Raw genomic sequence first — 57,671 nt, forward strand, 5'->3', positions numbered from 1 at the left:
CACCTGTACCTGCAAGCCATTGGGCAAGTGCACCTCGATTGCCTCAATGACCGACTCCGGTTCGCCAACCAGGATGGGCACGACCGCGGGCGACGACGGCATCATTGGCTGCCTCCTCAGGATGCGCCGCCAATAGCCAAAACTTGGCAAACTCAAGGCGTGCCGACGGCAATACGCCGCCTGAGTCAGGCCACCGCTCTTCCATGCCGCCATGTGGCTCGACCAAAACTCCGAATTGCTGACCATCGCTGCGCTCCATTGAATACGGGCGCGCATCGAAGCAAATCGGAGCGATGACTTACAGGTGTCGTAGGCAGGCGCTTACAATCGATCAGGGTATAGCGAATGCCCGACTTGTTGCGCAATAGGTCCGTACGGCGGTGGCCGCGCAGTGGCACAAATGTGTCACCTGGAGATGAACGTTTCGCAAGTTGGTGAATATCCGAAGGTGTATAGGCCAACCAACCATTGGCAACGGCCTCGCCTTCCATCCATTCGATAGGCTTTCCAATCCACAGGCTCTGGCCGCCACGCATCAAGGCGAGAATGGGGGCGTCGTCTCCAGGCGAGACGTCATTGGCGTTCCGGAATGGGGGGGTCATCTGCGTTCAACGTAATGTCACGCCGCCATTCGTAGTAGACGACTTTCGCGTCGTCGTCGAAACCGATACCGGCTTCCTTGATGCTCAAGCTCTGAGACATTTGGAACTCCAAAAACGGAACAGTGTCTAGTCGAACCGTGATAGGCCCGCAACCCGCGGGGCCATTTTGTCCCTCGCGCCGAACATCAACCGGTTGTTAGCCGCGAATAGGGATGAAGGAGGGTAAGAGCTATCCCGATACAGCAGAGCCTACGATCAAGGGCTAATGTTTTGATACGGACCCTTTTTTAGCCTAGTCGCTTCAATCAAAGCCCCCCACCCGCCGTCGTGCGCTCGATCAATACTTATTGGTCCCTTGTTGGTCCGAAGGATCGCCTCGTTGATAGGTATCGATGACGCCAATCGCGGTTACGACCATCGCAGGCATGAGCAAAAGCGCAATTGCGTCCGCAACGTCCTGATGGCTACGAAGTGCTAGAAGGAAGACAATAACTTCCGCAAGCAAAAGCCACAGTAAACGAGACCAAACCCGCCCGCGAAGAATAGGAACAATAGGAGTTCGCATATATTCTTATGTCTACTAAAAAATATTATTGTTGCTCCGACGATAGCGGATGTTCCCAAGTTGTCAAGTACGCGGGCTAGTCCCTCGACCTGCTCCTTGCTCTTAAAGAGGTTTGCTCTGACGAATCTGCTCGAAGCAATGCGCCCATAGAGATCACGAACGGTCATGAATCTGACTCCACCATGCTGATTAGTTTGTACGTAAGACAAAACTTCAAATGCAATAGAGTTTATAGCTCTACGAAAACGTAGCTAACCAATGGCCGCACGTTCATTCGCAGTTCATCGAGGATGGAGCGCTGCTTCCACCCAGGCGCTAATAGCGCTGTCCATGCATTGTTGAAGGCCGGCGGATGCGCTTTTTGCTCCGCTTGATTTCACAAATGCGCCCTCTCGGTAGGTCCCTACTGCTTCGCTATTGGTCGTGATTCCGTTTATGGAGGCGCTGATTGTGCAGCGGAAGTAGTCGTCGGATGGCCTGTTTCCAGACGTGGCAATGATGGCTGCCGGAATCGAGATTGCCGCGAGTCCGCATCCCGAACAGGCGCTCCCTGACGTATCTCTAAGTACTTCGAAATGTTCAAGGACAACGGAGGTGGAAGCTACATGCGCTGGCGCAAGTTGATTGACCTTTGCCTTAAAGAGTGAAACCCGATCGGGAACGATGTTCGAGTCGCCAAGAAACGACTGGTAAGTGAGTTTAAGAAAGTCGACGGTTCGGAATGCTTTCTCGTTGGCAGGTCGGGCATCAGTAACCGTGATTCGTTCGACACCGCTATTCGTGATGGGGTCGAGTTTGATTGACCACATAGGCGTGCAGCCCGTCGCGATACTGATGAAGGGCAAGATGGCAAACGCAAACGGCCGCTTGGAAGAGTTCTGTTTCACAATTGCCTCTGATATGAGAGTCTGGAACTCGATTTGTTCTCGTCCAGTCGAATCAGCTATCAAAGGAGCGAGACACTACTTTGTTGAGGATGGCAATGGCGCTTCCAATAGCTTCCCATTCCTAACCGGTAGCTTTTTCCTTCCATTAAGAGGACCAAGATAGGCAAAGAATGATCTATCAACTAGGAATTGCTCCCTTTTCAACGGTAGTCGATACTCGACCAACACTTGGCTTTCGGAGTAGGGCTCAATAAACCATTCTGCGTGAGAGTCAAATTCGCTCTTCTTGATTTTGCTCGACAGCACCTCCGAAGAAATGGTGTATGGGCTGTCGAAATATCCATATTCATTCATAGCGAACAACCAAATGGTTGTCGCGGAACCAACCACCAGTCCGGCTAGGAAGCCAAAAATAAGTCGTTTCATTGTGAGTTAGCCTTGTTGGCGCGCTGAATAGCACTTGCTAATCCGCCTGGTGTATCTACGCCAAATTGTCCATATTGCATACCTAGCCATACTGTTCCTGGGGTGTAGACGCGCGTATAGGGTAAGTAACCAGTTGCCGCTTGAACAGCATGATCTACCCACGTTGTGCAGTTATAGACATACGACCAAGTCTGGTTCTGGGCAATGAAACTATTCAGCGACAGTGTTTGCTCTTCACTGAGAGCGAAGTACGCAGAATATTTCGCGACATAATTTCGATTGATCTCGGTGTTGGTCATTACATCGCTATATTCATGATTTGGATCATTAATATTGTCGGCAAAGCCATCTTCAAAAATCGAATACGATTTCGTCGGTTCTACACCGTTCGGATCGCTCAGGGTAATCCATCCATGGCCCGCCGATGTGTCGCCCGGTTCTGCATTTGAGTGAACCCCCAATATGCGATAAGGCTTTCTCATCTTTGCGCTCTCGTCATTGAAGGCGCGCGAGAACGCACCTGTCAATGCGCCATTGGCGAACTTTCCTCCTCCGACGACTGACGCGGTCCCGCCGACCATCGCTGCTGCGATAACCCGATTTGCGCTTACTCGCACACCCACGGGGTTTTGCGGGTCAATTCTGTCGATGGCACCACTGAAAGCCTGGGTGACTCCTGCACTGGCGAATCCGTTGCCGAATTTGCCGCCCTGAAGACTGGACATCACACCTCCAGCCACGCCGTGTTCTATGACCTTTGCGGAATAGCCAACCATGTTGAGATTGGTGCCAAACACCTGGTTGCCCTCGGTCGCCCATGAGCCAGCATTGGCGAACTGCTGGCCTATGCCATAGAACAGCATGGCGGAGAACGCCCCGTATAGACCTCCTTGCAGTGTTCCTGTGGTTACTACGCCCGCTGCAAATCCTGCCACTGCGTAGGCTGCTAGCATGCTATTGCCTAGGTACGGGGCAAGATATGGGGCATAGATCACGATGACGATGGCCACTGCTGCCCGAATGATCCCGCCCCACGCCGAATAGCCTGTCGGATCCGTTAGAGCGAGTGGATTATTTGTCACGTAGGTATAGCGATTGAGGCCCTGCGCTGAGCCGTCCATGAGCGGGTCCGCTTGAAGCATGCGCCCGGTCGCGGGGTCGTAGGTTCGCCCATTCATGTGGATGAACCCAAACGTGTCGAAGTGCTCGTGCCCGGTGAAGCCTCGGGGTGTCGTGCTGGGAATACCTGCGCCACCTAGCCATGTCGTTGGGTTCCGTCGGCTGCCGTGAGCATCGAAGCTCAACGCCTCAACCAGCGCCCCTGTGGCGCTCGCAATAATATCGACACTTCCAAGGTGATCCCCGAATGTGTATCGAGTCTGATTTGTTCCGCCTGGATGAATGAGGTCCAGAGCAACCCCTCCGAGATATCGCCGTTTCTCCGTTATGACGCCGTTGACGCGAACTATCTCTACGTTTCCGACGTAGTGAGTGATTCGACTGGTTGCAGGGCTGCCTCCGCCCTCGAAACCATCGCAGAAGATGCGGTCGGATGTCGGCGCACAGGAGGCGGGCCACGTGGCCGTGCCTGAGTCGCCGCTAAGGAAGCGATCACCTGATGGTGAATATTGGAACGTTGTCTGATTGGTGCCTAATGTGGCGCTCGCCAGCTCGTTCAATGCGTCATAAGCAAGTGTTCGGCCGTTCGTACTTGTCGTTTGGCTTCCATTGCCATCATAGGTAAAGCCCACAGCACCGACGGTTGTTACCGCATGGGGTCGACCGCTAGTGGCGAAGGTTGTGCATCCCGCTGGACCGCTGTAGCCATAGGTCGTGCCGTTCTTGGTACAAACATTTCCTAGCTTGTCGTAGGTGATGAGTGCTGTCGTTATCGGCGTGCTTTGGATGACGCCAGAAATCTTGGTCAGGCGCGCAAAGGTCAGTCGGTTCAAAGCATCGTAGGTGAAGGTCTCTGTGGTCGGTTGGAAGGTTCGGGAGCGCTCCCGCTCCGTCACATTGCCAGCCAGATCGAACGCATACCGATAGTCCTGCAAGCTACAGCTCGCATTCCCGGAACAGACAGTATTCAATCGGCCGGTTGCAGGGTCATAGGTCAGCGTGCTCAGCAAGTTGGCGCTATTGCCACGCTTGTCCGACGCCACTTGGCCGCGTGATGTTTGCCGCAACACTTCATAGATTCTGCCCGCCCTCGAATCGTCCAGTGATTCGAGATGTCCGCGCGATGAATAGTTGCTGGTCAGGGTTTCGCCGGATGCATCTTGTTGAGACATCAGCCGGCCGAAACTGTCATATGCCGTCGTCTCCGTATAGGCATTTCCAGCAATGGACGTGCTACGTTGTTGGAGGCGACCATACGCGTCAAACGAAGTCGTTCGGCTGAATGTGACGCCGGTCGTTGACTGACGGGATTCGCTCGCCAGTTGACCCAGACCATTGACCGCAGTGTCGTATGTCCACGCATCGTTGAGCGTGTTGCCATCCGTGCCAGGGGCGGTTCGGCTCCAGCGCCGACCCAAGGCATCGTAGTCGTTGGTGACCGTTTGATTCTTGTTGTCGATTTGGCGAATTACTTCGCCGGCTGGGTTGTAGAAGTACTGGATGGTGCCGGCGTCTGGGTCAATGATCGTGAGCTTTCGACCCAGTGCGTCGTACGTAATCGTCGTAGTGATGACACCATGACCGCCATCGCGGCTGAGTGTCAGAACGTTGCCGAGCGCGTCATAGGTTTGATTGACTATCACGCCAACATTGGCGTCGCCTGTGACGGTCGGGTCGCGCGTCTCGATGATTTCCCCGAGCGCGTTCTTGCTTTCCTCCCATGTGAAGCCGCGTGGATTCGTCGTGAACGTGGTCAGGCCGAGGTAGGACTTGGTGACGGTGCCCCCGTCCGGGTTAGTTATCTTCGTTACACGGCCCAGCACGTCATATTCTGTCGTAGTCGATGCGGACGCGGAATCGCAAGGCGTGCTGCTCGTAAACGTCGGACTTCCGTCCGTGCTGACGGTTGCGGGAGGAAAAAATGGCTCTGACTTCCAGGAGGCCCGCCCATGCGCGTCGTAGTAGCTGCAGACGGCCGCATAGGTTTGACTTGCGGGGTTGGCATCAAAGCTCTGAGTTGTCCCCATTATGGGGCGGCCCAGGACGTCAAAATAGGTCCAGCTCGTCGGAGCGCCCACTTTGATCGTTTGGCTTCGGAACTTGGCATCGGAAGGACAGCTGACCGCCGTGCATTGACGGTAGGTCGTCGTGCTGGCCATCCCGGTGCTATCGGAGGTGAAGTACGGACGCCCCATCGCGCCAAACCTTGAGGTTTGCGTCAGGCCATTTGCGCTGAGTTGGACGATTCCGTTTCCGAACTCGTCGCGCACCGTCGTGCTCAGCGCCGTCTGCTCATTGAGATGCGTGGTTCCGCTGGCTGTGTAGAAGGGGAGGCGACTTTCAGAGACGTAGCGTCCACGAGAGTCATAGTTGGTGAGCGCATAACGATGTACGCGGGTCCCCGAGTGTCCTGTGCCATCGTCGGGCCGTTGCCGGAACGAACTATTGATGGTCTTGCATTGCGTATCGGTCCCGCGATCGGCACTGCACTGGTAGGCGCCAACCCGATTTCCGAAGTCATCGATCTTATAGACTGTGCGCAAATCCATTGCCGCGGGGCCACCCTGCTGGACACGCTCGGACGTTAGAATTCCCGTCGTCGCGTCGTAGACGAAGTTCGATTTGCGCGAGATGGTTGGCACGCCGGGGCGCCGGAACTCCACATCGCTTTGGCGCAATCGCCCAAGAATCCAGGCGGAAGGATCGTTGTCATAGGTATTCGTTGAGAGCTTTTGGGCTACGTAATGGGCAGAGTCCTCGGCACTACTCCATGTCACCGTCCGGCTTCGTGTCAGATTGCCGTAGTTGTCCTCGTAGCAATAGCTGTTGATGGTCTGGTTGGTCTGGACGCGATTGGCAACACCCGGAGAACCGGATTCCAGATCAAACTGCATCGAAAGGTCGTGATAGATATATGTAAAGATGGGCGCTGCAATGGCAGGCGGTGTGAAGAAGCCTTCCGTTATACCGTTGGGAAGAGGCTGAGTGGGTTCGTAGGCTTCACAGTATCCATTGCTCGGGTCAGTGAGGCAGCCGTCGCCTTTGCAGAGTGGTTGATTTCCGCCATATCCGACAAGCACACCGTCATCCAGGAGATCGGGCCAGCCAGTCGCGCCAACCGGGGCAAAGCAGTTATAGCTGGTTGTTTCAGGATTAACCGAACATGCGTCGAGGTCCGCGCTGCCGTACGAAAGCGGTCCCGTTACTGCAAGTGTATGGGTTTCAACCGGCATCCCGATGAACGGGTAGTTTTGTGTGTAGCCGGTGCGCGTAACGACGTACTGGTTGGGCGATAGTCCATGGTTGTCGTCAAACGTCCAAACGACATTGAAGCCAAGATATCCGCGCCCTCCCGCTTGGACTTGCGCCCCCTGATAGCGATAGTAAACAGTGCTGAGGGCGCTGGCATTTCCTTTGACAGGCGCGCTGCTCGCTGCTTTGCTCACCACGTACATCGGTGCGAGCACATCGAACACGGGCGAGTTCCAGCCGTAGTTCAATATTCTGGCCAGTGCCCCTCCCGCCATACCTCGCTGATAGATGCCTTTGTTCGTCAGCGGTTGATAGGTGAGTTGAGTTTGGGCGCCGTGGCCGTTTGTAATGGTTGTGATGACATCGCGTGGCTTATATCGAGACGTACTCGCCGCGCGGCTCGTATATAAGTTGCTGCTGGAAGTCACGACATTGAACCGTATGAAGTCAGCCGCTCCATCACCGTCAAACTCGCCAATCAGATTGACCCATTGATCCAGCGTCGAGCCTGAGGTGAGTCCGCCTCCTGGGACGGCTGTGGCTGCTGTAAACGTGCCATCAGAGAGGAGGGTTCGCGTGCTGTAGACGCTACTGGAAGCAGTTGGATAAACGTAGTCTGTTCGCCCATCTCCATTGATGTCGATCAGCTGCAAATACTTGCCATTGGCGATGCCCGTAACGGAGATCGCCGCCTTGTAAGCGGATGTGGCGGGAAACGAACTCGGATTGCTTGGCAAGCCAGTCGCCAGCTTTGTCCAGTACGTCGTCATCGTGGTTTTATCCTGATAGACAATATCCATCAGACCATCACCATTGACATCGGCGAGGTATAGTAAGGCAGGGTCGTATGGCAGCTCCCCGGCGGATAAGGTGGTGTTCTCAGTCCAGTGCTGGGTCAGACTAATGCGTGGAATGGATGAGCCGGCATTCGGCGGCCGCGTACCATCAGACGTGAACTGATACCAGGCAAATCGAGTAAATCCACCTGAAGGTCCGTTGGGCGCTTGGCCACTGCCGAGATCGGCATCAAAGACGGGAGCCAGAGGCGCACCCGTGTTGGTCGGACAAGGGTTGCCAGGACAGCTCTGGAACACGATGAAGGTGAGATCACCGCGGCCATCCGCATTGAGGTCGATTGCGGGTGTCGAAAGACCACCCTGCTGTCGAAAGAAATCCAGGCTGCATGTCGTTAACAGCGCTCGGCATGCATCAGTTGGGAGAAAGCTAATATCGACCGCGTAGGGTGCCGAAAACGCGTAGGTTCCCGTGGCGCTATCGCGCTGGAGGAGACGGACATTGATGCTGACGTCTCCTGTCGCCGCACTGGGTGTGACCGGGTAAACGAAGTCGGGTGAACCATCACCGTTTAGATCGGTTAGGACCCCGGGGTGACGTGTTGGACCCGACAACACCGGAATCGCCGGTGAAAGGCTTGCGAGTTGGTTGGTGGCACCAAACACAGCGCCACCGGATGTGGGGCGACCGGCGCCGAGGAATAGTTGCCAACTTCCGCCAACAACGCCTGCAATTAGAAGATCCGCGCGGTTATCGCCGTCGTAGTCCAGCACTTGCCAGGACTGATCGTCATTGAGGAGATTTCGAGAAGCGCATTTGACGGCTTGGTTCGGCGTGACCAGCGTCATGGTATTGGTAGCAGTGCGATCCAAAAAGCTGACGTAGATGCGACTGTTGGAGCCACACGAGTCGCCATTGCGCGCCCAAACGACGTCCTGGCGGCCGTCGCCATCGACATCGGCGAGCTTGTAGCCCACTAGGCCAACAAACGTGGGACTCGTGAAGTTCTGAACGGTCTCGGAAACGAACTGATGAATTGCCGTAGACCAGCTGAATTGCGTCGGTGGAAAGCAGACCGTTTCGGTGCTGTCCCGGCACTCCTTAAGCGAGGTGAGTTCTTGCGCGTCAGAGCCGGAAGCGGATGTTGAATAGGTGAGCTTGTAGAAGCGAATCGTCGAATTTCCCGAGCTGTTGGTCGCATCCGTTACCGTAATACTGGCAAGCTGCTGAGATTGAACAAAGGCGACGTTACGCTGATAACCCAGTCGAACCCGCGCTGCGGAGAGCGTGTTGTATTGAAATGAAACACTCGCATAAGGTGAGAGCGTCGGGGATGATGCGTGACCCGTGTACTCAATCTTGGCGAGAACCGTTTCGAAGGCACCCGCGGCAAAGGCATACGTGGTCGCGGCCGGCTGGTTGTAGTACAGATAGTTGATGTAGTTTCCGGCCGTATCCTGAACCCGGCTGAGATACCACCCGACGGGCACAGCCGAGAAGCCATTGATAATTGAGGGACGGGAATTCGGCGAAACCACGGTATCGCCATAGGTGCTCGTCGTACCGTCCTTGCGCTGTACGGTGAAACCAAGGGAGCTTGTCGTAACGCGCGTGAATGGGTCGTTCTCGGGCGAATAGACTGCGTTGCCATCCCAATAGGCGCCGAAGGTTACGAGTAGCCGGATGCCATCCAGACACAAGCGGTCGGAGCTGGTGAAGTTGATGGGAGAGGGATTGCCATCGATAGGTGTTGTCCCGTCCATGAAATCCCCGCTTTCGCGAGTCTGACGGCATCGAGCGATCTGTGAGGTGCCTTCGATCGCCCATCCGGGTCCCATGACCCCAGCAGGGATGCGACTGTTGTAGGCCAAGGCAATCTTGGGAACCATGCCGGCGACGCCGGGCGTGACCTGGATGGGAACTGAGTAGTTCGCATTGCCACCTTCGTCAACACGGAACTCACCGACCGTAGCGCCGACACTGTCAGACGTCCCGTCGCGATTGGGAGGAGAAGTGATGGTCGGCAGCACGCTCTGCGGGATCGGTGGCATGGAGTCGCCGAGATCAACGGGCTGGTCGCCAAAGCCGATTCCGATGAGAGTCGTGCTCGCTGTTGCGGTGATACACCACAGCGAAATGGCAATAGCTAGGAAGAAAAAGACAGCCCCAAAAGACGTTGAAGCACAAAAGCGACGGACCCGCGTCCAGTACGGTCTCTCCATGACAATCCCCATGCGATAAGTGGCGAGTAGATGGATATCCCCAATACGAAGCATGCCTGATGACATTCACAAGAATGTTTCAGTCGAGAAAGTGTACGTCAAATTACATTGAGAAAAGCAATACAGAAGTAGGAAGTCATGAGCCACCAACGGAGCGAGTTGCCGAGGAAGTCGGTCTAGGGTTGCCCAATGGGACGTGCCTTTTTGGCCACCTCGGCGCTCGACTGGGGAGGAGGGCCGCCTCCGAAGGGCGGACTCATGAAAAGTGTTTGCAAACTCGCGGAGCAGACGTCCTGTCCACTCGCGCGGCCCCCGTCGTTCGTGAAAGAAGGATACGTTGCAGCTACTGGAACTCGAATCCGGACCTCGATATCGCATCTAGAAAGAAGTGGTCAGCAGTCTCGCTAGCCTCGACCCCATAGTCGCCACCTCCGCCCCCCGCCACGAGAATGCTGCCGTCGGTTAGCGTAGCAGCGGTGTGAAAGCAGTGATGATTGGGCATCGGCGGCCCTCGTCGAAAGGCGAACAAGAGGTTGGCCTCGATGGGGTTGAATATCTCAGTGTTGGTGAGGCATTGACCGAAATCATCAAACCCTCCCATCAGCAATACTTCGCCCGAGGGCAACACGGTCGCAGAGTGTCCGACTCTGTCCCAGGTCATGTTCATTCGCGTGAATTGCCCCGTCGCAGGATTGAACACCTCCGCGTAGTTGCTGACACGGAGAGAGGTGCCCAGGTACTCCAATGAGCCTCCCGTAAGCAGTGCTCGACCGTCTTGGAGTAAGACGAGATTGGCATAGGACGTGGGGAATGAGATGTCGCCAGTAGCGATAGAAACGCCCGAGGATGGGTCGTAGATTTCTGCGCTCCTCAGGTTGTATCCGCCCCCGTTCGTTCCTCCAACCAGCAAGAATCTGCCATTCGCCAGACGCACCGCCGCCGCACCCGCTCGTGGCACAAGAAGGGAGCCAGCCGCTACAAACTGACCGATCGTGGGGTCATAGCGAATAATCGAGCCTAGTTCTTGACCATTCGTGTCTTTTCCCCCGAGGAGGAAGATGCGACCACTGACGTCTGTGAGGACGGTAGCCCATTGTCGCGGTACGTTCAAAGAACCTGTCAGCGTCCAGGTGTTGGTGGCCGGGTTGTAGATTTCAGAGCGGGTTTCCGTTGGATTCGCACCCCCTGAAGCGAGCAGGACGCGCCCGTCAGGGAGCAGGGCCGGTTTCGAGGAGGTGTGCATTGCGGCCAACGGACCGGTTGGAGAAAACGAGAGGTATCTGGGGTCGAACGTATACGCGATTGTCGAGCCTCCCGTCAGAAGCACGGTTCCGTCGTTCAGTGTCACGCCAGAGGATCCAGAGATTCCCGTCTCAAACGGGATGCTCGGTCCGAACGCGCCGACATGGGGAGTCTGAGCGAGCGTCAATGCGCTCTGGCTCAAGCTGATGGCCAGCACAAGGAGCACGAGCGGCCAGGCGCCGCGACTGTCTAGGTGGAACATGGCTAGGACCTCTGGGGAGTTTCAGCGAAGTCCAGCAAACGCTTCACCTCGACGAAGACGCCCCGTGCGGTTGCCTCTGTCAGACAACCGACCACCGGAATCGTACGACCGTCCGATTCAATTTCGACTTGGAAAGCAATCGGAAACAGCGTGTTTGAATACCGGTCTAAGGTTGGCGTTCCGGTCCGATGCAAAACTCCGTCGAGCACGTTGCGATAGCCCAGATGAGCAATCTGTGCTCGCGAGATCAAAGTGCCATCGATGAGCCTCACGCCTTCTGGCCCGGCAGCGAACGAACCGGCGGGCGCTCTCGGTCCTTGAAGGGCATTGATCGCTGAGGATTGGGTGCTGAAGTGAAGGAATCCGAGAATGAATCCCACGACCGCGCCGATGAGCCCACCGATTGGCGAAAAATTCAAGCCGATGCCACCGAGGAAGATTGGCAAAAACCACATAAGGGCTGATGGTGCGGTCAGTCCGGTTGCTCCTCGAACGTCGAAAGTCGTCCATCCATTTCCATCCTTGTGAGAAACGTAGTCACTTTCCAGGGGGCCAAGCGCAGAAGGCCGGGCTACGCTGGGAGAGGTCTCTGCGGTCGATGCTGTTCCTGGTGAGGGTGCTGTTGAGGTATTCATGGTCTCTTCCTTGTGAGGACGACGAAGGTGCCAGGGGTAGGTTCGGGTGGTGCGATCGGGCAATTGCTACGGTTGGGCATCACGATTGCCGGCAGGGTCGAAGCCGGCGAACCACATGCGCGAGTCCTGGAACCCGGTCGCAATCGTCCGACTACCGCGATAGATATCCGCATCGGTGGCATAGCCCGATACCCACGCCAAGCGCGGCAAAATCATGCTGAGTTGCTCGCCAATGTTCCGATGGGACGTCGCTGTTCGGGAGACACGGATATTCCAAGGCTCCAAGGGTGGATTCGGCCCTTCGGTTCGTTCGGAGCCCGTGTTCGGCCCGCTCATTACACGGACGCCGAGCATTCGGCGGTTAAGGTAGAGCAGGGAAGACTCCTGCAACGTGGCCGCCTGGCCGAGGTCATCCTTGGACATCACGGGGGCATCACAGACGCGGAAAGTTTCAACGGTGTTCGCCCTTGGGGACGACCAGATTTTTGCTCGTATCGTCCAACAGGCGAGCTCGCCACCGTATTCCGTGAACGTAATGGCCGCACGAGGCCAGGAGAGCTGTCCCAATTGTGCCTTCTGGTGGTCGTCAGACGCGAAAAGACCTTGGAAGCGTCCGCCAGTGGGTGGATTGATGGGCTCGAATACGGGGCCTTGGTGCCGACTATCGGTCAGGCCATCAGAAAGCGATGTCTGGCGCTTTGAGCCCGTCCGTGACTGCTCGACACCTTGTGCTACTCCGTTCTTCACGCGCTGCCAGAACGAGGGCTTGGGGGAGGAGGGCGGGGGCTCTGGAGTCTCACAAAGGCCCAGGTTGGCGCAAACCACCAGCGCGGAAAGCGCAACCGAAAACGAAAACGTCCTTTTCACGTGCTTCTCCCGCAAGGTCATCGACCGCTGCAGGAGAAAGCTACGATATTCGTAGTATCCAACGCAAGTGCACTCTACGACATTCGTAGCTCCTGTTCAGCGGGCATATTGCTTTGGGAGCCAAGAGCGCCAGTCCACAGGCCGTATTCTGTGAGCGACTTCGTGCCGCTCGCGCCGCAGCCGGCTTGTCTCAACGGGAGCTGGGCATCCGGGCCGGCTTGGATGAGTTTGTGGCCTCTGCGCGGGTGAACCGCTATGAGCAGGGGGTCCATCAACCGGACTTAGACACGGCGGGGCGCCTTGCAAAGGTTCTCGATGTCCCATTGGCCTACTTGTTCGCCGACGACGAGCGATTGGCGAAGGCCATACTCGGGTTCGCTCGGCTGCATCGCGGCGAAAAGGACGCGGTGCTTCGCGACCTGTTTCCGTAGCACGAGAGGTTTCTAAGCGGCGAAGTGCTTTTCCCGCTCTTCGTTGAGCAACCCTTCATCGACCAGAGCGAATTCGGACAAGAGCTCATCGTCGGCCGTGCTCGCCAGCTCAACTTTCGCGCAACGAATCCATGCTTCGAGACGTGTGGGGCGTGTATATTATTGCAATATAAATGTACTTCTGTATCCGATAGATTCAGCCTGATACTTCATTCGGTGAATGAGGATAGTGGTCTATTTGTCTCGTACAATGGCGCATTAATTAACTTTACGTCGTTCCGATCGGGTAATATGCGATGTGTCAAAATTCTAGTGAGTCCATGTCTGCCGTTGACAAAGTCTGCGGCGAAAGGCTTCCAAGTAGGTGCAGTATGTCGAATATGCCGGATCCCCGTCTGCCCTCTTTTTGGCGACGCTTTATTGCGGTAATCATCCGCTTATTCACGAGCCCAATTTTCTACGTAAGTCTTGCCATCGCTGGTGTCATTTGGGCCGTTATCAGAGCTGTACTTGCGACTCTTTGTATGAGTTATGGTCTTTTTTGCAGTTAGAAGTGCCCGGAGATAAGCCAATAAATCAACTCTGCGAGTACGAGCCCTAGAACAAGACCGACGCAAAAAATGGTCCGATCTGATGGAGTGGGCGAGTTAGTCTCGTTGCTCATTGTGCACTCTATTAGTATCTATTGTTTTATGCATAACAGATTGCGCGCGCTCCGCAAGGTCAATGTGATTTGTCCCAATCCAAGTACAAGCATGGTTTAAGCAAAGCTCTTGGTTTTTGACCCCAACTCAGTTCTAGCGTCCCAAGACCTCCGAACAAAGCTCATTGTCTCTTGCCACTCGTCAAGCCGTCCTGCAAGAACACGGGCTTTCCTATGGCCGCACTTTGCTGGCCCTTACTTAGGGCGAGGACTGCTGATTCGAGCCAGCATGGCGCGCCGCGTCATTGCGCAAGGGGCAAACCCTTCTCCACTCTGTTCCGACCACCTCCCAGCACCAAGGGTGTGGGGAATGGTGCTGCACTGCCTCAAGCGACGTGCCGACGTGGGCTCGCGCAATCCGCGCTACCCAATAGGGACACCCTCATGAGTAAGATCAACGCAACGACCGCTTCGAAGCAGACCCAGCCCGCAGCACGGCTTGATGCTTTCAACGTCCGAAGGTACGAAAGCGGCGGCGAGACGAAGGCCGAATGGCTAAAGGTCGGTACTGCCTTCCCCCACGCCGACGGAAAGGGATTCAACCTAGTTCTCCATGCTGTCCCGGTCGATGGGAAGCTTGTTCTTCGCACCTACGAGCCTAGGGAGGATGGCGCAAAGTAGAAATGCCCCACAGCAGGAGCCAGGGATTTCTTGGCTCCTGCTGGATTGCTTCTTGGTTTCACTCGTCATCTGCGATGGCGGCCGCTCGAAATGAAAATTGAGGGCAAACTTTGAGAAGGGAAGCGGGCACTTCGTCCAAGGTTCCGCAAAATGATGGGCCTACAGTTTTCGGTGCGAGCGGAGCACACGTGTAGAGGCCACGTCTGCTAACACGCCGTCGAGGTTGCCAGCATCGAGTCGCGCCAAGACGAGTCCCAAGAACTGCTGAGCGCGCTGCCGCTGGGCCGCCTTTCGCACCGAGTCGGGCTTTCGGCCACGGTGCGGCGCGTCATTGACCGGGAGGCGAGCCGATGAGGTTCCTCGATTTGCTGACGGAACATTTGTGGCTGACTCGTCGGCAGCGACCGTCAGCGAGTCCAGCCATGCAGCAAGGGTGGTAATCGGTACGAGCCATCGCCCCATAGACTTCCTCAGACCAGGCAGGATGTCGCCGCGTCGGATCGCTCCCGCTACGGATTCGCGCGTGGATCTGGAGTTCTCATTTCGGAGGACAAGCGCCAGGTCATCGATCGTCAGCATGACCTTTCCCGGAAACATCGACTTCAACAGGTCCAGCGTTGAGTACATCGGTCGAATTCCTGGGAAAATCTTGGGAAATAATTGCCTCAGATGAGCCTGTTTTGGCATGTATCTTCCCACGAGCCGATTTCGGGAACCATGCGAAAAACGCTTTAAATTCAATGTTTTAAATGGCGGCCCCGATACGATTCGAACGTACGACCTTCCCCTTAGGAGGGGGACGCTCTATCCAGCTGAGCTACGGGGCCGCGGTGGAAACCGGCAGCGCGGCGATTCTCCCATATCGATCCGGGAAATCCGAGTCGGTTGATCGAAACCACGGGACTCAGATCAGCTTGAGCACGCCCTTCATGACCGACCAGTGGCCCGGGAACGTGCAGAAGAACGTGTAGTCGCCCTGCGTCTCGAGCTGATTCACGGCGAATGTGACCGAGGTGCGTTCGCCACCGCCAATGACGCGGGTATGGGCGATGACCCGGTCGTCATCGGGCTTGAGGTAGTCGTGCTCGAGGCCGGCGGCCATGCCGTCGTTGGCGATGTTGCGCACATCGCGCGTTCTGGCCAGGACCCAGTTGTGACCCATAACGTTCCTGGCCAGTGTGCCCGAATGGGTCAGGTTGATCGTGAAGGCTTCGCAGGACGTCGGCACTTCGATGGAGCGGATGTCGAACTGCATGGCGTCATTGCCGTCGATGTCGATCGAGCAGGCGGCGAAGGCCGGGGATGAGGCGAGCAACAGGCCGCCGGCGATGAGCAGGTTGCGGATCATGGAGGTTCTCCTGGCAAGAAACCGGATGTCTGCAGCGCGCATGATGGGGGCAGACGCTGTCGATCATCGACATGTGCGCGGCGCACCAAGTTCAAAGCGCCCCTGCCCGTGGCGCGATGTCGCAAGATGGGCGTTCGCCTTCAGTGTGCGAAATCGAGACGAAGGCCGAGATTGATGGCCACGTCACTGGTGTGCAAGGCGGGCAGATCTTCGGCGAGGGTGATGTCGAACTCGCCCGTTTTTCCCAGTCGCCGGACCAGGCCGAAATTGATCTGGTTGGACGCACTGCCGAGGAAGTCCGGGAGGTCGCGATAGAGCGGGCCGTGCGCGTCGGTCTGAAGCACGGCACTCCAGTTCTCGCCTAGCCGATAACGGAGCAGGGCGCTGGCGAAGGGCACCACGGAGCGCGCATTGTCGCCAAGCAGGCGATTTTCGCCCTGCACGAGCAGGCCGGCGCGCACTCCCACCCCGAGGCGCTCGCCCACCGGCAACAGGACGAATGCGCCCAGCGAACCATCGGTGCTGCCGCTGTCGCTCAGGCGCGAGCGGCTGCCCGTCGGTAGTTTCATGCCGAGGGTCAGGCCGGCGCGCCCGCCGTCGGCGAGGCTCCAGCTTCGGGTCGAGTCGATCAGCAGCGGCCCCATGCCCGAGCGGCTGCGATCGAGCGCATAAAGCAGTTCGCCACCCCGGCGCACCTCGACCCTCGGCGCCTGCAGGGCGAGCAGTCCGCGATCGCCGTTGTCGAAGCCGAAAGCGCGGTGGAAGCGCTCGATCGGCTGGTCGAGGAATCCCGCGCCGATCCAGACCTGGCTGAACGAGGCGCGCAGACTCCAGCGTTCGTTGAAAGCGTAGGCCACGCTGAAACGTGTTTCGCGCGACTCGGCATCGAACAGAAGGCTGCTGCCTGCACCGAACTGCTGCAGTTCGGTGTTGGACAGGTCCAGTGTCATGTCGACCTGCCAGTGGCCGGCCAACGGCATGACCGGGGCTGGCGGCAGGCCGGTGGCCAGCGCGAACGGGTTGCTGTCGCGCGTCTGCAACCACGCAGGCGCCGGCTCGACGGCGTCGACGTTGCCGTGAATTGCCGGGAACAGGATCAGCGCGAGCAGTATCTGCAACGGACTTGAAGAACATCTGTCAGGCAATTGATTTTCCTGGAATATATTTTCTTTCAATGCGGCAAGTCGGTTTGCCATTGGGGCCTGTGCCTGGCGCCTTCCGTATGGATTGAAGCCCTGGTCCGCGGCGAAGCGCTGGCTCCCTGCCCGCGCAGGGCCGAAGAGAACCCTACATGCGGAAGACGCCGAACCGCCCCGCTTCGATCGGCGCATTGAGCGAGGCCGAGATTGCAAGTCCAAGCACGCGGCGCGTATCGATCGGATCGATGACGCCGTCATCCCAGAGCCGTGCGCTGGCATAGTAGGGATGGCCCTGGTGTTCGTACTGTTCGCGGATCGGCGCCTTGAAGCCAGCCTCTTCCTCGGCCGACCAGGTCTTGCCCGCCGCTTCGAGGCCATCCCGCTTGACCGTGGCGAGCACGCTGGCGGCCTGCTCGCCGCCCATCACGCTGATCCGTGAATTCGGCCACATCCAGAGAAAGCGCGCACCATAGGCACGACCACACATCGCGTAGTTGCCGGCACCGAAGCTGCCGCCAATGACGACGGTGAATTTCGGCACGTGCGAGCAGGCCACGGCGGTCACCATCTTTGCGCCATCCTTGGCGATGCCGGCGTTCTCGTACTTGCGCCCGACCATGAAGCCGGTGATGTTCTGCAGGAATACCAGCGGAACGTTGCGCTGGTTGCAGAGTTCGATGAAGTGCGCGCCCTTCAGTGCCGACTCGGCGAACAGGATGCCGTTGTTGGCGACGATGCCGACCGGGTAGCCGTGGATGTGGGCAAACCCGGTAACCAGGGTCTTCGCGTAGCGGGCCTTGAATTCACTGAATTCCGAACCGTCGACGATGCGTGCGATCAGCTCGCGGATGTCGAACGGGATGCGCGTCTCGCGCGGCACGATGCCGTAGATTTCCTCGGCGGCATAGGCCGGCTCACGTGGTTCGATGACCGCCAGCGGCACCGCCTTGGTGCGGTTGAGGTTGCCGACCAGATCGCGGGCGATGTTCAGGGCATGCGTATCGTTCTCGGCGAAATGATCGGCGACGCCCGAGATCGCGGTGTGCACGTCGGCTCCGCCGAGCGATTCCGCATCGACCACTTCGCCCGTCGCCGCCTTGACCAGCGGCGGACCACCGAGAAAGATCGTACCCTGGTCCTTGACGATGATCGTTTCATCGCTCATGGCCGGCACGTAGGCGCCACCGGCGGTGCAGGAGCCCATGACCACGGCGATCTGGGCGATTCCCAGCGCGCTCATGCGTGCCTGGTTGTAGAAGATGCGTCCGAAGTGCTCGCGGTCCGGGAAGACCTCGTCCTGCAGCGGCAGGAACGCGCCACCGGAGTCGACCAGATAAATGCAGGGAAGGCGATTCTCGAGCGCGACTTCCTGGGCGCGCAGATGCTTCTTCACCGTCATCGGGAAATAGGTGCCGCCCTTGACCGTCGCATCGTTGGCGACGACGAGGACTTCCTGGCCCCTGACCCGGCCGATGCCCGTTATCAGGCCCGCGCACGGTGCCGCCTCGTCGTACATGCCGTGGGCCGCCAGTGGCGACAGTTCGAGAAATGGCGATCCGGGATCGAGCAGGGCGCGGATGCGTTCGCGCGGCAGCAACTTGCCGCGCTCGGTGTGCTTGTTGCGCGCCTTCTCGCCGCCACCGAGCGAGGTCTTCATCAGCTCATGCCGAAGGTCTTCGACGAGACCGCGCAGATGCGCGTCATTGGCCGCAAAGTCGGGAGAGCGTGGATCGATCAGCGAGTGGATACGGGGCATGGGCGAGCGATACTGGCAACGGCAGAGGATGTGATCAGAGCACAGCCGGCCGCGCCATGCCAAGCTAGGGAGGCTCTGAACAAGTGGCGCAATCGTCATGGCGTTCAGAAGGCTCGCCACAGGTGCTGCGTGGCGAAGTGAAGGCTGGTTGCCTTGACGAGCCGCGCGGTGCCTGTGGCGAGCCTTCTGGACGCCACCCTTGTTCCATCGGATCAATCGCTTGGGCGACACCTGCCTGCGCGCAGCTCTTTGTTGCGCCGCCTTGAAAGACGGCCAGTCTGTCTGCGTCGGCGCGTCGCGATCTGCACGCAGGCAGGCGTCGTGACGGTTGTGCCACTTGTTCAGAACCTCCCTAGCGCCGCGAAAACGAAACCGGCCGCACAGGGCGGCCGGTTCAGCACGGCGTGGAAAGCCGAAATCAATGCTTTTCGGCGTCGTCCTTCTTTTCTTCCGCGGCTTCCTTCATCTTGTCTGCAGCGTTGTCCATCGCTTCGCTGGCGTCCTTCGCCGTGTCGGCGGCCGCCTGGGTGGCGTTGGCCGCAGCGTCCATGGTTTTGGCGGCGGCAGTATCGACAGCTGCGCTAGTCGCTTCGGCTGCCTGCTTGGCGGCCGCGGCTGCGTCGTCGGCGGCCTTCTGCGTTGCGGCAGCGGCTTCCATGGCAGCCTTGTTGGCGGCATCGGTGGCTTCCTGTGCGCTCTTCTGTGCGTCGTTGCCGCAGGCGCCCAGTGCCAGTGTCAAAGCCGAAGCCAGAAGAATCCGGTTGAATTTCATGATGTCCCCTCGAATTGATAGCGGCGTTTCAGGGTGGTCGGAGCATTGCCCGCCGCGTTGGCAACTTCCGTGACCGGGCACGTGGAGGCCTGGCTTTTCCGGTTGGACCATGGACGGGGTGAGGATACGTCCATGGCCCGCGAGCTTCTAGATTACGCCAGTTCGATGGCAATCGCAGTGGCTTCACCGCCGCCGATGCACAGCGAGGCCACGCCGCGCTTGCCGCCGTGCTTGCGCAAGGCATTGATCAGGGTGACCACCAGGCGCGCCCCCGAGGCGCCGATCGGATGGCCGAGCGCGCAGGCGCCGCCATGCACGTTGATCTTGGCGTGCGGGATACCGAGTTCGCGGATCGGCGCCATGGCCACGACCGCAAACGCCTCGTTGATTTCGTAGAGGTCGACCTCGTCGGCCTTCCAGCCGACCTGCCCGAGAAGTTTCTTGATCGCGCCCACCGGCGCCGTGGTGAACCATTCCGGTTCCTGCGAGAGGGTCGCGTGGCCGACGATGCGGGCCAGCGGCTTGAGCCCGCGCTTGCCGGCTTCCTCGGCGGACATCACGATGGTCGCCGCCGCGCCGTCGGAAATGCTGGATGAACTGGCCGCCGTGACCGTACCGTTCTCCTTGCGGAAGGCGGGCTTCAGGGTCGGAATCTTGGCGATGTCGGACTTGCCGGGCTGCTCGTCGGTGGCGAATTCCGCGTCGCCCTTGCGCGTCTTGACCGTGACCGGAACGATTTCATCGGCGAAGGCGCCCGAAGCGATGGCGGCCTGGGCGCGCTTGACCGATTCGGTGGCGAAGGCGTCCTGTTCGGCGCGGGTGAAACCGTATTTGTCGGCCGTGGCTTCGGCGAAAACGCCCATGGACTGGCCGTCGTAGGGGTTGGTCAGGCCGTCCCAGGCCATGTGATCGACCGCCTCGAAGCCGCCGTAACGGTTGCCGGTGCGCGAATTCGGCAGCAAGTGCGGTGCGTTGGTCATCGATTCCATGCCGCCGGCGACGATGACACTGGCTGATCCGGCCTTGATGAGGTCATGGGCCAGCATGATCGCCTTCATGCCGGAGCCGCAGACCTTGTTGATCGTCGTACAGCCGGTCGACTTGGGCAGGCCGGCGGCGAGGGACGCCTGGCGCGCGGGCGCCTGACCGAGGTTGGCTGGCAGCACGCAGCCCATGATGACTTCGGACACGTCGGCCGCCGGCACGCCGGACTGTTCGAGTGCGGCCTTGATCGCGGTAGCCCCGAGGGTGGGGGTCGGTACACCAGTGAACTGGCCGAGGAATGAACCGATGGCGGTGCGCTTGGCGCCGACGATGACGATGCCGGACATGGACGTTCTCCGTTGAGGTTTGGCGGGCCGAAACAGGCGCCTCGGCACAGGTTATTGCCCAATTATTGCACGACGTCCGTTGTCAGGCGGAAACCTGGATTGAGGGCGCTGCTTCCTGCTCGTCAGATGCGGGCGGCCTTAGCGGGGTACAAGCCGACCCCAAGGTTGGGTTGCCGACCTTTCCTGGCGGACCAAACCTGCCGCCGGCGCGGTGGGACGTCGATGATGGCCCGGGCAGCCCATTGCCCGGCGCACACCGGGTCTGCATCATCGAGGCATGAAGGATCCCCTCACGACGCCCGTGCGACTGAGTCTCCAGCAGGCCCGCAACCTGCACCTCGAGGCCCAGGGCCTCCTCGGCAAGCCGGCGTCGGGCGCCAGCCGCAAGCGCCTGCTGGCCGCCATCGAGCGCATGCAACTGCTGCAGATCGACACCATCCATGTGGTTGCGCGCAGCCCCTACCTCGTGCTCTTTTCGCGCCTCGGCGCCTATCCGCCGGACTGGCTTGGCGAGGCCCTGGAGCGCGGCGAGATCTTCGAATGCTGGTCACACGAGGCCTGCTTCGTGCCGAGTTCGGCGTATTCCCTGCACCGTGCGCACCGCGAGCAGGGCGGGCGGGTCGGTCATTGGGCCGACAAGCACGCGGCCCGCGCCCATGATGCCCAGCGCGCCGGCATGGATGCGGTGCTCGAACAGATCCGTCGGCACGGTCCGGCCAGGGCTTCCGATTTTGAGGCCACGCAGCGGCCACAGACCGGCTGGTGGGGCTGGAAGGACGAGAAGCGCTGGCTCGAGGCCCTGTTCGCGCGCGGCGAGCTGATGGTGGCTCGCCGCGAACGGTTCCAGCGCGTCTACGACCTCAGCGAGCGGGTACTTGCACGCATGTCTCAGGTCGCGGATTTCGGGTCGGCGCCGGCTGATGTCGCCCGTTCCTTGCTCCTGAGTACGGTCAAGGCGCTCGGAATCACCCAGGCGAGGTGGATCGCCGACTACTACCGCAGCGGGCGCAGGCACAAGGACAGCGAACTGGCGCCCCTGGTCGAATCGGGTGCGCTGATCCGGGTCGACGTCGACGGCTGGGACGATCCGGCCTACGTCCATCCCGATCACGCCCAGGCACTGTCGAAGGCGGCTGCCGGCCGCTTGCGTGCGACCCATGCCACGCTGCTGTCGCCGTTCGATCCGGTGGTCTGGGATCGCGCGCGCGCCAGCGTGATGTTCGGCTTCGACTACACCATCGAGTGCTATGTGCCGGAGGCCAAACGCCGCTTCGGCTATTTCGTGCTGCCGATCCTCGATCGCGGTCGGCTGGTCGGTCGCCTCGATGCCAAGGCGCATCGTGCGCAAGGCCGCTTCGAGGTCAAATGCATCCACCTCGAGGCGGGAGTCAGGGTCGACGACGATCGGCTTGCCGCGATCGCCCGCGCCATCCAGGCCTGTGCTGACTGGCACGGGACGTGCGAAGTGCAGATCCGGCGCAGCGATCCGCGCGCGCTTGCCGCCGACCTGCGCGAAGCGCTGCGGACGGCACGCGAAACGACCTCCTGAGGGCGAGCGCCGGTGTCCGCGTTTCGCTTCGGGGCCCGCTCTGCGATCATGGGCGACCCTCCGCGAACAGCATCGTCCCCTGCATGGATTTCGAACACGGCATTACCGCCATCGACACCGGGTTCCATCGCCCGCGATTCGATGCCAGCCACCTGATCGTCGAGGACGGCCGCGCGGCCTTCATCGATGTCGGTACCAACTATTCGATACCGGGACTGCTGGCCGAACTCGAAACCAAAGGTGTGCGCCGCGAGGACGTCGACCATGTCATCGTCACCCATGTCCACCTCGACCATGCGGGCGGGGCGGGCGAAATCATGCGTCAGTTGCCGAATGCGCGGCTGGCCGTGCATCCGCGCGGTGCTCCGCACATGATCAATCCGGCGCGTCTGGTCGCCAGCGCATCCTCCGTCTACGGCGCCGAGGAGGTGCAGCGGACCTACGGCGAACTGGTGCCGGTGCCTGCCGAGCGTGTCGTCGAGATCCGCGACGAGACCGTGATCGACCTTGCCGGCCGGCCCTTGCGCTGCCTCGATACGCCCGGCCATGCGCGCCATCATTTCAGTGTCTGGGACGCGCGCAGCCAGGCTTTTTTCCCGGGTGACACGTTCGGTCTTTCGTATCGCGAATTCGACACCGAAAAGGGCGCCTTCATCCTGCCGACGACGACGCCGGTGCAGTTCGATCCGGTTGCCCTCAAGGGCTCGATCGCGCGCATGCTGCTGCTCCGCCCGCAGGCGATGTTCCTGACCCACTACAGCCGGGTCGCCGATGTCGAACGCCTCGCCCGTGACTTGTTCGAACAGATCGATGCGATGGTGGCCATCGCCGAATCGATGCACGGCCAGCCCGAGCGCCACGAGCGGATCAAGGAGGGCCTCGCTGCCCTGTATGTCGAACGTGCGCTTGCACACGGTTGCGCGATGGACGAAGCGCGCATCCGCGAGCTGCTGGCGTCGGATATCGAACTGAACGCGCAGGGACTCGAGATCTGGCTCGAACACGGCCGTCGGTGAACATTCGCAAGTCGCGAGTCCTGCCTGCAATGGCCTGGTCACTGCTACCTCGCCACCACCACGATGGATCGACTCCGGTCAGCGGCAGGGCCAGTCGACCTCGCCTTCGATCACGGTCTGGGTCTGGCCACCGACCCAGACCGCAGCATCCGCATCGATGCGGATGTCGAGCCGCGCATCATGGCCAATTTCACGACCCTGGCTGACCGTGTAACCGCGGGCAAGCGGGCCGTCCGGCTCCGCGGCGGCGATATAGGCCGCAACCAGCCCGTTGGCCGCGCCCGAAGCGGGGTCCTCGACGATGCCGACCCCGGCCGGAAAGGCGCGCAGGGCAATGTCGTAACCCGGATCGCTGCTGCGCGCGAACACGCATAGCCCCAGGCTGTCGCTGTCGAGCGCGATCTTCTTGATCGCCGCGTGATCGGGATGCCAGGCGCGCAACGCCCATTCCTCGGCGAATTCAGCCAGCCACCAGCGACGTCCGCCTTCGACGAAAGCCGGCGGCAATGCGCCGAGCCGGATCTTGCTCAGTGTCGTTCCGAGCAGGCTCCTGCTGTCGACGCCGGTCTTGAGGACCGAGGCCTTCGGCGCCTGGATCGAGAGTCGGCGCTCGCTTGCCTGGCCTTCGACGCGGATCGGCAACAGCCCGGCCTGGCACTCCTGGATCAGCACGCCGTCGTGCGCGCCGGCGAATCCCGATTGCAGCGCGACATGTGCGCTGCCGATCGACGGATGGCCGGCGAAGGCGATCTCGCGCGTCGGCGTGAAGATGCGCAGGCGATAGCTCGCTGCCGGCGTGGACGGGCTCAGCAGGAATGTCGTTTCGACGATGTTCGTCCAGGCAGCGAACGCCTGCATGGCCGAATCGCTCCAGTCATCGGCGCCGACCACGACGCCAAGCGGATTACCTCCACCGGGGCGGTGGGTGAAGACATCGAGCTGGAAGTAGCGATTGGCGGGCATCGGCAAGATTGACCATGGACGTGGCGGGGAAAGTCGTGCATCGGGCAGCTTGCGTCAAGCAGTCGAGGGTAGCGTGCGCCGGCGCGCACATGCGACGTTCCGGTGTAGGCTTCTCCCGCCACGCAACACGGTCCAAGCTTGCCACGTCCATGCGCGGAGAGGCATGACCTGGTGCCGCAGCTGGCAAACCTCCGGTCACAAGGCGCTCTCCATGATCACGGTCCATCATCTGAACAATTCGCGCTCGCAGCGCGTGCTCTGGCTGCTCGAGGAGCTCCAGCTCGACTACGAGGTGGTCCGCTACGAGCGCGACGAAAAGACCATGCTGGCCCCGCCGGCCTTGCGCAGGATCCATCCGCTCGGCAAGTCGCCGGTGATCAGCGACGGTGACATCACGGTGGCCGAATCGGGTGCGATCATCGAGTACCTGGTCGATGGCCCCGGCCATGGCCAACTCAAGCCGAAGCAAGGTACTGCCGAGCAGCGGCGCTACACCTACTGGCTGCACTATGCCGAAGGTTCGGCGATGCCGCCCTTGCTGATGAGCCTGGTGTTCGCGCGGATTCCGAAGCAGCCAATGCCGTTCTTCGTGCGCCCGATCGCGCGCGGCATTGCCGACAAGGTGCTGACCCACTTCATCAATCCACAGTTGAAGGTCCACCAGGACTTCCTCGAAAGCGAGCTGAGGGACCGGGACTGGTTCGCCGGCAGGCATTTCACCGCGGCGGATATCCAGATGAGTTTTCCGGTCGAGGCCCTGGCCGCGCGTGGCGGGCTCAAGAAGGGCAAGGGCAGGCTCGGTGCCTGGCTCGAGCGCATCCACGATCGGCCGGCCTATCAACGTGCCCTGCTGAGGGGCGGTCCTTACGCGCTGATGAGCTAGGCCGGCGCGAGCCGCCTTGCAAGGGAGCCGACGCTTGCCGACAACCGAGGAATTCTGGCCGGGCCTGGCGGCGGTCATGCTCAACGGGCTCGCCCTGTTGCTTGCGCTCGGTTTTCGGCGCAACCGGGCGGTCATGGTGCTGGTCGTCATGACCTGCGCCGCACTGGCCCTGGCCGGCGTGGCTGCGGGCGCTGGCGGTGAACGCGGCCTCGATGCCATGCGCATGTTCGCGCCGTGGCTGCTGCTGGCAATCGCGGCGATGCCCGAACGCCGGCTGCTGGCCCGCCGCAACCTGGCCGTGATCGGCCTGCTGGCGACCGCGACATGGCTGACCCTGGCCGCGCCGGCGCATGTCTGGCCGGAGCTCCGCGACGCGTTCCCGTTTGGCTGGTTGCCCATGGACCGCGGACTGGTGGCCGCCGGCATCGTGCTGCTCGCGGCGGCCGTTTGCCTCGCCCGATGGGTGGTCCGGCGCACGGTCATGGAGTTCGCCATGGGCCTGGTGCTGATCGTGGTCGGCATCGCGCAGTTGCCGGTGATGCGCGCCGATGGTGCCAGCAGCCTGTTCTGCCTGGCGGCCATGGTCGCCCTGGTCGCGATCCTGCACGCGTCCTACCGCATGGCCTTCGTCGACGGACTCGCCGGTTTGCCGAACCGGCGTGCGCTGGACGAGACGCTGGCACGCCTGTCCGGCGACTATGCCGTGGCCATGGTCGATGTCGACCATTTCAAGACCTTCAACGACCGTCATGGCCACGCGGCAGGTGATCGCGCCCTGAAGGCGGTAGCGGAACAACTCAGGGCGACTCGCGGCGCCACTGCATTTCGCTACGGCGGCGAGGAGTTCTGCCTGTTGTTCACCGGTGCCCGCAGCCGCTCCGCGAGACAGGCCTGCGAGGAACTGCGCAAGCGCATCGCGGCGATGCGGATTCGCGTGCGTGCCGCGCCGCGCGGCAACGGGCGCAAGGCTGGGGCGCGCCCGGGCGCCGGAGAGGTCAAGGTCACGGTCAGCATCGGCCTGGCCGAGCGCGATACCCGCGCGCGCGGGTCCGACGAAGCGCTCAAGGCGGCCGACAAGGCCCTGTACAAGGCCAAGGGCGCCGGACGCAATTGCGTCAGACTGGGCTGAAACCGCCCGCACTGCAGGCGGCACAGCGGCTCTCGGCCCCTGCGCACCTTCAGCGGCGGTTAGCGCGCCACCTGACCGGCATCTCCCTTGCGACGAGTCGCCGGCAGGAACCGGCTGTTGCAGAGCAGGGCTGCCGAGACCAGCGAGACCAGGACACCGACCGGGAAGATCTCGGCGAAGGTCATCGGCATCCGGAACAGCGGGTTGGCGTAGTCGACGGCGAGTGTCTGCATTTCCGCGCTGAGCGCGGCGATGGCCTCGGCACTTGCGCCCTTGGCCTGTTCTTCGGCGATCATGGCCTGGCTGTAGGCGCCGATGAAATCGATGTCGGTCGCGGCCATGAAGGCTTCCCAGGCCAGCATGTAGATCAGGCCGGCAATGAAACTGATGCCGAGCCCGATGCCGAGGGCCGGCCAGAAGCGGATCACGCCGCCGCGCTCGACATCACGCTGGCGCTTGATCGCGATGAAGATCGTGCTGAACGCCACCAGCATGGTCAGATAGCCGACCAGCATGCCCCAGCTCGGCGGCACCTGGTCCTTGCCGGCAATGCTCATGAATGAGATCGGCAGGCCGGCGACCACGCCCGCGATCAGCCCGTACTTCAGGATCGACTTGCCCATGCAGGTTCTCCGGTTGGGTCGTGTCGGGCGCCATTGGTGGCCGGATCGGTGCCCGGATCAATCGCCCGAAAGGGTGATCGGGCGCGAATCACCCGAAAAACCATGGCTCAGGAGACGATACCGAGTTCGCGGGCCCGGTGGATCGCTTCGGTCCGCCGCCTTGCACCGAGCTTTTCGAACAGCCGGGTCACGTGGGTCTTCACGGTATTTGGCGAGACCTCGAGGCGCCGGGCGATCTCCTTGTTCGAATAGCCGGCAGCCAGTTCCCGCAGTACCTCCAGCTCGCGTGGACTGATGCCGAGGGCGGCCCTGGCCTGCGGATTGCCATCGTCCGGCAACTCGCCATGGCGCCCGAACAGGCGTGCGCCGAGGACCACGCCGAGGGCCAGAAAGGCCGCGGCGATGAGCAGCACATAGATGTCCTCCCAGTGCGCGCGTGCGAGGCGCTGGTAGTCGAGCCATTGCAGCGCGGCGGTTCCGGCCGCGAGCATAGCGCCGTAGAGTACGAGTCGCCATCGCATGATTCGCCATTTCCTCCCCGAGCGTGCGCCGCGGTCGCCCGTCGGCCGCGGGCTGCGCTGTCAGGGACAAGAATAGCGTCGAACGCGGCCGACGGCATTTCCTGTCCGCACGGCAACGCGGACCGTTGTCGTGGGAAGGCGAGGGTGGAGGGTGCTCAGATGACGGCGATAGCCAGCCGGCGGTCGTTGTCGCGCACGCTGCGGCAATCGCCGCCACCCATGGCGAAATCCCGGCAGACTTGCGGACGCAGGCCGTAGATCGTGCAGCGCATCGTTTCGCGGTCGAGTGCCGTGCACCAGCCGTCGTCGCGACGGCGCATCACGTCCATGCCGTATTCGTCCTGGTCGACGAAGTAGGCCGGGGTCGGATCGTCGGCCATGACGTAGACCGTCAGCCGGCAGCAGACCGCCTCGCAATGGCTGCAGAGGATGGTCGGATCGATGCGGTCGTCGTCGCTGGCGGATGCGTCGTCCATTTCATCCCGGGGTTGCGGCCGCCTTGCTCTTCCAGGCGGCCAGTACTTCGGCTTCGCGTTGCGCACTTAGCCCGGCGCCGAGCTTGGCCTGGCGCTCGGCGGGAAGCGTGCGGAACCATGCCAGTGTATCGCCGGCGGTGGTCGCCAGGGAGCGGAAGCTCAGGCCGGCTTCGAGCGCGCGCGCGATGCTGCGCGAGGCGAACCCCGCCGAATCGCCCTGGGCCGGAATCCAGACCGGCAGGTCCGACCACGGTGCGATCTTCTGTTCCTCGAGAAACCGCGTCGGTACCCAGTTCAGGTGCGCACCGGCGGTGTTCGTCGCGCGGATGCCGTAGAGCATCGCCGCCGTGCTCATCGAATAGTCGGGCCCGGTCGCATTGAACGTACCGAAACGGCGCGTCTCGACCAGGCGGATCATCCATTCGGCGAGATCGCGTGCGTCGATGAACTGGACCGGGTCGGAGCCATCGCCCGGCGCCAGCACCTCGCCGCCGCGGGCCAGGCGCAGCGGCCAGTAGCTGAAACGATCGGTCGGATCGCCGGGTCCGACGATCAGGCCGGGACGCACGATCGTCGTGATATCCGGAAACCATTGGACGGCCTCGCGTTCGCAGGCAGCCTTGAGCGGGCCGTACAGGCGCATGTCGGCCAGCATCGACTCGCGGGTTTCCTTCATGACGTCCTTGCCGGCATATTTTTCGAGCGCGGCACTTTCGTCCGCGCCCGGCTTGCTGTTGTCCGCATACACCGAGATGGTCGAAACGAAAACGTACTGGCCGACCTTGCCCTTGAGCACCTTGCCGGCATCGCGGACCCAGTAGGGCGTGCTGGTCGGATTGTCGATGCAGACATCCCACTCCCGGCCCTTGAGCGCGTCCAGCGCCCCTGTCGAACGATCGCCGCGCAAATGCTCGACCGCTGCCGGCAGATCAGCTTCGCGCTGGCCTCGATTGAATACGGTGACCTGGTGGCCGCGCGCCAGGGCATGCCGGACCTGGTGCGGACCAATGAAACCGGTACCGCCCAGGATGAGGATGCGCAGGGGCTTGCCGCCTTGCGTCGGCGGCCCGGCAGAGAATGCCCGGCTCGCGGTCAGTCCCATGGCGCCGGCAAGGGCACCCAACTTGATAAGATTGCGACGGCTGATCGACATGGCTCGCTTTCCGAAGTCCGATGGCTGAGGAGGGGCTCGTCAATCGCGCACGGCCACAGCCGGCCCGGCGCGGAATGTCGGCGCAGGGTGGCGTAAAACCGGCACCGGCATACAGTGCCATCGGTCCTGCCCGACCTGCTGGCCGGACGGCTACCGGACATCGCTCATCCATCGAATCCACCTTTACTTTTCCGGTACCCCATGGCCCTCATCGAAATCCGCAAACTCGACTACAGCGTCGGTGGTCCGCTCCTGCTCGAGGGCGTGGAATTCAGTCTCGAGCCACGCGAGCGCGTCTGCGTGGTCGGTCGCAACGGCGCCGGCAAGTCGACCCTGCTCAAGTTGATCGACCGCGAGATCCGGCCCGATGACGGCGAGGTCCGGGTCAGTCCGGGCGTGGTCGTCGCGCGCCTGGCCCAGGAGGTGCCGCAGGGTACCGCGGGCACCATCTTCGACGTGGTCGCTGGCGCCCTCGGCGACATCGGTGTGTTGCTGGCCGAATACCATCATCTGAGCCATCACCTTGTCGACGAGGCCGCGATGCGGGCGCTGTCCGCGGTGCAGGCCCGCATCGAGGCGGCCAATGGCTGGGATCTCGACCGTCGCGTGACCCAGGTGCTTAGCCGGCTCGAATTGCCCGAAGAGGATGAATTCGCCTCGCTCTCGGGCGGCATGAAGCGACGCGTCCTGCTCGCGCGGGCGCTGGTCCTCGACCCGGACGTGCTGTTGCTCGACGAGCCGACCAACCATCTCGACATCGAGGCGATCGCCTGGCTCGAGGATTTCCTGCGCAATTTCGCCGGCAGCGTGATCTTCATCACCCACGATCGGCGCTTCGTGCGTTCGCTGGCGACACGCATCATCGAAATCGATCGTGGCGCCCTGACCAGTTGGCCCGGCGACTACGAGAACTACCTGCGCCGTCGCGAGGAACGCCTGCACGCGGAAGCACAGGCGAATGCGCTGTTCGACAAGAAGCTGGCCCAGGAGGAGGTCTGGATCCGCCAGGGCATCAAGGCACGCCGAACCCGCGACGAAGGCCGCGTGCGCCGGCTTGAAGCGATGCGCCGCGAACGCAGCGAGCGACGCAACCAGGCCGGTAACGTGCGCATGCTGGCCGGTTCGGCGCAGAACTCGGGACGCAAGGTCATCGAGGCCAAGGACGTCAGCTATGGCTATCCGGGGCGCACGCTGATTGCCGGATTCTCGACCGTGGTCATGCGCGGCGACCGTATCGGCCTGATCGGCCCGAACGGATCGGGCAAGACGACCCTGCTGCGCCTCATGCTCGGCCAACTCGAGCCGCAGGCGGGCGAGGTGCGCCTTGGCACCCAGCTTGAGATCGCCTACTTCGACCAGCACCGGACCCAGCTTCGCGAGGACATGAGCGCCCTCGACAATGTCGCCGACGGCCGTGAATTCATCGAGATCAACGGCGCGCGCAAGCATGCGATCGGCTACCTGCAGGATTTCCTGTTCACGCCGGAACGTGCGCGCGCGCCGATTTCCGCGCTTTCGGGTGGCGAGCGCAACCGCTTGCTGCTGGCCCGCCTGTTCGCCAAACCCTCGAACCTGCTGGTCATGGACGAACCGACCAACGATCTCGACGTCGAGACGCTGGAACTGCTCGAGGAGCTGCTGGTCGATTATCCGGGCACCCTGCTGCTGGTTTCGCACGATCGCGAATTCCTCGACAACGTCGTTACCAGCACGCTTGCCCTCGAGGGCGAGGGCCGGGTCGGCGAATATGTCGGCGGCTACGCGGAATGGTTGCGCCAGCGTCCGCAGGCGGTTTCGATGCGGCCTCGCAACGAGGCCGATGCGGCCAGGGCCGCGCCGCTCGCGCCGGTGCCGGCGAAGCGCAAGCTAAGCTACAAGGAAATGCGCGAACTCGAGAGTCTACCCGCGACGATCGAGGCCCTCGAAGCGCGGATCGGTGAGCTGACCACGGCCATGAACGATCCGGCATTCTTCAGGCAGGACGCCCAGGCCATCGTCTCGGCCAATGAGGTCATGGCAACGGTCCAGGCCGAGCTCGACGCCGCCTATGCGCGCTGGCAGTCGCTCGAAGCGAGCGCGGCAGGAAGTTGAGGCGTCGTCATTCCGTCGACGCCTTCGCCCCGGACTTCAATTCCAACGCTCAGGGCAGGGCAACCCAGCGCTCGTACTCGCGCCGCGAGACCTTGTCGTCGCGATTGCTGTCTGCCAGACGGAAATCATTGGCCAGTAGGCGATAAGCATTGGCTTCGGAAGAATCGACGAAGCCGTCGCCATTGGCGTCGAGCTGGGCGAAATCCGGTGCCGGGCCGGAAGGCGTATAGCCGGTTCCCGCACTGCGGATGATCAGCAGGCCGTCATCGCTGCGGTAGGTGTTGTCGTCCTGGGCCATGGCCGGGGCACCCAGGATCAGTCCGAGCAGTGCGAAAGAGCGGGCGATGCGTTTCATGGCGCTTTCTCCGGGTGGGTGCAGACCGTTGATTCTCGCCTCCTCGCATTAACCTTGCCGGAACGACCGGTTGCTGTAGGCTGATTGCCCGATTACACGCCGAGGTGCCCATGACGACCGCCTACGATTTTTCCGCCTGCGACATCGACGGCAACGAACAGCCGCTTTCGAAATACAAGGGCGAAGCCCTGCTGATCGTCAACGTGGCGTCGAAGTGCGGGTTCACCCCGCAGTACACCGGCCTCGAAGCGCTGCACAAGGAATACCACGACAAGGGCTTCGAGGTCCTCGGGTTTCCTTGCGACCAGTTCGGCCACCAGGAGCCCGGCGACGAGGCCGAGATCAAGAATTTCTGTTCGCTGACCTATGACGTCACATTCCCGATGTTCGCCAAGGTCGAGGTCAACGGCAGCGGCGCGCACCCGCTCTATGACTGGTTGAAGAAGGAAAAATCGGGAATGCTCGGGATCGGCGCGATCAAGTGGAACTTCACCAAGTTCCTGGTCGATCGCGATGGCAATGTGGTCAAACGCTATGCACCGACCGACAAGCCCGAAGCGATTGCCAAGGACGTGGCCAGACTTCTCGGCTGAGTTTGGCGCGCGCGGCCACGATCCGCATGGCGCCGAAGTCCCGCGCGCGCAGCTTCAGCAGATGGAAGGATAGCGGGCCCGGATCGGTCTCGGCACGGATTCCGGGCGGCGTCTGCCATCCCCATGGCATGGGCGTTCCTACTTCGAGGCCGATTCGCTCTCTGCGCTCACTCCGGCATCGGCATCGTCCGATGAAAATGCCACCGCCGCGGCTTGCGGCAGCGCGCGACTCCACTTGTCGAGCTTGGCCTCGATGCTGCGCGAGCTTGCCATTTGCGGTTCCGAACGCTGTTCCTCCCGGTCACGGGCTTCCCAGGCGTCGACCTTGCTGCGCGCCTTTTCGAAGGCTCCCGGCAGCGATGTCGTCTCGTTCAGGGCTTCGGCCAGGAAGGCCTTGCCGAAGTAGGTGATTTCGGATGCGGCGCCGCAGCCGAACGACGTCCGGTCGCTGCGCGCGGCGGTGATGACGAGGGTCGAGTCATCGCGCAGGGCGTCGATGAATCCGCCCGAATAGCAGGCATTGACGATCAATACCTTCCAGCGTATCGACGGCGAGGTCTGCAGGGCGGTGGCGAGATCGTCCGGGCCGATCTGGTTCAGCGGCAGCGGGTCGAGCGACACGAACAACTGGTGGTCGCGCGAACCATGCGAGGTCAGATAGACGAGCAGGATGTCCTCGGCAGGATCCATGCGTTCTGCCATTGCGGCCAGGGCGATGCGCAGGTTGGTCAGGGTCGCCAAGGGTCGTGTGGCGAGGCTGGCCGGATTGTTGTCGAGCAGGAGCACATGGCCCTCGGCGTCGAACCGCTGTGCGAAAAGGCGGCCGGCGAACTCCACTTCATTGTGGAAGACATCCTCGCTGCCATCGCCGCCAAAAGCGACCACATACAGGTTGCTGGCGCCCGGCTTGCGCGGGCGCAGTCGATCGATGGCGTCGGCCAGCAGGCCGGGCTGATCGAACATGAGCTGCTCGGGGTCGAAGTCAGCGGCGTCGTCGTATGCCTCGTCATCAAAGCCCGTATTGGTGATCGCGTCAGTCTCATCCGCGGGCGATGCCTGCGCGGCCTGCGCGCGCCCCGGGTCTTGCGTGATCAGGGGCGCGCCCGGCAACCACCACCACGGCATCGCCGAGATCGCGTAGGCGAGCATCGCTGCGAGCACCGCAACCGGCAGGCGGCGCGGCATCAGCCAGCGGGACAGGCGAATCAGGACCAGGAACCACCACGCCATCGACAGCCAGATCACCGCCGCGGCGGTGACCGGCAGGCCGCGTTCATAGATCAGCGTGGCCACCCACTGCAGCGGCCAGTGCACGACCAGCGAGGTTGCCGCCGTGGCCGCCAGCGCGATCGCCGCCACGCCCCAGGCGATCGGGCCGCGATCGGCCATGCGCACCAGGATCCAGGCCGCCAGCAGGGTCAGCAGCGAGTCCGCCAGAATCTGGGTCGCGCCCCATCCGTAGAACATGCGTGGCGGTTCGGCCGACATCCAGAACGTGATCGCCTCGACGAGGAAATAGGTCGCCAGGGCAAGCACGAAGGCGCCGGGACCCGGCAGGGCAGGGTTGCCGCGCGGCCGGAGCAGCAAGGCGGCGCGCAGGCCGTCGCGCAGGATCGAAAGATTCGGGTTCATTCGTTCAGAGCGAATCGAGGTCGATGGCGTCGAAGTCGATCACGCAGGGATGTCCGGCGCCGGCCGGGCAGCCGTCGCCAGAGCGGGCGACAAGGACGGTTCTCAGGCCGGCTGTGCGGGCGGCATCGAGTTCTTCGACGATGTCCGAAAGAAACAGGATGCGGTCGGCTGGCAGATCGATGGCGCGGGCAATTCGCGAATACGACGCCGATTCGCGCTTGGCGCCGGTTTCGGTGTCGAAATAGCCGCTGAACACGGAGCTCAGGTCGCCTTGTTCGGTGTGCGCGAACAGCAGTTTCTGCGCGGGCACCGAGCCGGAGGAGTAGACGTAGAGCGGGAGACCGGCGGCCGACCATCGGCGCAGGCAACGAGCGGCATCGGCATAGACGTGGGCGCGGAAGTCGCTGTCGCGATAGCCGTCCTGCCAGATCATGCCCTGCAGCGCCTTGAGGGCGGTCGACTTGCGGTCGGTGTCGATCCATCCGATCAAAAGGTCGATGATCTCCTGCTCGCTTGCGGATACCAGGCCGGCTTCGCGCGCGGCCTCGTGCAACCAGTGCTGGACCTCGGGCTTGTCTGAATGGGTGACGACGAAGGCGGGCAGGCGTTCGCGCGCATAGGGAAACAGCACGTCCTTGACGAAGCTGATCGAACTGGTGGTGCCTTCGATGTCGGTGACGATCGCGCGAATGGTGGACATGGGGCGTCCTTGCTGCAAATGGGGTCGGTCAAATCCTAGCAGGCCGGCCACGAGCCCGGGTGAACCGGAACCTCCCAGGCCTGCCTGGCGATGTGACTTGCGGAACGGGCGGCCACGCGGCTGCCGTGGGTTCCAAGGAACGATGATGGCTTTGCGCGCCGTATTCCGTCAGTAACCGGGCACGCGCAAGCAGGACCGGGAACTCCCCTTCCCCGAATGCCTAAAGCCGCGTGTGTTCGCCGCGAAGTCCCCCACCTTCCGGCGAGCCGGAGCGTGTCATGCATCGCCCAAGAAGTTGCGTGGCACGCTCCACCTTCGGGCGAGTCAGATCAGGCGGCCTGGCTCGACGCGGACGCGACCATGCGAGGAAATTTCTCCGCGATGTCGTCACCGGTGAAACGTGCGACCCAGCCCTCGGCGTTGGTGAACAGGCGAATGGCGACGAAGCTCGGCGATTCGCTCATGTCGAACCAGTGCCGCGTGCCGTCCGGAACGCCGATCAGATCGCCCTTTTCACAGAGGACCTCGTAGACGTGGTCGCCGATGTGCAGGGTGAACAGGCCGGAGCCGGCAACGAAGAAACGCACCTCGTCTTCGGCATGGGTATGTTCGTTGAGGAACTTCTGGCGCAGCGCGGCGCGGTCCGGATGATCGGGCGACAGGCTGATCACGTCCACCGCCTTGTACCCGCCCTCGCGCATCAGGCGCTCGATATCCGCTCGATAGGCGGAAATGACCTCCTCCTGGGAGGCACCCGCTGCGACCGGTTGAGATGTCTGCCATTGCTCGAAGCGCACGCCTACGGCGCGCAATGCATCGGCGATGGCGGCATGGCTCTCATGGGTTGCAAGGACGTTCCCGGAATCGTTCTCGGTGAATATTCGCAATCGGCTCATGCGTGCAGTCTCCTCAGGTCGAGCTCGCAGTTCAGGAGGAACTCGAAAGCTTCGAGATGGCGCCGGGCCTCGGCCATGTCAATGCCCCAGGCATAGATGCCATGGCCATCGATCAGATAGCCGTGCAGGGGTTTCCCGGCGTCCAGCCAGGCGTCGATTCGAGCGACCAGTTCAGCCATATCCTGGGTATTCGGGAAAACCGGCAGGTCGAGCACGCTTTCGTGCGTGCTGTAACCGGAAATGGCCTTCTGCAGTTCCCAGCCCTCGAAGCGTACCTTGCCGGCCCCGGCAAACAGCCGCGAGGCGACGCTTTGTACCCGGGAGTGCGTATGAAGGACCGCGCCGACGGTCGGAAACCTGCGATAGATCTGCGTGTGCAGGGCCGTCTCGGCCGACGGCCGCGCCTCTGTTGCGACCGGACGATTGTCGAAATCGACGACCATGATGTCGTCCGCGCCGAGCCTGCCCTTGTCTCGTCCCGAAACGGTCACCGCGGCGTGGCGGTCATCCAGACGCATCGAGAAGTTGCTGCTGGTGGCCGGCGTCCAGCCGAGGGCGGCGAGCTCGCGGGCATTGTCGGCAATGGTTTGCGCATGCGCGGCAAGCAGGGACTTGTCGTAGGGAAGCGTTTCGATGGCAGGGCTCCGGTTCATGGCTTCGGGCAATGCGGCAATGATACGACAGCCCTGGGCGCGGTTCCGTGGGCCGGAATGTGCGCCGGGGACGCGGCGGGCCGGCCGCAGCCTTGCAGGGCCGACCTGCTCGACACTGCGGCAGGCCCTCAGTCGGACCCTCAGGGTGACATTTGCCCTGCGCACGATGTCGGTCCACTCTGGCCTTCCGAATCGTGGAGACCCGTGATGTCGCCCCCATCCAAGTCCCGCCACTACCGACTTGTCGCGATCCTCGTACTCATTCTGCTGCTTGTGCTGATCATCTGGCAGAACAGTCAAACAACCACGCTCAGCCTGCTTTTCTTCAGTGCCGAGTTGCCGCTGATGATTTGGCTTGGCCTGTTCCTCGTGATCGGCGTGTTGCTCGGGGTTGCACTGGCGTGCTCGTATCGACGCCGTTAGATGTCGGCTTCCACGTCGAAAGCCAGAATCCTCATTTCAAGGAAACAGTGTGTTCTAAGACCATAGGAGTGGTACTTTATATTCGGCCACTTGCAGGCTGCCTTTCACGGCCGATGTTCGTTGCGTGCCGAGAGTTCGCCGTAAATTCAATTTACATAGGGGAAGTCATTGATGAAACTGAACAAATTGTTGTTGATGGCGCTCTGTACCACGGTGTCCACAGTGGCGTTCGCGCAGAGCCGCGAGTTGGTGAATCCTGACGAGATTCGGGTGACCACCTTTGTGCCGGGGGCTCCCCTCCAGGTGCTCGGCGGGTCCACACTACTGGATACGCGATCCGGACTGGTCAATTCGCCCGGGACGGGCGCCGGCGGGGCGGATGAGAGTCTGTTGCAGGATTCGAGTCTGGCAATGGGAACCTTCGGATTCGCCGTTGGCTCGACGACAGCTTTCCGCATCGCTGACGACTTCACGGTTCCGGCCTCCGGTTGGAACGTCAGCGATATCACGGTCTACACCTACCAGACCGGTTCCACGACGACCTCCACCATCACCGGCCTGACCCTTCAGATTTGGGATGGGGATCCGAGTCTGGGTACGTCGAGCGTTGTATTCGGCGATACGACGACCAACGTGTTGAGCAGTACCGCTTTTACAAACATCTACCGCGGTCTCGAGTCCGCTCCCGGTGCGACGAACCGGCCGATCATGGCAGCAACCGCCTCGGGTCTGTCGATCGATTTGCCTGCCGGCACTTACTGGCTCGACTTCCAGATCGCCGGTTCGCTCGGATCGGGGCCATGGGCTCCGCCGTTGACCGTCAGCGGCCAGTCGACCACGGGTAACGGCCTGCAGTTCGACGGCAGCGCCTGGGTCGCCGTTATCGATGTGGGCGGACAGGGCTTTCCAATGACCATCGGTGGTGCTGGTGGCGGTGTGCCATTCACGCCGCCACGGGAATTGCCTGTCAATTCGGGTTGGCTGCTGTTGGCCCTGCTCGGTGGCCTGCTCGGTTTTGGCGCTCTCGCCATCGTGCGCCGCTGAGCGAAATTCATCCGGAAAGTCAGAGAGGCCGCCTTGCCGGGCGGCCTCTCTCCTGTCGGCAATCAGGTATCGCTGGCATCACGGCCAGACGTTGGCGTGCCGAAATCATTTCCGCCATGACGTTCCGCGCTGGGTCCCGTGAGCTCGCTGGCCTCGTTTCCATGCCATCCGTCAGCCTAGCCACTTGAGCTCGTAGAGGCCCGGCAGCCGATCCTTCAGCGTGGTCACCGAGCCGTGTTCATGCAGGGTGCGCAGCAGGTCGAGGTTGACCTCCGCGACCAGCAGCGCTTCCGAATTCGCCGCGGCTTCGTTGATGATCGAGTCGCCCGGGAAGGCGAAATCCGCCGGTGTGAATACCGCTGATTGCGCGTAGTGCGTATCCGAGGCTTGCACCTTCGGCAGATTGCCGACGGCGCCGGCGATCGCCACATAGCACTCGTTTTCCACCGCGCGGGCACGCGAGCACATGCGCACGCGCATGTAGCCGTTCCTCATTTCGGTCAGGAACGGCACGAACAGGATCTGCATGCCCTCGTTGGCCAGCAGGCGCGGCAGTTCGGGAAATTCGCAGTCGTAGCAGATCAGGATGCCGATCTTGCCGCAGTCGGTATCGAAGGCCTTGAGCCGGTTGCCGCCCTTCATGCCCCACCAGCGCCGTTCGCCCGGCGTGATGTGGATCTTGCGCTGCTCGTCGCGGCTGCCGTCACGGCGCAGCAGATAGGCGACGTTGTACAGGTGCCCGTCCTCGAGGAAGGGCAGGCTGCCGGAAATGATGTTGGTGTTGTAGGTGACCGCGAGCTGGCTCAGGCGGTCGCAGATGGCCGGCGTGAACTCGGCCAGGCGGCGAATCGACTGGGCCGGACTGAGGTCACCGAACTGCGCCATCAGGGGCATGTGGAACAGCTCGGGGAACAGCACGAAGTCCGCGCGCACCGCTCCCATCGAGTCGACGAAGAACTCGGCCTGCTGGAGCAGGGATTCGAGCGTGTCGATCGGGCGCATCTGCCACTGGACCAGGCCGATCCGCACCAGGCTGTGCTGGCGCTTGAGCATGTCCGGCTTTTCCTGGTAGTAGATGTTGTTCCACTCGATCAGGGTCGCGTAGGCCTTCGATTCGGCATCGAAGCGCAGGTAGTCGGTCAGCACCTTGCGCACGTGGAAGCCGTTGGCGATCTGGAAGCTCAGCACCGGATCATAGATTTCCTTGAGCGAGACGCGCTCGATGTACTCCTTCGGGGTCATCCTGTCGGCGTATTCGGCGTAACCGGGGATGCGGCCGCCGGCGACGATCGCACGCAGGCCGTAGTTTTCGCAGAGCGCCTTGCGCGCCTCGTAAAGGCGTCGGGCCAGACGCATGTTGCGGTAAGCCGGATCGACCATGATGTCGAGGCCGTACAGGACATCGCCATCCGGATCGAAGGTATTGAACGTGTACTTGGCGGTGATGTCCTCGTAGCTGTGCGAATCGCCGAACCTGGCATAGTCGACGATCAGGCTCAGGGCGAAGCCGACCGGCTGCCCGCCCACCGTGACGCACAACTGGCCATCGGGGAATAGATCCAGGAGCTTGCCGATGTGCTGCAGGCCCCAGGGCAAGCCGCCGATGCCGGCATAGGCGGCCCTGGTGACGGCGACCATGGCGTCGTAATCCTCCATGCGCAGGTTGCGCACTTCGATGATCTCATCTGTCACGGCGTTCCTCGAATGTCGAAAAGCAGGGCCGGATTTGGCAGGCGGCGTGCCGGCCTCTTGGATCAGTCTAGCGTCCAGTCCACATGATGTCGGCATCGTTGTCGATGCGCGTGCGCCATTCGTTGCGATAGAGGCGCAATCTCGTGGAGAGCGGATTGACCGCGACCACGATCGCATTCTGGCCGAATTCGACGGCGAGCCGATCGGCCGATTCGAGCGACAAACCGGCGACGAGAAACGAGGTTTCGCGCCAGGCCTGGTTGGCCAGGCGGCCCACGCCCACCAGGCGCCGCAGGCGCGATCGGTCGAGACGACTCAGCAGGGTCCGGGTGCGATCGTGGTTATCGTCCGCGGACAGTTGCTTCGAGTGCGGATTGCAGGCGCTGATGAACAGCAGGGGCCAGTCGCGCCGGCCCCACAAGCGCAGGAACTCGGGTACCGGCTTGCCAATGCGCAGAGAGGAGCGTGTGCCGCCGGGCAGTCGAACGTCGTACGAAGTCTCGCGATAGAGGTCGAGCAACTGGCTGGGCGAGGGCACTGCAAGGACCGGGTCAGCCCGGAACCGGCAACGGCTCCAGCCGTTGTCGGACCACCCGGTCGGCCTGATCGAGGTCGATGTCGGCCAGCGCCTGCTTGCCGGCGATCAGCTGGCGCAGCACGCCAGCCTGGATCTTGCCGCGCTCGAACGCCGTGGCGTAAGGGATGCGCGTGAAGGTGACCATCCAGTAGCGCGGCACCCAGCGGCCCGGGTGCCTTTGCGCAAGGATGAGATCAAGCTCGCGCATCAGCAGGTAATCGGCATCGTCGACGCGATCGCGCATCTCGATGTAGTTTTCCAGCGCCATCGCCGCGATCGCATCGGCGTTCGGCTTGCGCCGGCGTTCGAACTCGGCGAACACGCCGGCGCTGTCGTCCGGCGTAGTCTCGAGCAGTTCGGCCAGTTCGACCGCATCCTCGAAACCCGAATTCATGCCCTGGCCGTGGAACGGGACGATTGCATGCGACGCGTCGCCGAGCAACAAGGCACGCCCGTCGAGATGCCAGCGATCGAGATACAGGGTGCCGAGCAGTCCGGTCGGATTGCCTGTGTAGTCCTTTTCGAGGTCGGGCATCAGTGGCACGGCGTCGGCGAAATCACGCTCGAAGAATGCCCGCGCCTGGGCCGCGGTCGCGATCGATTCGAGGCTCGGCGCTCCGGTGTTGGGCAGGAACAGGGTGACCGTGAAGCTCCCTTCCGCATTCGGCAGGGCGATGCACATGTAGTTGCCGCGCGGCCAGATGTGCAGCGCATGCGGTTCCATTGCATAACGCTCGCCGCGGGCGCGCGCCTGGCTCAGGTCGGCCGGCAGCATGCCGGGCGGGAAATCGCCGAGCGCCGGAATCTCGAGTTCTTTGTAGCCATGCCCGAGCGGCTCGAAGCGTTCGCCAAGGTCGGTCTCCCGGGCCATGGCCGAGCGCAGCGCCGAACCGGCACCGTCGGTGCCGAGCACGATGCCGGCCTGACAGGCGCGCGACGATTCGTCCTCGCTGCGAAAGTGCAGCGTCGAAGTCTTCCAGTCGACGGCGTCGAGACGCTGGTCGAAATGGATCGTGGCACCGGCCGTTTCGGCCGCGTCGAGCAGGGCCATGTTGAGGGCGCCGCGACTGACCGACCAGATCACTTCCGAATCGTCGCGCCCATAGCGCTGCAGATTGGTATGGCCGGCGAGGTCATGGACCATGCGACCGCGCATCATCACGGCGATCGGCTGCATGCGCGCCTGCATGCCGGCGATGCGCAGGCCATGCCAGCCGCGTTCGGCCAGGGCCAGGTTGATGGATCGCCCGCCAAGGAACCCGGCCTTGCGCGGATCGGGGCGACGTTCGAAGGCGGTCACCTTGAAGCCGCGCTGGGCGAGCAGGGTGGCGAGCAGGGCGCCGACCAGGCCGGCGCCGACGATCGTGATGGGTGCGGACTTCATCGCAGGCTCAGCGCTTGTCGCGCCAGCGGGCAACCGATTCGACGAGTCGTCGGCAGTCCATGTGGCGGTTGTAGAGCGGGGTCGGTGCGGCGCGGATGACGTCGGGCTCGCGCCAGTCGACCACGATGGCGTCGTTTTGCAGATGCTCGAAGAGCTGGCGACCCGATTCGCGCGGGCCCTTGACCCGCAGCGAGAGCTGGCAGCCGCGCCTTGAGGGCTCGGTTGGCGTGGCGATCTCGAGGACATCGGCGACGCGTTCGTGGATCAGCCATTCCAGGTAGCCGGTCAGGGCCTGCGACTTCCGCCGCAGCCTGGCGAATCCGGCGCGCTGGAAGACCTGCAACGAGATGCGCAAAGGTGCGAGGGCGAGGATCGGCGGATTCGACAGTTGCCAGCCATCCGCGCCGGGAGTCGGCCGGAATTCGGGCCCCATCTGGAAGCGCGTGGACTTTTCATGGCCCCACCAGCCGGCGAAGCGCGGACGGTCGGTGCGGGCGTGGCGTTCATGGACGAAGGCGCCGGCGACGGCGCCCGGTCCCGAGTTGAGGTATTTGTAGCTGCACCAGACGGCGAAATCACAGTCTGAATCATGCAGGGCGAGGTCGATGTTGCCAACCGCATGAGCCAGGTCGAAGCCGACCATGCAGCCCTGGGCGTGGGCACGCGAGGCGATGGTCTTCAGGTCGAGCGCCTGCCCGGTCAGGTATTGCACGCCCGGCAGCATGACCAGGGCGATGCGCGGGCCATGCTCGTCGATGGCGCGCAGGATCGCGGCATCGGACAAGGTGCCATTGGCCTGGTCGGGCTCGAGCTCGATCAGCGCCGTGGCCGGATCATGGCCATGAAACCGCACCTGCGCCTCGACCGCATAGCGATCGGACGGGAATGCGCTCTTCTCGATCAGGATCGCCGGGCGCTCGGCCGTGGGCCGGTAGAAGCTGACCATGAGCAGGTGCAGGTTGATGCTCAGCGAATTCATCGCGACGACTTCGATCGGTTTGGCGCCGACGATGGCGGCCAGGTCGTCGCGAACGAACTCGTGGTAATCGAGCCAGGGCAGGCGCCCGCGGAAATGCCCCTCGACGGCCAGCTCAGCCCAGTAGTCGAGCTCGTCATTGACCGCCTGGCGCGTTGCGCGCGGCAGCAGACCCAGCGAGTTGCCGCAGAAATAGGCGATTTCGCGACCTTCGTGCTGCGGCATGCAGAACTCGGCGCGGAAATCGGCCAGCGGATCGGCGGCATCGGCGGCGAGCGCCCACTCCTCGCCGGTTTCGTAGCGATGCGCCGTGGTCATTTCAGCGAGGCTGCCACGCTGTCGCAACCGCCGTTGAATTTCGCCGTCCAGTCCCTGGTCGTGGCATCGAGCAGCGGCCGCTGGCAGCGTACCTGGACGGCGATGTTGCCCATCAGGGTGAAGCGGTCGCGGATGTCATAGCGGGTCTTGCCACGCATCACGAAATAGTGGTGGACACCCGCGGTGCTGCCGTCGAGCGCGGCCTCGTAGCCGGTCTGCGCCTTCGACAGCAGCATCTCGTTCTGGGTTGCATCGGCAAAATCGGCGGGCGATTTCAGCTGGCGGGACTTGACCGTGACGCTGGCCGTGTCGTCCGTGCCGGCGGTGGCCGGGTCGGGGACCTGGAAGATGATCGCCTGCGGATTGCCGTCGGATTTCTCCATGATCGCGCTCCAGCCATCGGGCACGCTGAAGCGGATCTTGCCGTCGTTGAGGGTGAAGTCGCTGCCGGATTGCGCATGGGCGCCGGCCGTGGCCAGCAGCAGAAGCAGGGGAAGCCATTTCATCGGATCACTCCGTATCGTCGTTCGCGAAGCGCGAGTAGGGAAGGTTGAGCCACTCGAGGGCGGTGCCATGGTAGAGGCGGGCCTGCTCGGGACCGCTCAGCCTGAGCGCGGCAATGCCGCTTCCGGGTTCCTGCTCGCCGAGCGGGAACGGATAGTCGGTGCCGAGCATGACCGTGTCGACGCCGGCGACATCGAGCAGGTAGCGCAGGGCGGCGTCGTCGTGCACGCAGGAATCGAAATAGATGCGACCGAAATATTCCCGCGGATTGCGCGAATTGTCGGTGGCGACGAGGTCGGGGCGCATGCGGAAGCCATGTTCGATGCGTCCGATCGAGTATGGAAACGACCCGCCGCCGTGGGCGAAACACACACGCAGCTTGGGCAGGCGCTCGAGCACGCCGCCAAAGATCAGGCAACAGGCTGCGCGCGCCTGCTCGGCCGGCATGCCGACCAGCCAGGGCAGCCAGTACTTGGGCATGGTTTCCTTGCCCATCATGTCCCACGGGTGGACCAGGATCGCCGCACCGAGATCGGCGGCGGCCTCGAAGAACGGAAACAGCTCCGGCGCATCGAGGTTCCACTCCTCGATATGCGAGCCGATCTGCACGGCAGAGAGACCCAACTGGTCGACGCAGCGCTCCAGTTCCTGGATGGCGAGTGTCGGCGACTGCAGGGGCACCGTGCCAATCCCGGCATAGTTGCGCGGATAGCGCCGGCAGATCTCGGCGGTGTGGTCGTTCAGGTATCGATGCAGTTCGAGTGCCTGGCTCGGCTTGGCCCAGTAGCTGAACATGACCGGTACGGTCGAAACGACCTGCACGTCGACCGCATATTTCGCGTAGTCGGCGATGCGAACCTCGGGATCGAAGGCGTTCGACCAGATTTCACGGAAGAACTTGCCATCCTTGTAGATTCGATGGCGACCGTCGGTATTGACCACGATCGGGAAGCGGTCGTCGCGGTATTTTTCGGCGAGGTTGGGCCAGTTCTCGGGCAGGATGTGGGCGTGGGTGTCGATCTTGAGCATTCGCGCAGTTTAAGGAGGGTCTGATCAAGTAGCAAAGTCGTCACGACGCCTGCCTGCGCGCAGCTCTTTGTTGCGCCGCCTTGAAGGACGGCCAGTCTGTCTGCGGCGACGCGTCGCGATCTGCACACAGGCAGGCGTCGTGACGACTTTGCTACTTGATCAGACCCTCCTTAACCCGCCGCGCGGGGCCCGGGCAGGAACCTGGTCGCTTTCGCAGGTGGCCGGCCGCATCGGGTGGACCGCGCCAGTGCCGGTGCCGATGTCCGCAGCGCGTCGTCTTGGTCGCGGACTCCGGTAGTCCGGATTTCCTGGCTCAGGCGTACTTGTCCGGCGCCGGGTTGAGATGGCCGCAGGAATCGCAGGTGCGCGCCTCGGTCGAACGGTAGAAGCGGTCGAAAACCGCCGGAAAGTCGGTCTCGATGTTGCCGAGGGTGAAGAATTCCTCATACAGCTTGTGGTTGCAGCGCTCGCAGTACCAGAGCAGGCCATCCTTCTCGTCGGCGAGACGCTTGCGCTCGATGACCAGACCGACCGAACCGGCCGCGCGCTGCGGCGAGTGCGGCACGCGCGGCGGCAGGTAGAACATCTCACCGGCCCTGATCGGGATGTCCCGTGGCCGGCCCTCCTCCTGCACCCTGAGCACCATGTCGCCCTCGAGTTGGTAGAAGAATTCCGGACCTTCGTCCCAGTGGTAGTCGGTGCGGACGTTCGGGCCACCGACAATCATCACGAAGAAGTCGCCGTCGACGATGCACTTGTTGCCGACCGGTGGCTTGAGCAGATGACGGTTGTCGTCTATCCATTGCTGCAGGTTGAAGGCGGGGGTAAGCATGGCGCTCTCGACGGGTGCCCGTAGGATGGAGCGGAATGCTAACGGATAAAGCGCGTTGCGTCCGCCGCATCGGGCAGGAAGCAATGTTCGCTGCGGCCGAACCAGCGGTAGCGATGGCGCGCGATCCAGCGGTACAGCGCATCGCGCAGGGGCGCCGGGACGATCCAGGCGACCCAGGCCAGCCGCCACGGCCAGCCGAGTGCGTGGGCGACCCGCAGCACCGCCGCCGATTCGGTCCAGGCCCGGGCATCGTCGACCAGGACGAAGGATTCCGGATCGATGGCATCGATGCCAGCCTTGTCGAGCAGCGCGCGACCGGCCTCCGACTGGGTCGTCGCGAACCGCAGTCTGCGCCGGTGGTCGTGGCGAAGCAGGAACTGGACCGAGCCGCTGCAGAGCAGGCAATGGGCGTCGAAGACGACGATCATGCCGGCTGCCCGGGGGCGTCGAGTTCCAGATAGCCCGAATAGGCGACCAGCGCGCCGAATCCGGGCATCCGGGCCCCGACATCGAAGCAGAAACGGCCCCCGTCGCCGCGTTCCAGCGCCCAGACCTCCGGGAACCAGCGCCGCGGCCAGGGCAGGCCAAGCACGCGGATCGATTGCAGGCGCATCGAGAGTTTGCCCGCGTCGGCTGCCAGGCTGAAGGCCAGCGTAGCCAGGCCGAGACGCTCGCGCAGTTGTCCGTCCGCGGTTGCATCGAGCCGCGACCGCATCGTCCGCGAGGAGAACCGTCTCGTCCAGATTTCCCGTGCCGGGCTTGCTTCGAGCTCGAAGGCGAACGGCGCCTCGCTCACGGCGCGCGGCAGTCGCAGCAGCGCGCAGACGATGCGCCCGAACAGGCTCTCGGCGCCGTGGACCGTGCAGCGACCGCGCAGGCGATGGTGGCCCCGCAGGCTGTGGAAGCGACGGAGCGGATCGTCGAGCGCGGCAAATTCATTGCCGAGGATCTGGCGGTAGAGAGTATCGGCGCTCACCGACTCACGACGGATCGGCGACCACCGCGATGCATTTGAGCTCGATCGCGATCGGCGTCGGCAGGGCGCTGATGCCGAGCGTCGTGCGGCACGGCTGGGCATCGCTGAAGTACTCGGCGTAGACGCGATTGTAGGTGGCGAAATCGCGCTGCATGTCGGTCAGGAACACGGTGACATCGACCAGGTCCTGCCAGCGTGCGCCGCTGGCCTCCAGCACCGCCTGGACATTGGCGAACACCTGCCGGCACTGCGCCTCGATGTCGTAGCTGAGCAAGCGACCATCGGCATCGAACACGTTTCCCGGAACGCCGTTGTCCCTGGGCCGGCGTGGCCCCACCCCGGACAGGAACAGCAGGTTGCCGACCCGGCGTGCATGAGGATAGGCGCCGACCGCGCCGGGCGCCGCCGCGGCATGGACGATTCCGCTCATGGCGTCTTGCCGACGGCGCCGACCACGATCTGCTGGCGATGGCGTGGCTGGTTGGACAGATCGCGGGCCAGGATTTCGTACTTGCCCGGGCGCAGCCACAAGTCAGTCACCGGATACGGGTCGATGCTCTGGCGGACCTTGTCGCCATAGGCGGCGATGCGTCCCTTGAACTCGATGACCGCCCGATCGGCCGGAACGGCCTCGTCGGGTTCGCCGACGGGCCGGGCCTCGATCATGCAGGGATACTGTTCGTCGCACATGCGGCCGCTGACCTCGAAGGCAACGCGCAGGCCACCCAGTGCCAGCCAGGTCGGTCGGCCGTGCTCAAGGGTCTCTTCCGGAAAGAGCACGCTGATGTCGTAGGCCTTGGGCTTCAACGACCAGGGCTGGCCATCCTTGTCGACGAAGGCGATGGGTTGTTTCGGTGCCAGCCTGCTCACGGCTTCGCGGTAGTAGGGGTGATCGCTGGCCTGCTTGTCGTGCGGTATCAGCATGGTCTGCTCGACGGTCAGCGGATCGATGTCGGTCATGCGCGAGAAATGCTGGGCCATGGCCGATCCACCGAGGTATTTGCCATGCTCTTGTATGTGCGCATAACCGGCATTCACCACGAGGCGCGCCTCGGGGTGCTTGTCGAACACCCCCCGCTTGAGGTTGCGGGCCTGCTCGGTCTCGCGTGCGTCGCCGGTGGCGTCCGACAGCGCTTCGTAGGCGACCACGCGATAGCCGAGCCGGAGCGCCTCATTCACCATGTCCGCATAGACCGGCTCCTCGGTGTAGAACCCGGTCTCCGAAACCACATGGCCGCGCTTCGCCAGCGCCTCCATGTCGGCCTCGTACAGGGTTTCGGCGGCGAACGTGTCGAAGCCTTCCTCGCGCAGGCGGGCGAGCATCTGCACGGTCAGCGTGCGCGTCAGCGGGTAGCTGTGGTTCTCGTTGAAGAAGACGGCCCGGCGGCCTTTGGCCAGACGCGCGATCGCGTCGACAGCGGGTACGGCCTTGTAGGCCGGATCCTGCAAGGGCGATGGTGCATCGTCCTTGGCGGCCTTCTGCACGATCGAGAAGCTGTTGCGTGCACCGGCGTAGTCGCCGACCCAGGTCTGGTACCAGCTCAGGTACTGGTTGAAGATGACGCGGAACGAAAAGTCGGTGCTGCTGGCATAGGCATCGCGCATGAAGAGGTATTGCGCCAGCAGTCCGCTGCGGGTCTTGGCTTCGGCCATGATGCTCTCGGATTTTTCCACCGCAGCGCGCTGCTGGTGCACGTTGGCGCCGCCGCCAGTAGTGGTCTTGTCGTCTGCGCTGGCGCTCGCTGCCAGCAGCAGTGCCGCCAGTGCGGCGAGCGGAACGCGTGTCGCCGACCAGACGGTTGGGGCTGCCGCCTTGATGCCATGATTGGGCTGCTTCATGTTCGGTTCTCCAATGGGCATGCGGAACGGGCAGCTTGCAGTCGCCCGTTCAGCCGTGTTCGATGCACAGGTTCTTCGGCTCGGTGAAGAAGCGCAGCGCATCGACGCCGCCCTCCCTGCCCAGGCCGGATTTCTTCACTCCGCCGAACGGAGTGCGCAGGTCGCGCGCCATCCAGCAGTTGACCCAGACGATGCCGAAATCGAGCCGGGCCGAGACGCGGTGCGCGCGGCCGAGGTCGGTCGTCCACAGCGACGCCGCAAGGCCGTAGTCGGAGTCATTGGCGATCCGGATCGCTTCCTCGTCGTCGTCGAACGGGATGAGGCTGACAACCGGGCCGAATATTTCCTGCTGGTTGGTCGCGCAGCGCGAGGAAAGGCCTTCGATTACGGTCGGCTCGACGAACCATCCCCGCGCGCAGCGTCCGCCGACATGGGCGATGCCGCCACCGCACAGAATCCTTCCGCCCTCGTCGCGGGCGCGCTGGATGGCGCCGACGACCTTGTCGAAGTGTTCCGCGGAAACCAGCGCGCCGAGATCGCTCGCGTCATCCTGCGGGTCGCCGACCCGCAATGCGCGCACGGCATCAAGGTAGCGCTCCCGGAACGATTCATAGATCGAGCGCTGAACCAGCAGCCGCGATCCGCACAGGCAGATTTCGCCCTGGTTGGCGAAGCCCGAGCGCACGATGGTGGCCAGATTTGCATCACTGAAATCGAAATCGGCGAATACGATGGCCGGGTTCTTGCCGCCCATTTCCAGCGACAGTTTCTTGAACATGGGCGCCGCCGTCGTGGCGATGGCCGCGCCGGTGCGCGTGCTGCCGGTGAACGAAATGGCCTTGACCCCGGGATGCTCGACGAGGGCCTGTCCGACTTCGCCGCCATGGCCGTGGACGATGTTGAGAACGCCGGCCGGAAATCCTGCGACGGCGGCAAGCTCGCCGAGTCGCGCCGCCGTGCATGGGGTGATCTCCGAGGGTTTGGCGACGACCGTATTGCCAGCGGCCAGGGCCGGCGCGATCTTCCAGGTGAACAGGTAGAGCGGCAGATTCCACGGCGAGATGCAGCCGACCACGCCCAGTGGCTGGCGCAGGGTGATGTTAGTGGCCTGGGCGTTGCCGACATGGGTTTCGCTGGCCCATTGCGTGATTGCCGCCGCGAAGAAACGAAGATTGGCGACCGCTCTCGGAATATCGACCCGACGGGCCAGCGCGACCGGCTTGCCGCTGTCGCGTGATTCGAGCGCGGCCAGCGCGTCGATCTCCGTTTCGAGCAGGTCGGCCAGGCAGCTCATGAGGCGCGCACGATCGTCGACCGGCGTCTCGGCCCAGGCCCGCGCAGCCTTGCTGGCGGCGTCGACAGCCGCTTCCACATCGGCCGCGGTGGAGGCTGGACAACGCGCGAAGACCTGGCCGGTGGCCGGCTCGAAGACATCGAGGTAACGGCCAGTAGCGGGATCCCGCGCCTGGCCATCGATCATGTTGGAAAGCTGGAAGGGTTCGCTCATGAGCCAAGCTTAGCGATTTCGGCCGTACACGGGGCAATGGCGTTTACCGCGGCGGTCTGCGGACGGCGCAGTGCGGATGCGCCGTCGCGGAGATGCCGATACCGGCTACTTCACGCTTTCGGTGAGACCACGACGCTCGAGCAGGGGCTTGACGTCCGGCTCTCCGCCGCTGAAGTTGCGGAACAGGGCGAGGGCGTCGTCGGAGCCGCCGCGCGACAGCAGGGTGTCGCGGAAATGGTCGCCGTTGGCGCGGGTCAGGCCACCGTGCGCCTTGAACCACTCGACGCTGTCGGCGTCGAGCACCTCGCTCCAGATGTAGGCGTAGTAGCCGGCCGAGTAGCCGCCCATGATGTGCGAGAAATAGGTCGTCCGGTAGCGCGGCGGCACTGGGGCGAAGTCGACTCCGGCGCGCTTGAGCGCGGCGGCCTCGAAGGCCAGCACGCCATCGGCAGAGGGTGCCTGGGCCGCCGTGATCTGGTGCCAGGCCTGGTCGAGCAGGGCCGCGCCGAGATACTCGGTGGTGGCGAAGCCCTGGTTGAATTTCTCCGAGGCCTTGACCTTGTCGAGCAGGGCCTGCGGCAACGGTTCGCCGGTCTTGTAGTGCTTCGCGTAGTTCTTCAGCACCTCGGGCCAGGCCGCCCACATCTCGTTGACCTGGGACGGATACTCGACGAAGTCGCGCGGCACCGAGGTGCCGGCGAAGCGCGGGTACTTCACGTGCGAGAACATGCCGTGCAGGGCATGCCCGAATTCGTGGAAGGCGGTGGTCACTTCCTCGTAGGTCATCAAGGTCGGTTCGCCGTCGGCCGGCTTCGGGATATTGAGGTGGTTGGCGATGACCGGACTGGTGCCGAGCAGGGTCGATTGCGGCACATAGGCGTTGGCCCAGGCACCGCCACGCTTGTTGCTGCGCGCGTAGTAATCGACCAGGAACAGGGCCAGATGGCTTCCGTCCTCGTTGAATACCTCGAACACGCGGATATCCGGCAGGTAGACCGGCAGGTCCTTGCGTTCCTTGAAGGTAATGCCATAGAGCTTGTTGGCGGCGTAGAAGACGCCGTTGCGCAACACATTGTCCATCTCGAAATACGGACGAAGCTGCTCTTCGTCGAGGTCGAACTTCTGCTTGCGGACCTTTTCGGTATAGAAGGCCCAGTCGGCCGCCGATACCTGGAACTTGCCGCCCTCGGCATCGATGATCTTCTGGATGTCGGCCGCCTCGGCACGGGCGTTGGCCACCGCCGGCGGCGCCAGCTGGGCCAGCAGCTTGTTGACCGCCTCCACACTGCCTGCCGTTTCGTCGGCAAGCACATAGGCCGCATGGTTGGCATAGCCCAGCATGGCGGCGCGCTCGGCGCGCAGCTTGACCATGGCGGCGACCACGGCCCGATTGTCGAATTCTCCGCCCTTGCTGGCCCGATTGAGCGAGGCGTTCATGATGCGCTGGCGCAGCTCGCGATTTTTCAGCGAGGCGAGCGCGGGCTGGCCGCTCGTGTTCTTCAGCGGAATGACGAATTTGCCATCGAGGTTGCGGCTCTTCGCGGCGGCGCTCGCCGCGCCGATGGCGTCTTCGCTCAATCCGTCAAGCTGATCTCTGCTGTCGACGACGACCGCGTCGGCATTGGTTTCCTTGAGCAGGTTCTGGCTGAAGCGCGTCGACAGCGTGGCCATCTCGGCGTTGATCGCCTTCAGCCGCGTCTTGTCGGCGTCGCCGAGCTTGGCGCCGGCGCGCACGAAGTCGGTGTAGTAGCGTTCCACCAGGCGCCTTGATTCGGCATCGAGGTCCAGAGCATCGCGCTTGTCGTAGATCGACTGGATTCGGGCGAACAGCTTGCCGTTGAGCAGGATCAGGTCATTGTGCGCGGAAAGCTTGGGCGCCATCTCCGCCTGCACCTTCTGCATGGCTTCATTGGTGTTGGTCCCGGCCAGGGCGAAGAAGACCCGCGAGACGCGTTCGAGCAACAGGCCGCTGCGCTCCATGGCGACGATCGTGTTTTCGAACGTCGCCGGCTCGTCGCTGTTGGCAATCGCATCGATCTCGGCCCGGTTCTCGGCCATGCCCTTTTCGAACGCAGGGACATAGTCGGCATCCTTGATCTTGTCGAACTGCGGGAACTGGTAGGGCAGCGGACTCGGCGCGAAGAAGGGATTGGCTGCCGGGGCGGCATCGACCTTGCCGCTCCCTGGTCGGGTGGTGGCAGGGCCATCAGCGGCGCAGAGCGGGGAAGTCAGGCTGAACGCCAGCGCGAGGGCGCCGGCAAGGGCTGGGCGAAATGCCATCATGGGGTCATCCAGGTTCGACAGGAACGCCGAGGCTAGACGAAACGGCCCGGTAATGCGCGTGACTAAAGTCAGTCGCGGCGCACCCAGGATCCGGCTACAGACGAATGGCCGTGCCGCGGACGACGATGCCGCCCGTGACCGGAATATCGACGCGGATCAGGCTCGGGCGGCCCATGGCCTGGCCCTGGCGGACCTCGATCGATGCCGGGGTCTGGATCAGCCCGGCATCGCGCAGGTAGCCACCGAGCGCGGCGGCTGCGGCACCCGTGGCCGGATCCTCGACGACGCCCCCGACCGGAAACGCATTGCGCGACAGGAACAGGCGATCGCTCTGGCGATGGACCAGCTGCAGGGTGGTCAGATCGTGCTCCAGCATCATGCTGCGCAAGCTTTCGAATGGATAATCGAGTCTGGCCAGACGTTCGCTGTGGGCTGCCGCGAGGACCAGGTGCCAGGCGCCGGCGTAGGCGAGCATCGGGGCAATCGCGGCATCGAGGTCCTTGCGCCGCCATCCCAGGGCGTCGAGGTAGGCCGCGAGCATGCCCTCGTCGACGGCGGCCTGGCGCGGGGCGACCGAGATCAGCGCGGCTTCGCGGATACCACCCTGCTTGCTCGATTGCACCGATACCATGCCGACCGCGGTGGAGAATGCATACGTCGTGTCGCCGTCGGTCTCGCCGAGCAGGACGCCGCTGGCAATGGTGGCATGGCCGCAAAAAGGCACTTCGGCTTGCGGGCTGTAGTAGCGCACGCTGCGTTCGGTCCCGCGCTCTGGTGCGATGAAGGCTGTTTCCGAATAGCCGACTTCGGCGGCGATGCGCTGCATCGTAACCGGATCCGGCAGTTGCGCGCCGACCCAGACGCCGGCGGGATTGCCGCCTTCGCCATTCGTCGAAAATGCGCTGAGGCGGTGAAGCGTTCCATCCGACATGGCCAGCTCCGTTGTTCGAGAGCCCATGCATGGGGTTGGCCTGGTCGCGATCAAGAGTCCAGTCGAGGCTGCCGGTCCGTGGGATCGGGCGTGCCAGTTGGTCGAAGGGCCGATCAGGCCGCGCTCGAGCGCGCCTTTCGAGTGAGGATCTCGCGCTCGATGCCGAGATAGACGGGACTGCCGCGCTGACCACTCATGATCAGCTCCCAGAGGCGGACATCGAGTTCGTCGTCGTCGACGGCATTGATCGGGCAGGTCGGGATCGTCGGGGCGCGCGCTGCGCGATCGATGGGAATGACATTGCTCATGGTGGAGACATCCTGGTTGGACAGGATCGAGTCAGCATCAAGCGTGCCAGTCGCCGCGGATCGCGCCGGAAAATGCAATGGATTCAGAGGTGTAGGTTGCAATCAAAAGCCCGGCAACGGGCCTGGGCCACGGCTGGGCTGCCAGTAGTTGACGAATTGCGCGCCGGCGACCGCTGCCCTGCGGCCGCCGCCGCAGCGCGGGATCCCGCCATGCCGCCGCGCGCGGTTGGACCGGATCCCCCGCAGCGTGCCAGCATGCGCAGCTTTCCCGAGCCCATGCGGTGGCCCGGGATGCACGTGACAGGGCTGCGATGACGATGCGATTGAACAAGTACATCAGCGAGTGCGGGCACTGTTCGCGGCGCGAGGCCGATCGGCTCATCGCCGCGCGCAAGGTCAGCCTGAACGGCGAGGTGGCGCGCATCGGCGACACCTGGGCCGAGGGCGACGAGGTGCGCGTGGATGGCCAGCCGCTGCGCGCGCGCTCGGCCGCTACCGGCGCGCGCAAGCATGTCTATATTGCGCTGTACAAGCCGGTCGGCATTACCTGCACCACGGAAACCTCGGTCAAGGGCAACATCGTCGATTTCGTCGATCATGCGCAGCGCATCTTTCCGATCGGGCGCCTCGACAAGGATTCCGAGGGGCTGATCCTGCTGACCAGCAACGGCGACATCGTCAACGAGTTGCTGCGATCGGAAAACAACCACGAAAAGGAATACCTCGTTGGCGTCAATCGGGCCGTCACCGACGAGTTCCTGTCCGGCATGGCGCGCGGCGTGCGCATCCACGGGCAGATGACCAAGCCCTGCCGGACGCAGAAGATCGCGCGTTTCGGCTTCCGCATCGTGCTGACCCAGGGCCTGAATCGCCAGATCCGCCTGATGGCAGCCGCATTCGGATATCGGGTCAAGCAGTTGTGCCGGGTCCGCATCGTCAATATCAAGCTCGGCAACCTGCGCGTGGGCCAATGGCGCAATCTGAGCGACGCGGAACTGCGCGGACTGCTGCCGCAGCGCAGCGAATGGTAGTCAGCCACCCGACCGCAGCCAGGCGACCGCCCCGGCACCGGCCGTGAACCCGCTGGCCAGGCAGGCGGTCAGCAGATAGCCGCCGGTCGGCGCTTCCCAGTCGAGCATCTCGCCGGCGCAAAAGACGCCCGGAAAGTCGCGCACCATCAGATTCTCATCGAGCGCCTCGAGTCGCACGCCACCGGCACTGCTGATCGCCTCGGCCAGCGGCCGCGGTCGTTGCAGGCGGATCGGCAGCGCCTTGATCGCAGCGGCCAGTTTCGCCGCATCGGAGAATTCCGCGGCGGGCAGGACCTCGTGCAACAACGCAGCCTTGGCCCCATCGATACCTGCATTGCGGTGCAGGTGCTTGGCCATCGAATGACGGCCGCGTGGCCGCGACAGGTCGCGGCGCAGCCGCGCTTCGTCGCGGCCCGGGACCAGATCGAGATGGATCGTGGCCGAGCCGTTCGCTGCGATCGCATCGCGTGCATCGGCGGAGAGCGCGTAGACCAGGCTGCCCTCGACGCCGTTTTCGGTGAGCACGAATTCGCCCTGGCGTTTCTCGTGCCGGCCATCCGCCGTGACCCAGCCAATCGCGACCGGCTTGATCGGCGCGCCGGCATGGCGCGTGCGCAGGAACGGACTCCAGGCGACATCGAAGCCGCAGTTCGAGGCCTGCAGCGGCGCCAGATCGAGACCGCGCTGCTCAAGCACCGGAACCCAGCTGCCGTCCGAGCCGAGCACGGGCCAGCTGCCGCCACCGAGGGCGAGGATGACCGCATCGGCATGGACCCGCGTTTCACCGCTGGCGCCTTCGAAGCGCAGTTCACCATCGGCGGCCCAGCCCAGCCAGCGCGAGTGGACATGGAAATGCACGCCGTCGGCGCGCAGACGACGCACCCATCCGCGCAAAAGGGGAGCCGCCTTGAGGTCGCGAGGAAACACGCGTTGCGAACTTCCGACAAAGGTCTCGATACCGAGTCCCGCGGCCCAGGCCCGCACTGCTTCGGGACCGAACCGGCGCAGCCAGTCGGCGACAATGCCCTGACGCGCGCCGAACCGTCCGGCAAAGGCTTCGAACGTTTCGGCGTGGGTGAGGTTCAGGCCGCCCTTGCCGGCAATCAGGAATTTCCGACCGACTGAACCCATGCGCTCGTGCAGGTCGACGCGCAGGCCGGCGCGTGCCACGCACTCGGCCGCCATCAGACCGGCCGGGCCACCACCAATCACGACTACGCGTCTTGCATGCGGGTTGTTCATGCGCGGATGGTCGCATGCCTCGCCGGGGCCAGGGAGTCGGCTGTTCAGGGGCGGCCCCCGGAATGCGATACTGGCCCCGGCTTCCCGGTCGATATCGCGGGGCAGTCCAGCGCTCCCGCTCCCACCCTTGCCGGTCAACGTCGAATGAATGCAACCCTGGTCATCATCCTCGTCACGTGCGCGATCTCGTTTCTCGCATTCCGGAACGAAAAGCTCATCAGTGACCTGATCCTGTGGCCACCGGCGATCAGTCGCGGCAAGCAGTATTACCGGCTGCTCAGCTACGGCTTCATCCACGCCGACGGCACGCATCTGCTGTTCAACATGATCACGTTGTACTTCTTCGGCCGGCTGATCGAGCAGTTCATGGCCAGCTACATCGGAACGCTCGGCTTCGTCGCGTTCTACCTGTCTGCGATCGTCGTCTCGATCCTGCCGACCTACGTCAAGAACGTCGGCAACCCCGCCTACCGCAGCCTCGGCGCCTCGGGCGCCGTTTCCGCGGTGCTGTTCGCCTTCGTCCTGCTGCAGCCCTGGGCGACGATCCTGATCTTCTTCGTGCCGTGCCCGGCAATCATCTATGCGGTTCTCTATGTCGGCTATTCGATCTACATGGATCGAAAGGGCAGCGACAACATCAACCACAGTGCGCACCTCTGGGGTGCGGCGTATGGCGTGCTGTTCCTGCTGGCCATGGAGCCGAGGATATTCGGGGTGTTCCTCGCCCAGTTGACTGGTTCGCGAGGCTAGCCCGCGGTCAGGGCCGGGATTCGAAGCCGTTGGCGAGGATGAAGTCGGTCTGAAGGCGGGGTGCGCCGAGCATGATCCAGTCGAAGATGAGGGCCTGTTCGGCCAGCGGCAACGCGGTGCGGCCGCGCGGCATGCGCAGGCCGAAGTTCGGTACCTCGCAATTGATCTTCTCGAACAGCACGCTGTCCAGCGGCTGGCCCGGAACGACCAGGTAGCGGCCTGGCTGTTCGTTCGACGGGCCGTTTACGAGGTTGTCGTAGGAAAACTCCGGATCGAGGTCGAGATCGCCCGAGGGCGAGCCGCCGTGGTCGACATGGCAGTTCGAACAGCGGTTGTTGAAGACCTCCTGGATATCGAGGGAGTAGTCGATGTTCCAGGTGATCGGGATGCTGGCGATGCTGTCGCAGCCGCTCGCGGCCGAAACCGGCGTGCTCGCCCATGCCAGTGCCAAGGCGATCAGGACCGTTGCTGCAGCGCTGGTCGGTGTGGTCGGGCGCCGTGTGCGCAGGGTTCGCGTGATCAAGACTGCATGAAGCCCAGGTTGTTGGTCGGGAAGTTGGGCAGGTTCGGAAAGATCGTGTTGAGGTCGGTGGTCGAGGTGACGCCCATCCAGCGGGCCAGGGTCGCGGCCATCTGGTCGACGCTGATCGAGGGAATGAATTGACCGCGACTGAGGCTGACCGGTCCGTTGAGGGTCTGGTCCGGGAACTCGCCGTACAGCTTGCCGCCATTGACGGCGCCGCCCATGACCATGCTGACCGAGCCCCAGGCATGATCAGAGCCATTGCCGTTGGTCGACAGCGTGCGCGCGAAATCGCTCATCGTGAAGGCGGTGACCTGGCTTTGTGCGCCGATCTCACCCAGTGCAGTCCAGAACGCACCCATGGCCTGCGAGACCCGCATCAGCAGGTTGGCATGGCCGTTGGTCCCGGCGCTCATGAGGTTGTCGTGCATGTCGAAGCCGCCAAGGCGCACGTAGTAGATCTGCCGCGAGTGCTGGACGTTGAACGAGGTGTCACGCGAGAGCTTGATCATGCGCGCGACCATCTTCAGCTGGTTCGACAGCGATTCGTTGGGGAAGGCGACATTGAAGACATTGGAGGCGGCAATACCGCCGTCGGCCAGTCCCGAATTGAGCAGGTTGTAGAGGTCGCGCGAACGCTGGAACACGTTGCGGTACTCGTCCTGGTACGGCGATACATACGTCGCATCGAGCAACTGCTGCAACGCGCCGCGACGGGCCGCACCTTCGGTGCTGGTGCCGGTCATGCCGGAGAGGCCGGAGAGGCCGCTCGATGACAACTGATACGGGAATGTCGAAGCGCCGACCTCGAAGCGGTTGCCTCCGCCGATCGAGATGCACGGTGACAGGAGCTGGTTGAGATTGCTGGTGCGCACGAGGTCGGCGACCTGGCCGCCCCAGCCGCGCGCACTGGCCGTGGTGCGGGCAATGTGCCAGAGGTTTTCCTGGTCACTGTGCGAATACAACTGCGGCGGACGCAGCGAGGGCGTCGAGTTGTACTCAGTTTTGGTAATCGGCTGGATCAGGGTACCGATGTTGCTGAGCAGGGCCAGCTTGCCCTGGGTATAGAGCGTGCGCAGGCCCGGAATGGATCCCTGGTTGATCGTGCTCGGATGGAGTGCGTAGCTGCCGCTGACGTCGGAGATCTGCATCGGCGTCAGCTGGGAACGGTCGATGGCCAGGCCGCCGGGATTCGAGCCGGCGTTGTAGACCCCGCTGCGCGAGGCGGCATAGACGTCGTAACGCGCCTGATCGTAGGGCATCAGGAGGTTCCAGGCGTCGTTGCCGCCGGCGA

53 protein-coding genes and 1 tRNA gene (1 of these 54 running past the window's edge) are annotated in these 57,671 nt (G+C 62.9%); 12 read left to right on the top strand and 42 right to left on the bottom strand.

Annotated features, from left to right (window positions below):
- The 8 genes from tnpA to BM125_RS19890 form a co-directional block, all read right to left on the bottom strand.
- On the bottom strand, nt 1-276 hold a 276-nt coding region (tnpA, locus tag BM125_RS20470), incomplete at its 3' end, for an IS66 family insertion sequence element accessory protein TnpA (RefSeq protein ID WP_217647880.1).
- Nucleotides 277-573: 297 nt separating this feature from the next.
- Nucleotides 574-702 (bottom strand): hypothetical protein, encoded by a 129-nt coding sequence (locus BM125_RS20835; protein WP_281243955.1) that lies wholly within the window; start codon nt 700-702, stop codon nt 574-576.
- Between the two features lie 746 nt (nt 703-1,448).
- Nucleotides 1,449-2,054, bottom strand: coding sequence for a hypothetical protein (locus BM125_RS19880; protein WP_139225010.1), 606 nt, complete (start codon nt 2,052-2,054; stop codon nt 1,449-1,451).
- 75 nt (nt 2,055-2,129) lie between these two features.
- On the bottom strand, nt 2,130-2,480 hold the full coding sequence (locus tag BM125_RS19885) for a hypothetical protein (RefSeq protein WP_139225011.1): 351 nt from the start codon (nt 2,478-2,480) through the stop codon (nt 2,130-2,132).
- Nucleotides 2,477-9,934 (bottom strand): RHS repeat-associated core domain-containing protein, encoded by a 7,458-nt coding sequence (locus BM125_RS14060; RefSeq protein WP_092409075.1) that lies wholly within the window; start codon nt 9,932-9,934, stop codon nt 2,477-2,479. Before BM125_RS14060 ends, BM125_RS19885 begins: the two co-directional genes overlap by 4 nt.
- Before the next feature lie 277 nt (nt 9,935-10,211).
- Entirely contained in the window at nt 10,212-11,216 is a 1,005-nt protein-coding gene (locus BM125_RS14065; protein WP_175498096.1) for a Kelch repeat-containing protein, read from the bottom strand.
- Between the two features lie 158 nt (nt 11,217-11,374).
- A complete protein-coding gene (locus tag BM125_RS14070) occupies nt 11,375-12,007 on the bottom strand; it encodes a hypothetical protein (protein WP_139225012.1) in 633 nt (210 codons plus the stop codon).
- A 66-nt stretch (nt 12,008-12,073) separates the two neighbouring features.
- Entirely contained in the window at nt 12,074-12,874 is an 801-nt protein-coding gene (locus BM125_RS19890; protein ID WP_139225013.1) for a hypothetical protein, read from the bottom strand.
- Between the two features lie 113 nt (nt 12,875-12,987).
- Here BM125_RS19890 and BM125_RS14075 point away from each other — a divergent pair, with 113 nt between their 5' ends.
- Nucleotides 12,988-13,305, top strand: a complete 318-nt coding sequence (locus tag BM125_RS14075) for a helix-turn-helix domain-containing protein (RefSeq protein WP_092409081.1) — start codon at nt 12,988-12,990, stop codon at nt 13,303-13,305.
- A gap of 1,087 nt (nt 13,306-14,392) precedes the next feature.
- Complete coding sequence (locus tag BM125_RS14080) at nt 14,393-14,629, top strand: hypothetical protein (RefSeq protein ID WP_092409083.1); 237 nt, start codon at nt 14,393-14,395, stop codon at nt 14,627-14,629.
- Between the two features lie 750 nt (nt 14,630-15,379).
- Here the strand turns inward: BM125_RS14080 and BM125_RS14090 are convergent.
- The 6 genes from BM125_RS14090 to BM125_RS14115 form a co-directional block, all read right to left on the bottom strand.
- Nucleotides 15,380-15,456 (bottom strand) — tRNA-Arg (locus tag BM125_RS14090).
- 77 nt (nt 15,457-15,533) lie between these two features.
- Entirely contained in the window at nt 15,534-15,977 is a 444-nt protein-coding gene (gene azu, locus BM125_RS14095) for an azurin (protein WP_092409087.1), read from the bottom strand.
- A 140-nt stretch (nt 15,978-16,117) separates the two neighbouring features.
- On the bottom strand, nt 16,118-17,122 hold the full coding sequence (locus tag BM125_RS14100; protein WP_175498097.1) for a DUF3187 family protein: 1,005 nt from the start codon (nt 17,120-17,122) through the stop codon (nt 16,118-16,120).
- Between the two features lie 142 nt (nt 17,123-17,264).
- Nucleotides 17,265-18,872 carry a carboxyl transferase domain-containing protein gene (locus tag BM125_RS14105; RefSeq protein WP_092409091.1) on the bottom strand — a complete coding sequence of 536 codons (1,608 nt, stop codon included), beginning with the start codon at nt 18,870-18,872 and terminating at the stop codon, nt 17,265-17,267.
- A gap of 418 nt (nt 18,873-19,290) precedes the next feature.
- Nucleotides 19,291-19,644, bottom strand: a complete 354-nt coding sequence (locus BM125_RS14110) for a hypothetical protein (protein WP_092409093.1) — start codon at nt 19,642-19,644, stop codon at nt 19,291-19,293.
- Between the two features lie 152 nt (nt 19,645-19,796).
- Nucleotides 19,797-20,975 (bottom strand): thiolase family protein, encoded by a 1,179-nt coding sequence (locus BM125_RS14115; RefSeq protein ID WP_092409095.1) that lies wholly within the window; start codon nt 20,973-20,975, stop codon nt 19,797-19,799.
- A gap of 277 nt (nt 20,976-21,252) precedes the next feature.
- Between BM125_RS14115 and BM125_RS14120 the strand changes: the two genes are divergently transcribed.
- Both BM125_RS14120 and BM125_RS14125 read left to right on the top strand, forming a co-directional pair.
- Nucleotides 21,253-22,524, top strand: coding sequence for a winged helix-turn-helix domain-containing protein (locus BM125_RS14120; RefSeq protein ID WP_092409097.1), 1,272 nt, complete (start codon nt 21,253-21,255; stop codon nt 22,522-22,524).
- Nucleotides 22,525-22,607: 83 nt separating this feature from the next.
- Nucleotides 22,608-23,540: an MBL fold metallo-hydrolase gene (locus BM125_RS14125; protein ID WP_092409099.1), complete on the top strand. Its 933-nt coding sequence runs from the start codon at nt 22,608-22,610 to the stop codon at nt 23,538-23,540.
- Nucleotides 23,541-23,618: 78 nt separating this feature from the next.
- Here BM125_RS14125 and BM125_RS14130 read toward each other — a convergent pair whose 3' ends face one another.
- Nucleotides 23,619-24,503 (bottom strand): PhzF family phenazine biosynthesis protein, encoded by an 885-nt coding sequence (locus BM125_RS14130; protein WP_092409101.1) that lies wholly within the window; start codon nt 24,501-24,503, stop codon nt 23,619-23,621.
- Nucleotides 24,504-24,714: 211 nt separating this feature from the next.
- On the opposite strand from BM125_RS14130, the gene BM125_RS14135 reads away from it, so the two are divergent.
- Nucleotides 24,715-25,386, top strand: a complete 672-nt coding sequence (locus BM125_RS14135) for a glutathione S-transferase (RefSeq protein ID WP_092409183.1) — start codon at nt 24,715-24,717, stop codon at nt 25,384-25,386.
- Between the two features lie 34 nt (nt 25,387-25,420).
- Nucleotides 25,421-26,515: a GGDEF domain-containing protein gene (locus BM125_RS14140; protein WP_092409103.1), complete on the top strand. Its 1,095-nt coding sequence runs from the start codon at nt 25,421-25,423 to the stop codon at nt 26,513-26,515.
- 59 nt (nt 26,516-26,574) lie between these two features.
- On the opposite strand, the gene BM125_RS14145 is transcribed toward BM125_RS14140, so the two are convergent.
- The 4 genes from BM125_RS14145 to BM125_RS14160 form a co-directional block, all read right to left on the bottom strand.
- Nucleotides 26,575-27,138, bottom strand: coding sequence for a DUF4199 domain-containing protein (locus tag BM125_RS14145; RefSeq protein ID WP_092409104.1), 564 nt, complete (start codon nt 27,136-27,138; stop codon nt 26,575-26,577).
- Nucleotides 27,139-27,245: 107 nt separating this feature from the next.
- A complete protein-coding gene (locus BM125_RS14150; protein WP_092409106.1) occupies nt 27,246-27,659 on the bottom strand; it encodes a response regulator transcription factor in 414 nt (137 codons plus the stop codon).
- A 155-nt stretch (nt 27,660-27,814) separates the two neighbouring features.
- Nucleotides 27,815-28,135 carry a YkgJ family cysteine cluster protein gene (locus BM125_RS14155; RefSeq protein ID WP_092409108.1) on the bottom strand — a complete coding sequence of 107 codons (321 nt, stop codon included), beginning with the start codon at nt 28,133-28,135 and terminating at the stop codon, nt 27,815-27,817.
- Between the two features lies 1 nt (nt 28,136).
- Nucleotides 28,137-29,288, bottom strand: a complete 1,152-nt coding sequence (locus BM125_RS14160; RefSeq protein WP_092409110.1) for an NAD-dependent epimerase/dehydratase family protein — start codon at nt 29,286-29,288, stop codon at nt 28,137-28,139.
- A gap of 201 nt (nt 29,289-29,489) precedes the next feature.
- On the opposite strand from BM125_RS14160, the gene BM125_RS14165 reads away from it, so the two are divergent.
- Nucleotides 29,490-31,379: an ATP-binding cassette domain-containing protein gene (locus tag BM125_RS14165; protein ID WP_092409112.1), complete on the top strand. Its 1,890-nt coding sequence runs from the start codon at nt 29,490-29,492 to the stop codon at nt 31,377-31,379.
- Nucleotides 31,380-31,428: 49 nt separating this feature from the next.
- Here the strand turns inward: BM125_RS14165 and BM125_RS14170 are convergent, their stop codons facing one another.
- Complete coding sequence (locus BM125_RS14170; RefSeq protein ID WP_092409114.1) at nt 31,429-31,734, bottom strand: hypothetical protein; 306 nt, start codon at nt 31,732-31,734, stop codon at nt 31,429-31,431.
- A 110-nt stretch (nt 31,735-31,844) separates the two neighbouring features.
- On the opposite strand from BM125_RS14170, the gene BM125_RS14175 reads away from it, so the two are divergent.
- Nucleotides 31,845-32,327, top strand: coding sequence for a glutathione peroxidase (locus tag BM125_RS14175; RefSeq protein ID WP_092409116.1), 483 nt, complete (start codon nt 31,845-31,847; stop codon nt 32,325-32,327).
- 138 nt (nt 32,328-32,465) lie between these two features.
- Here the strand turns inward: BM125_RS14175 and BM125_RS14180 are convergent, their stop codons facing one another.
- The 4 genes from BM125_RS14180 to BM125_RS14195 all read right to left on the bottom strand — a co-directional run bounded on the left by BM125_RS14180 (nt 32,466) and on the right by BM125_RS14195 (nt 36,208).
- Nucleotides 32,466-33,959 carry a C13 family peptidase gene (locus BM125_RS14180; RefSeq protein ID WP_092409118.1) on the bottom strand — a complete coding sequence of 498 codons (1,494 nt, stop codon included), beginning with the start codon at nt 33,957-33,959 and terminating at the stop codon, nt 32,466-32,468.
- A 4-nt stretch (nt 33,960-33,963) separates the two neighbouring features.
- Entirely contained in the window at nt 33,964-34,659 is a 696-nt protein-coding gene (gene mtnC, locus BM125_RS14185) for an acireductone synthase (protein ID WP_092409120.1), read from the bottom strand.
- A 329-nt stretch (nt 34,660-34,988) separates the two neighbouring features.
- Nucleotides 34,989-35,555 carry a 1,2-dihydroxy-3-keto-5-methylthiopentene dioxygenase gene (locus BM125_RS14190; RefSeq protein WP_092409122.1) on the bottom strand — a complete coding sequence of 189 codons (567 nt, stop codon included), beginning with the start codon at nt 35,553-35,555 and terminating at the stop codon, nt 34,989-34,991.
- Nucleotides 35,552-36,208 carry a methylthioribulose 1-phosphate dehydratase gene (locus BM125_RS14195; protein ID WP_092409124.1) on the bottom strand — a complete coding sequence of 219 codons (657 nt, stop codon included), beginning with the start codon at nt 36,206-36,208 and terminating at the stop codon, nt 35,552-35,554. Before BM125_RS14195 ends, BM125_RS14190 begins: the two co-directional genes overlap by 4 nt.
- Before the next feature lie 207 nt (nt 36,209-36,415).
- On the opposite strand from BM125_RS14195, the gene BM125_RS20270 reads away from it, so the two are divergent.
- Together BM125_RS20270 and BM125_RS14205 are read left to right on the top strand one after the other, a co-directional pair.
- Entirely contained in the window at nt 36,416-36,631 is a 216-nt protein-coding gene (locus tag BM125_RS20270) for a LapA family protein (protein ID WP_175498098.1), read from the top strand.
- A gap of 171 nt (nt 36,632-36,802) precedes the next feature.
- Nucleotides 36,803-37,675 carry a hypothetical protein gene (locus tag BM125_RS14205; RefSeq protein WP_139225014.1) on the top strand — a complete coding sequence of 291 codons (873 nt, stop codon included), beginning with the start codon at nt 36,803-36,805 and terminating at the stop codon, nt 37,673-37,675.
- Between the two features lie 171 nt (nt 37,676-37,846).
- Here the strand turns inward: BM125_RS14205 and BM125_RS14210 are convergent, their stop codons facing one another.
- The 15 genes from BM125_RS14210 to BM125_RS14280 form a co-directional block, all read right to left on the bottom strand.
- Entirely contained in the window at nt 37,847-39,367 is a 1,521-nt protein-coding gene (locus BM125_RS14210; protein WP_217647881.1) for a bifunctional GNAT family N-acetyltransferase/carbon-nitrogen hydrolase family protein, read from the bottom strand.
- A gap of 67 nt (nt 39,368-39,434) precedes the next feature.
- Nucleotides 39,435-39,905, bottom strand: coding sequence for a DUF3293 domain-containing protein (locus BM125_RS14215; RefSeq protein WP_175498099.1), 471 nt, complete (start codon nt 39,903-39,905; stop codon nt 39,435-39,437).
- A gap of 13 nt (nt 39,906-39,918) precedes the next feature.
- A complete protein-coding gene (locus tag BM125_RS14220) occupies nt 39,919-41,328 on the bottom strand; it encodes an FAD-dependent oxidoreductase (RefSeq protein ID WP_092409130.1) in 1,410 nt (469 codons plus the stop codon).
- 7 nt (nt 41,329-41,335) lie between these two features.
- On the bottom strand, nt 41,336-42,622 hold the full coding sequence (kynU, locus tag BM125_RS14225; protein WP_092409132.1) for a kynureninase: 1,287 nt from the start codon (nt 42,620-42,622) through the stop codon (nt 41,336-41,338).
- On the bottom strand, nt 42,619-43,128 hold the full coding sequence (locus BM125_RS14230) for a hypothetical protein (RefSeq protein WP_092409134.1): 510 nt from the start codon (nt 43,126-43,128) through the stop codon (nt 42,619-42,621). The genes kynU and BM125_RS14230 overlap by 4 nt, the downstream gene beginning before the upstream one ends.
- 4 nt (nt 43,129-43,132) lie before the next feature.
- Nucleotides 43,133-44,155, bottom strand: coding sequence for an amidohydrolase family protein (locus BM125_RS14235; protein ID WP_092409136.1), 1,023 nt, complete (start codon nt 44,153-44,155; stop codon nt 43,133-43,135).
- A gap of 313 nt (nt 44,156-44,468) precedes the next feature.
- Complete coding sequence (locus BM125_RS14240) at nt 44,469-44,987, bottom strand: 3-hydroxyanthranilate 3,4-dioxygenase (protein WP_092409138.1); 519 nt, start codon at nt 44,985-44,987, stop codon at nt 44,469-44,471.
- A 38-nt stretch (nt 44,988-45,025) separates the two neighbouring features.
- On the bottom strand, nt 45,026-45,415 hold the full coding sequence (locus tag BM125_RS14245) for a thiol-disulfide oxidoreductase DCC family protein (protein WP_092409140.1): 390 nt from the start codon (nt 45,413-45,415) through the stop codon (nt 45,026-45,028).
- The gene (locus tag BM125_RS14250; protein ID WP_175498100.1) at nt 45,412-45,963 is read right to left on the bottom strand and encodes a DUF4166 domain-containing protein; all 552 of its coding nucleotides are present in this window, start codon (nt 45,961-45,963) and stop codon (nt 45,412-45,414) included. The genes BM125_RS14245 and BM125_RS14250 overlap by 4 nt, the downstream gene beginning before the upstream one ends.
- A gap of 4 nt (nt 45,964-45,967) precedes the next feature.
- Nucleotides 45,968-46,393, bottom strand: a complete 426-nt coding sequence (locus BM125_RS14255) for a RidA family protein (RefSeq protein WP_092409144.1) — start codon at nt 46,391-46,393, stop codon at nt 45,968-45,970.
- The gene (locus BM125_RS14260; RefSeq protein ID WP_092409146.1) at nt 46,390-47,802 is read right to left on the bottom strand and encodes a hypothetical protein; all 1,413 of its coding nucleotides are present in this window, start codon (nt 47,800-47,802) and stop codon (nt 46,390-46,392) included. The genes BM125_RS14255 and BM125_RS14260 overlap by 4 nt, the downstream gene beginning before the upstream one ends.
- Nucleotides 47,803-47,851: 49 nt before the next feature.
- Nucleotides 47,852-49,309: an aldehyde dehydrogenase gene (locus BM125_RS14265; RefSeq protein WP_092409148.1), complete on the bottom strand. Its 1,458-nt coding sequence runs from the start codon at nt 49,307-49,309 to the stop codon at nt 47,852-47,854.
- A gap of 105 nt (nt 49,310-49,414) precedes the next feature.
- Nucleotides 49,415-51,589: a M3 family metallopeptidase gene (locus BM125_RS14270; protein ID WP_217647882.1), complete on the bottom strand. Its 2,175-nt coding sequence runs from the start codon at nt 51,587-51,589 to the stop codon at nt 49,415-49,417.
- A 97-nt stretch (nt 51,590-51,686) separates the two neighbouring features.
- Nucleotides 51,687-52,523, bottom strand: coding sequence for a PhzF family phenazine biosynthesis protein (locus tag BM125_RS14275; RefSeq protein ID WP_092409152.1), 837 nt, complete (start codon nt 52,521-52,523; stop codon nt 51,687-51,689).
- A gap of 113 nt (nt 52,524-52,636) precedes the next feature.
- Entirely contained in the window at nt 52,637-52,831 is a 195-nt protein-coding gene (locus BM125_RS14280) for a hypothetical protein (protein ID WP_139225015.1), read from the bottom strand.
- Nucleotides 52,832-53,148: 317 nt separating this feature from the next.
- Here BM125_RS14280 and BM125_RS14285 point away from each other — a divergent pair, with 317 nt between their 5' ends.
- Entirely contained in the window at nt 53,149-53,862 is a 714-nt protein-coding gene (locus BM125_RS14285) for a pseudouridine synthase (protein ID WP_092409189.1), read from the top strand.
- On the opposite strand, the gene BM125_RS14290 is transcribed toward BM125_RS14285, so the two are convergent.
- Nucleotides 53,863-55,104: a TIGR03862 family flavoprotein gene (locus BM125_RS14290; RefSeq protein WP_092409156.1), complete on the bottom strand. Its 1,242-nt coding sequence runs from the start codon at nt 55,102-55,104 to the stop codon at nt 53,863-53,865.
- Nucleotides 55,105-55,248: 144 nt separating this feature from the next.
- Here BM125_RS14290 and BM125_RS14295 point away from each other — a divergent pair, with 144 nt between their 5' ends.
- Nucleotides 55,249-55,854, top strand: coding sequence for a rhomboid family intramembrane serine protease (locus BM125_RS14295; RefSeq protein WP_092409158.1), 606 nt, complete (start codon nt 55,249-55,251; stop codon nt 55,852-55,854).
- A 7-nt stretch (nt 55,855-55,861) separates the two neighbouring features.
- On the opposite strand, the gene BM125_RS14300 is transcribed toward BM125_RS14295, so the two are convergent.
- Both BM125_RS14300 and BM125_RS14305 read right to left on the bottom strand, forming a co-directional pair.
- Nucleotides 55,862-56,377: a hypothetical protein gene (locus BM125_RS14300; protein WP_092409160.1), complete on the bottom strand. Its 516-nt coding sequence runs from the start codon at nt 56,375-56,377 to the stop codon at nt 55,862-55,864.
- Nucleotides 56,374-57,671, bottom strand: the 3' portion of a protein-coding gene (locus BM125_RS14305) for a DUF1501 domain-containing protein (RefSeq protein ID WP_092409162.1). It continues 160 nt past the right edge of the window; 1,298 of the gene's 1,458 nt are visible here — the last part of the coding sequence; its start codon lies off the right edge, out of view — the gene reads right to left on this strand; its stop codon occupies nt 56,374-56,376. The genes BM125_RS14300 and BM125_RS14305 overlap by 4 nt, the downstream gene beginning before the upstream one ends.

The organism is Dokdonella immobilis (assembly GCF_900115085.1).
GTDB lineage: Bacteria > Pseudomonadota > Gammaproteobacteria > Xanthomonadales > Rhodanobacteraceae > Dokdonella > Dokdonella immobilis.

Coding starts and splice junctions, on each gene's coding strand:
- BM125_RS20835 (WP_281243955.1), bottom strand. CDS start 702: ATGTCTCAGAGCTTGAGCATCAAGGAAGCCGGTATCGGTTTCGACGAC.
- BM125_RS19885 (WP_139225011.1), bottom strand. CDS start 2,480: ATGAAACGACTTATTTTTGGCTTCCTAGCCGGACTGGTGGTTGGTTCC.
- BM125_RS14060 (WP_092409075.1), bottom strand. CDS start 9,934: ATGTCATCAGGCATGCTTCGTATTGGGGATATCCATCTACTCGCCACT.
- BM125_RS14070 (WP_139225012.1), bottom strand. CDS start 12,007: ATGAATACCTCAACAGCACCCTCACCAGGAACAGCATCGACCGCAGAG.
- BM125_RS14080 (WP_092409083.1), top strand. CDS start 14,393: ATGAGTAAGATCAACGCAACGACCGCTTCGAAGCAGACCCAGCCCGCA.
- azu (WP_092409087.1), bottom strand. CDS start 15,977: ATGATCCGCAACCTGCTCATCGCCGGCGGCCTGTTGCTCGCCTCATCC.
- BM125_RS14105 (WP_092409091.1), bottom strand. CDS start 18,872: ATGCCCCGTATCCACTCGCTGATCGATCCACGCTCTCCCGACTTTGCG.
- BM125_RS14110 (WP_092409093.1), bottom strand. CDS start 19,644: ATGAAATTCAACCGGATTCTTCTGGCTTCGGCTTTGACACTGGCACTG.
- BM125_RS14115 (WP_092409095.1), bottom strand. CDS start 20,975: ATGTCCGGCATCGTCATCGTCGGCGCCAAGCGCACCGCCATCGGTTCA.
- BM125_RS14120 (WP_092409097.1), top strand. CDS start 21,253: ATGAAGGATCCCCTCACGACGCCCGTGCGACTGAGTCTCCAGCAGGCC.
- BM125_RS14125 (WP_092409099.1), top strand. CDS start 22,608: ATGGATTTCGAACACGGCATTACCGCCATCGACACCGGGTTCCATCGC.
- BM125_RS14130 (WP_092409101.1), bottom strand. CDS start 24,503: ATGCCCGCCAATCGCTACTTCCAGCTCGATGTCTTCACCCACCGCCCC.
- BM125_RS14135 (WP_092409183.1), top strand. CDS start 24,715: ATGATCACGGTCCATCATCTGAACAATTCGCGCTCGCAGCGCGTGCTC.
- BM125_RS14145 (WP_092409104.1), bottom strand. CDS start 27,138: ATGGGCAAGTCGATCCTGAAGTACGGGCTGATCGCGGGCGTGGTCGCC.
- BM125_RS14150 (WP_092409106.1), bottom strand. CDS start 27,659: ATGCGATGGCGACTCGTACTCTACGGCGCTATGCTCGCGGCCGGAACC.
- BM125_RS14155 (WP_092409108.1), bottom strand. CDS start 28,135: ATGGACGACGCATCCGCCAGCGACGACGACCGCATCGATCCGACCATC.
- BM125_RS14160 (WP_092409110.1), bottom strand. CDS start 29,288: ATGTCGATCAGCCGTCGCAATCTTATCAAGTTGGGTGCCCTTGCCGGC.
- BM125_RS14165 (WP_092409112.1), top strand. CDS start 29,490: ATGGCCCTCATCGAAATCCGCAAACTCGACTACAGCGTCGGTGGTCCG.
- BM125_RS14170 (WP_092409114.1), bottom strand. CDS start 31,734: ATGAAACGCATCGCCCGCTCTTTCGCACTGCTCGGACTGATCCTGGGT.
- BM125_RS14175 (WP_092409116.1), top strand. CDS start 31,845: ATGACGACCGCCTACGATTTTTCCGCCTGCGACATCGACGGCAACGAA.
- BM125_RS14180 (WP_092409118.1), bottom strand. CDS start 33,959: ATGAACCCGAATCTTTCGATCCTGCGCGACGGCCTGCGCGCCGCCTTG.
- mtnC (WP_092409120.1), bottom strand. CDS start 34,659: ATGTCCACCATTCGCGCGATCGTCACCGACATCGAAGGCACCACCAGT.
- BM125_RS14190 (WP_092409122.1), bottom strand. CDS start 35,555: ATGAGCCGATTGCGAATATTCACCGAGAACGATTCCGGGAACGTCCTT.
- BM125_RS14195 (WP_092409124.1), bottom strand. CDS start 36,208: ATGAACCGGAGCCCTGCCATCGAAACGCTTCCCTACGACAAGTCCCTG.
- BM125_RS20270 (WP_175498098.1), top strand. CDS start 36,416: ATGTCGCCCCCATCCAAGTCCCGCCACTACCGACTTGTCGCGATCCTC.
- BM125_RS14205 (WP_139225014.1), top strand. CDS start 36,803: ATGAAACTGAACAAATTGTTGTTGATGGCGCTCTGTACCACGGTGTCC.
- BM125_RS14220 (WP_092409130.1), bottom strand. CDS start 41,328: ATGAAGTCCGCACCCATCACGATCGTCGGCGCCGGCCTGGTCGGCGCC.
- kynU (WP_092409132.1), bottom strand. CDS start 42,622: ATGACCACGGCGCATCGCTACGAAACCGGCGAGGAGTGGGCGCTCGCC.
- BM125_RS14230 (WP_092409134.1), bottom strand. CDS start 43,128: ATGAAATGGCTTCCCCTGCTTCTGCTGCTGGCCACGGCCGGCGCCCAT.
- BM125_RS14235 (WP_092409136.1), bottom strand. CDS start 44,155: ATGCTCAAGATCGACACCCACGCCCACATCCTGCCCGAGAACTGGCCC.
- BM125_RS14240 (WP_092409138.1), bottom strand. CDS start 44,987: ATGCTTACCCCCGCCTTCAACCTGCAGCAATGGATAGACGACAACCGT.
- BM125_RS14245 (WP_092409140.1), bottom strand. CDS start 45,415: ATGATCGTCGTCTTCGACGCCCATTGCCTGCTCTGCAGCGGCTCGGTC.
- BM125_RS14255 (WP_092409144.1), bottom strand. CDS start 46,393: ATGAGCGGAATCGTCCATGCCGCGGCGGCGCCCGGCGCGGTCGGCGCC.
- BM125_RS14260 (WP_092409146.1), bottom strand. CDS start 47,802: ATGAAGCAGCCCAATCATGGCATCAAGGCGGCAGCCCCAACCGTCTGG.
- BM125_RS14265 (WP_092409148.1), bottom strand. CDS start 49,309: ATGAGCGAACCCTTCCAGCTTTCCAACATGATCGATGGCCAGGCGCGG.
- BM125_RS14270 (WP_217647882.1), bottom strand. CDS start 51,589: ATGGCATTTCGCCCAGCCCTTGCCGGCGCCCTCGCGCTGGCGTTCAGC.
- BM125_RS14275 (WP_092409152.1), bottom strand. CDS start 52,523: ATGTCGGATGGAACGCTTCACCGCCTCAGCGCATTTTCGACGAATGGC.
- BM125_RS14280 (WP_139225015.1), bottom strand. CDS start 52,831: ATGAGCAATGTCATTCCCATCGATCGCGCAGCGCGCGCCCCGACGATC.
- BM125_RS14285 (WP_092409189.1), top strand. CDS start 53,149: ATGCGATTGAACAAGTACATCAGCGAGTGCGGGCACTGTTCGCGGCGC.
- BM125_RS14290 (WP_092409156.1), bottom strand. CDS start 55,104: ATGAACAACCCGCATGCAAGACGCGTAGTCGTGATTGGTGGTGGCCCG.
- BM125_RS14295 (WP_092409158.1), top strand. CDS start 55,249: ATGAATGCAACCCTGGTCATCATCCTCGTCACGTGCGCGATCTCGTTT.